The sequence below is a fragment of the Pantoea sp. MT58 genome, from assembly GCF_014495885.1.
GTDB lineage: Bacteria > Pseudomonadota > Gammaproteobacteria > Enterobacterales > Enterobacteriaceae > Pantoea > Pantoea eucalypti.
In genome coordinates this window covers 399227-455438 of record NZ_CP061084.1, presented here as the reverse complement: position 1 = coordinate 455438, position 56212 = coordinate 399227, and the positions used below count along the sequence as shown (strand labels likewise).

Sequence of the window (56212 nt, the reverse complement as noted above, 5' to 3'; positions counted from 1 at the left end):
TGGGAAAGCCGCTTATCATGCATCAGAATTGCTACTCAATATAGACCTGAATGACTATGATTCTCAAAGTGACTTTGGATATTAATTAACTATTTCTGAACACCATCATAACGTCCGCTTCTGGCACAAAACGGACAGTGTGACTCTTGCAAAGGTCCACTATGAGCAAGAAGCGGAAGTACGCAGTTGTTCTGCAACAGATAAAAATTTTGTTAATGTCGCCGCCTGTTCATTAATCGGGAGCAGGTCAAAAAATGTCCACTTGACCTGCTCCAGGAACAAAACGCCGCAGTCAGATGCGATTCTGTGTGGGTTCCTTTTAAGGTATCTCATCCGAAAATCGTGCGTTGATCGCATCACGTTCATAGCCCTGTGGTTGGGTCAGTATCTGGTATAGATCAGGACGTCGCCCGTGGATCCAGCGACGCCCGGTACTCATGGCAAGCAGGCTTAAATCCAGTTCAGCGCTAACCATTAAATCTTCAGCAGCCCAGGTTTCATTAATGACTCTGCCATAAGGATCAAGGATCATGGCATTGCCTGTGCGGACCTCGTCGTCATCTGCGCCGACACCGTTACTAAAGATAAGAAATAACCCGTTGTCGTGCGCACGGGCAGGAAGCCAGCGCATCAGCCATTCCCGACCGCTTGCCCCTTTGAATGCAGCAGTAATCTCTTCCTTTCGGGTTTCCCGCTCCGCCCAGAGTGTTAGCGGAATGGGTTTCATCGCATGAGGGCTGCGGGAATCGGTACCGCCTGTCTGATGTGGCGCGAGAAGAATATCTGCACCCAGCAATGCCGTAGCACGCACGTTTTCCACGAGATTATTGTCCCAGCAAATCAGGATCCCTGCCTTTACTCCCCAGGGAGTATCAAAAACGGTAAACCTGTCACCGCTGCTGATAGCCGGATGCTCAAAGGCATGAAGTTTACGGTGCGTCTGCATTGAACCGTCCGGCATACAGGCAACGTATGCATTATAAAGGCGGCCATCTTCAGCTTGCTCAATTAGCCCGGCACCAATAATCATTTGATGTTTTAGCGCCAGAGTGCGAATTAATTTCAGGGAGGTACTGGTTGCAATCGGTTCTGCAAGCGCATGAACCTCCGCGGTGGTGATTTTTGGTACATGCCAGTAGCCGGTGATGCACATTTCCGGAAACGCGAGGATCTTCACCTGCTGAACAGCCGCCTGCTCAATAAATTTCTCCATTATCAGAAGATTATATTTTTTGTCATTTGCCTGATGCTGAAACTGTACGGTTGCAACTTTTAAGGACTTAAGCTCGTGCATGATGTTTCTCCAGTTGTTGTTGAAACTGGATTACATAACGGTTTCCAATAACTGTATAATCAAAATATTTCCATTTTCGATAACCTTCTGGAATGAAAAAGTGAATATCCGATTGCTTCAGGCCTTTTCGATACTGGCTGAAAAAGGAAATTATGCCGACGCTGCACGGGAACTTTGTATTTCACAACCCGCTTTGACCAAACAGATCAATCTTCTTGAGTCAATGGTGAAGGTGTCACTTTTTTCACGGGGCCGTCATGGCGCAACACTGACCGCCGGGGGCAAACGTCTGTTGCCAGAGGCTAAAAAAGTGCTCAGGCAAACCCAGTTATTTATGCAGCAGGCAGGGCGGGTATCAGCTGGTATTGAGGGGCATATAGACGTAGGGTTTGGCCTTTCAAGCTTCTATCTGGCACCACGCTGTATTGCTGAATTTCGCAAAGAGTATCCGGGAATTGAGATGTCATTGACGGATCTTCCCTCCTTCCTGCAATACGAACTTCTGCAAAAAGATGAGCTTCAGGTAGGCTTTGTCAGGGTACCGCCACCGATAGCGCTTGATTACCTGCCATTATTTACCGATCGGCTGGTTCTGATTGCACCCGCAACACCGTTGTTATCATTGTCTGCTGCTGACTGGCTAAAAAAATTCCCTTTGTTACGTCTTCATACTGAACGAGGCCAGGGTTTAAATATGCAGATTGATCGTTTCCTGCATGATAACGGCCTTTTTATATCATCCACCCAGCTGGCTGATGATATACAAACTATTGTCGCGTTGGTGATCGCGGGTGCGGGTGTTGCCATTCTCCCTTATAGCGTTGTTCATATCGCCCCACCGGAACGGACTATTATTCCGCTAACAGGTAAGTCAGTAAGCTGGGAAATGGGTGTCGCCTGGAACGGAGTTAGGGAGGATGTCACGCGGGATAATTTTATTGCCAGTATAAGAAAGAGTATTGCGGCAGAAAATAAGTGAGCGGTCTGACATTTTCTCTCGGCCTGACGCTGGGCAATGCTAATAATGGGCTGCAGGGAAAGACTGATACGCATTTTATTATGTCCGCTTTTGGCACAAAGCGGACATGCGCGCTAGCACTCTGTCTGCTGTGAGACTGGAACTTAATGGGTCACAAACGCTATTCTTAAAGAAGTTTGGATGTCGCTATGAAACGAAGAACGCAAATTGACTCCCTGTGCCAGGTGGATCGTTTTCCGGTTTAGCTTAACAGGCGCGGGGTCAGATAATACGTAAGCGTTCTTCTAAAGAGCCCACATTGCGTATCAGCATAGATGGCATAGATAGTGGGCTCATCGTTACGAACCGTTGGCAAAAGTGATGCATTCCTGAGTGTAAAAGCACATGCACGATCGGGCGCCGCTTCGCATTGAGGGCGCATGCGGCAAAGCTGCCCGTTCATGGAACCGCATTGCTGGCAGTTGCTAAGCCGGCAGAGGTCCGAACGCGCGGTATGAGTCGACCAGTGCATCGAAAAGCGAGATATCTGAGCGACTTCTGGCAAAAAGCTGGGCACCAACAATAGCTGCGAAAATTGCGCGTGCTCTGGATTCACTCTCACTTGATTCGCACACCTCCGCAGCCAGCAGAAGCTTGTTTAGCCACGCAATATTGACATCAGCAAAGGTCTGGATTTCTTTGGTCAATTCAACAGGTAAATTATCTTTTTCAGCGCCCATGAAACTGCCCAGACAGAGACGATTGTCGGCCTCAAGCGATCTTCGGAAGATTTCAGGAAAGCGATGCAGAGCGTCAAGCGGAGAGGGACTTTCTGATTCGATCATCTCAAGTGCAAGCGCGCCATCCTCCCAATATCGTCTGGCAACGGCAACACCCAGCTCGGCTTTGCTTGGGAAATGGTAGTAAATACTCGCCGCTTTGATACCAACCTCTTGCGCGAGGTCGCGGAAATTCAAACCATTGTAGCCCTGAGATTGGGCAATTTTCCTGGCCGCCAACAAAATGGCTTCCTTTGAGTTCGTGCTCATCCTGGTGCCTCCCGACCTGGTAGGATCTTTTAAACTGGTAAGCTTATTTTATAGCAAACCCCTAACGGTTGACAGGTAGATTATCAGTTAGCGCAATGAGTTCACTCCTTCCAGAGGGTTCATGCAGATGTCGTTCCATCATAATCGGGCAAGCGGCATCGACAAATGACGCTATCAGGCACAAGGCGGTGACCGGGAAAGTCAGGGAATGGCGATCCCGGCGTACCGGAGTGTTGATTGAGAAGCGCTTACTGGGCTGGCGAATCCAGCTCAGGAATGCCGCTGTTGCGATCAGAGTAGGCCGCCTGGAAAGCGGGACGTTTTGTCCAGCGCTGCCAGTACGCATCTAAGAACTCAAAACGCTCGTCCAGTGGAGTGGCATTGACCGGGAATTTCGAGAAGGCGATCGCGGTTGCCAGCGTTATGTCCGAAAAGGTCGGTTCATTGCCGCCAAGCAGCCATTCGCGGCCGTCTGAAAGGTGGCGATTGACCAGTGCGGCGTGAGCCAAAGCTTCCTTACGGCAGTGTTCCCCCCACGCCTCATTTTTGGTCAGTTCCAGCTTAAAGCCGAGACCGGTGTGCAACACGTGAAACGCAGTAACGATGCGATACAGAATATGCACCCACACCCGGTTATCCCACATGTTATCCAGACCCTGTTCCAGTGCTGTCTCCCCCATGATCCTGCGACCAGGATAAACCTGGTCCAGATAACGGACGATGGCAGCCGTTTCGGAAATGTAACTACCATCTGTCAGTTGAAGGGTGGGCGTTTCGCCCCACGGGTTCATATTCAGGTGACGCCAGCCACGCTGTTCTCCTACAGAAGACATGTCATAGATGGTCTCATTAAATTGGTCAGCGATGCCCTTTTCGTGCAGGAACAGGCGTAGACGCTGAGGGTTCGGAAAAGCTGAAGGCGAGGTGAAAAGGTGAAGTTTAGCAGTCATGGTCAATCCTTTAAGTGAGTGGCTGGGATAACTAACTAACGTTAGGTAAACAAACCTTAGCGGGCAACCTGACGTACGTCAATACCTATCTAACATTTGTTAGGTAAATCGTTTTGTGTGTCTTTCCGGTTGATACGATATCTCACCGCGTGCATCGCTGAAGGCAGGGAATAGGATGAGTCCAGAGGGTAGGGCGAATACCAAGACTGGTAAGGTCTGATACATACAGGTGTAAGGGTGCAATGCAATTTCGCGATTGCTGTCGGCAGTTCAGGGTCCGCTAAGAGCGAAAAGCGGACGTTTTCCCCCTTAAATGACAGCTATCATTTTCTATTGATAACATTACGAACGGTGAGATATTTAGGTTGCGTGGAGTTAGCCAGAAATTCAAAACGATTAATCATACTTTATGCAGAGCAACCGATTTTTTTTGACATGCCTTATCATATTGTTTTATAAAACAATTCAATAGATAACAATGGAATGAAAACTTGAAGATATATACCTACCCTAAAAGTAGATCGCTGAGAGTACTCTGGGCCCTGGAAGAAATGGGAGCAGAATATGAGCCAATACGAGTTGATCTGTTAAGTCCAAATCCATCAGTGATATCACCACATCCTTGTGGGAAAGTTCCCTTTTTGACCGACGGAAAGGTGTCTGTCAGTGAAACGCTGGCAATCTGTATTTACCTGTGTGAACAACATCCAGATACCTGTCTTTATCCCACAGAGCCGCAAGAAAAAGCCTCGGTTAATTCATGGTTAAGCTTTGCGCTTACCGATCTTGAAGCGCCGATCTGGAATCTGCTGAAACAGATGGTCTTCATTCCAGAAGGCCAGCGCTCGCCAGATTTGATGAGTTACTTCACACATGAAGCTATTAGTGTTGTTTCGCGGATTAACCTGAGTCCGACCCAATCGTGGATTGCAGGCAGTGGATTTACACTTGCTGATATATTCATTTCTCATACCTTGCAGTGGGCAAAGTTATGCGGAATAGAAATGCATAAGGAGATTGACGATTATATCACCAGGGCGATGAGCAGGCCTGCTTTCCTGAGGGCACAGAAAAAAAATAATCAGTGATTATAAACGGGAGTAACTCTTTAAGTTGCTTCTGTTGTCCCTTAATCAGCATGGTGCTCCTTTTTGATGGCCTCAGTACTAAACGTCCGCTTCTGGCACAGAGCGGACTTCCTGTGCCTTGAAATGATTCGCGGTTAACTTAATGTCGTGTAGAGGCTTCATGAAAAGCACAGGTCTCAGTAACCTGAGACCAACCCGTGGCCCGCCTTACATCAGCTATTTCCCTGTCCGAAAACAGCGAGCAGCAAATGAAAATAAAGAGGTAATGTCTTTCTGACAACAACGGGAGGCAGATATGGGTTTTAAAATTTCAGGGCTTAATGCTGAACCCTTTATTCATCTTTTTAAGCAGGACGAAGACTACTTAAAACGTCACGGCGCTTTAAGAATAAAGGTAGACAGCCATCCCGGTTATCCTGACAGAATTTCACTGCGAGATATTCCTGTCGGTGAAACAGCGATTTTGCTCAATCATACTTATCAGCCAGCCTACACTCCTTACCACGGCTCCCATGCAATTTACCTGTGGGAGGGATGTAATGATCAAGGTATATACATCAATAAAATACCAGAATCGATAGTTGCCAGGCTCCTTTCATTAAGGGCCTTCGGTGAAAACCATCTGATGTTACAGGCAGATATCTGTGAAGGTGCGGATACGGAAATGCTGCTGAAGCTTTTTTTCGACGACCCGTCAGTGAGCTATATCCATATTCATAACGCAAAACAAGGATGTTACGCCTGTCTTGCCGAGCGTTTATAGATAAGCCTGCAATCCGGACTCTTGAGGGAAAAGTAAAATGAAGATTACTGACGTTGTAAAACCTGCCCAGAAGTCCGCTTCTGACACGAGGTGGACGGAATCAGATGAACGTCAGCTAAGAGCGAAAAGCGCACCCTGACCTGCAGGATGGTTATCAGCCAGTGTAGTTTCTGAAGTTTAAACTGCACATAAGATGACGGCAGATAACGATGATTCGATATGTCCCTCTGAAAGGCAGGAGTACTATAAACGAAGTATACCTACTTACCGGTTTTGCTCGCTTCGTTATGGACATTCTGCCCGATTGTGGCTGTTAATTTGGACCCGTCTTAAGTTTCCCATATCCTGACAGCATTACGGTTGCTTCATCCATCCGCTGACGGTCGAGTTTATAGAACACCCAGTTCTTGATACGTTTCGAGGTCACTATTCCGGCCTTGGCCAGGATCTGAAGATGGCCTGTCACGGTAGGCTGACTGAGACCAATCTTTTCGGTGATAAACCCGACACACACCCCATCCTCGACCAGATCGCCATCCTGCTGTTCCGGAAAATATGACCTGGGATCGGAAAGCCACTCCACCACCACGAGCCGGTGCTCATTGCCGAGAGCGCGGAAAAGGTCTGCCATTGATGTTTCAGGATTGTTCATATAGCCAACCTCCTATATAGTTATTTTCCTATATAAACTCTGAGGTCATATTATGACAAACCACACCCAAAGACCAATGGACAGTGTCACGCTGAAGGCGATTTATGCTGCTTCCGCGCGCATCAAAACAACGGTTTGCAGAACCCCGCTGCAGCTTTCGCAGGCGCTGTCTTCTCTTGCAGGAGCAGAGGTCAGGCTCAAGATGGAGAGTCTTCAGCATACGGGTAGCTTTAAACTGAGGGGGGCTGCAAACGTCATTGCCAGTCTTAATGCAGACCAGCGCATTGCCGGCGTCATTGCCCCGACGGCGGGAAATCATGGACTGGGGCTTGCCTGCGCGGGTCACGCAGCAGGTGTACCGGTGTCCATATTTCTGCCCTATTCAGCAGACCCGATTAAGGTCTCAGCAATGAAAAGCTATGGTGCTCAGGTTACGTTCTTTGAAAATATTGAAGAGGCGAGACAGGCCGCGATTGTGGCTGCGCAGGAGTCCGGCGCGACGTTTGTCTCCGCCTACGATAATGAGCAGATGATAGCCGGAGCCGGCACCGTCGGTCTGGAAATAATGGAAGACTGGGCAGACGCTGACGTCATTCTCGTAAATATTGGCGGCGGTGGGCTGGCGTCAGGTATTGCGACGGCCGTCAAAGCTATCAACCCTGCAGCCGAAGTGTGGGCAATTCAAAGTGAAGCCAGCCCGACTTTTGCACACTGGAAAGAGGCTGGCCGAACGATCCCGGTTGAATTATCCCCGTCAATCGCCGAAGGCATCAGTGGCTATATTGAGCCTGAAGCAATAACCTGGCCCCTTGTACGCGACCGCGTTGATCGTGTTCTTATTGTTTCAGAAGCCGGGATCAAAGCAGCGATGCTGTTAATGCTGAATCAGCACAGCCATGTTATTGAACCTTCGGGAGCACCTGCAATTGCGGCAGTCCTTCGTTATGCAAAAGAACTGAGTGGACGTAAGGTCGTCTGCGTGGTTAGCGGCAGAAATATATCGGGTTACCGTTATCTGAAATTAATGAATGAGGCCACACTCTGACGACACGCAGCAAAGGTGCAGGCAGGAAACAGAATAGCACGCAGCCGGTGTGAGAGTGAGAATTGATAAAATATCACGCCCCCTTCTTTACTTAGATCGATATGCGAACTTGCCCTACAAAGCGAGGTCTGCCCCGATTATGTTACTCTGTGCAGAAGACCGGGCCTCATCTGAACGCAGTCTGTCAAAATAATTACATTGTCCGTACCTTCTCTCCGAAGCTAAATAAAATGAGAATAATATGAATAAAAGCAGTCTTAAAACCTTTCACCTGTTACGTATTCTGATGCTGACGTGCGTACCCATGTTTTTACTGGGTTGTGCCAGTGCATTATGCCCTTTTGGCAGCTTTGAAGGCACGGTTCCGGACTTTAAAAATAGTTACTGGAGATCCACTGAAAAACATCCGGCTAAGTCTGATGAACAAGTCCAGGAAGAATGCACTCATGCTGCCGACGCTGAGGAGCAACGCCTTTCGCAGGTCTATCTGCAGTTGTGTAAAACCGGCCAGTTAACCGCCGAAAATCAACGATTTGCACAGAAATTACTGGTCAATCCACTCTATTCTGGCTTGAAATCAGCAAAAGCCGTACCACAGGATAAGTCCGTTAATACAGTTGAAGCCCAGCTGAGACGGTCGATTTCTGGGAGCGATAACGCTAAGTATTTCAAAGAAAATTGTGGCTATTACATTGAAAAAAACGCAGCCGAACGGACCAGCACCCTGCTGGGTTTACAGGCAGGGGATTACAAAAAGGAGGTTTTTAAACAGTGCATGGCAGAAAATCATATGGCGCTCATTGTTCCACAGACTGAATTCAGCCGGTGCAAGTCGATAGGATGGTAAACAACCCAGGCCTTACCTCTACTTCAGGTGAACAGGTAAAATGATGACATTGGCCATTTACGCTCCTTACCCCAGACAAACAGTGCTATGCAGGCAGATATAAAATTAAATGCGGGCTTTGCTATAGAATGCATGAGCCCGGAACAACATTAAATATGCTGAACAGCGTTCATGCCAGGCGGCGCGTTCGCCGTTTACCTTCAGTCTGCACTATCTGATGTATACGCATCATTCCCAGTAAACCAGGTAAGCAAGTGCAGCAGCTGAACAGAAAGCATAGGGGCTTAAAAGCAAAATATCCGAATAAGACGCCTCACATATCCTGATAACAGGCCATGCCAGTATAAACAGCCACATGAAGAGCACAGAGTACACAATACAAAAGCTCCCCTTCAGGGCGGCATCAGGATAAAATCGCTTCGAAATCATCGCTAATGGCATGCCGATTATCATTGTTCCCATCGTGGTCCCAATAATACTCATCGTAACGATGAAAAAATAAATAAATATGAGGCCCATTACCGGTGCACTGTCTTTCCCCAGGGAAAGATAGATTAAAACCAGTAATGAACCCACGAGACTACTAAATGTTGCTGATATCACAGATATCCTAATCCAGTTATCGTCAATAATGTTCGCCATAACTCTCTCTTTGTCTGAGCAGCTTTATTGATGCACCGTACCCGCTAAAATTTTCGGCACGAGGCTTGACTGCAAAACAGGCTTCAGGCACAGCATCCTCATGACGACCTGCGACGGGCATCCTGACAATAAGGACATAACGCCGCCAGTCAGTTTTTTTGGAGCAGGCCAGCATGATTGTCATCCCTTTTCCTGGTGAGTTTTATTCTACGAGCCTTTTGCATGTGCCATAAAAATTTTTAAGCATAACTATCTAATTCGAGTAAGGCGACAACATCTGCTTATGGCACAAAGCAGACCTACGTACTGCAAGGTCCGCTATGAGCAAAAAACGAAAGATCGCAGGACCTCTCTGATTGATAAAAACTTGCAACGCAGTCCCGTAATTTTCCTCAGGGATTAATAAATATGCATAGCTCTCACGCTGGATAATCAGAAATATTTCAGTCAGGTCAGCCTTAACTATATGTTTTAATGAGTAAACTAACTTCGCACTTATCGTGAAGTACTACAGCAGAGATTTCAGATAGTTTGGTGCTTAATTTTTAAACTCAGCAGGTAACTTCATGATAAGAAGAGTGGATCACGTCGGTTTTTCAGTTAAAAACATTGATGAGTCATTATTCTTCTGGACTCATATTCTCGGAGGGGAGTTATTACGCGAAGGGAAAATGTCTGGGCCCATCATTGATGAAGTTACAGGCGCAAGGGGGGCTGATGTACGAATGGCGTTGCTTGAGCTGGCTGGCATCAAAATTGAATTACTCCAATACGATAACATTAAACAGCCAGCAGAACCCTCAGCACCCTACATCCCCGGCTATGCTCACCTTGCGTTTATAGTTGAGGATCTGGATACGCTCTTGCGCAAAGTATCGGAGTATGGCTGGAAAACACCAGGTAAACCTCAGACAGTCTTATCAGGTCCCATGCAGGGAACCAGAGTAATTTATTTACAAAGCCCCGATGGACAGACGCTGGAGTTGATGGAGCACGGTCAATGAAGTCCACCTGGCATAGCCCGTTATCGGCTTATTTGAAACATTGATCTTTGCAATGTCCGCTTCTGGCACAATACGGGCTCACATCAGGACCGGCGATTTGTCCTGGCGAAAACCCTTTTCTTATCAGGCGTGAGAGTTCGCCTGGCCTCTTTCTGTCGGCCTACATGCCCAGACTGGCCAGCAGGTCATCCACATCATCCTGACTGGCAGGCGTTTCTGATGCGGAAGCGGGTTTAGAAGGCGCATTACGTTCGGCGCTGCTATGTGAGCCTGCGTTATCACGGATGACCTGTATCAGTTGCTGCTCCGCCTGGTTCAGCACGGCCATCATCGCCTGCACAATTTGTCCTGTAAGATCCTGGAACCCCTGCGACATCATTATCGCGTGCAGTTGCTGTTGTGTCAGACCCGTGACACGAGGGACGTCATTCAGCAAGGCAACGGTATCTGTAGCTAATGCCTGGGTCTGTTCTTTGTCTGACAGCGTCCTGGAAGTGGCATCCCAGCGTTGTGTGAGTTTCTCCGCTTTTTCTCCCAGCTCAGTTTGCAGCGGCTGCGTGATTTCCACGCTGTTGATTACGCCCTCTGCTGCTTCGCGGGTCATTGTGACGACATAACCCAGCCTTTCACGGGCGTTCGGAATGCTTCCCGCCACATCGGCAATGGTTTTATCAAGCCCCAGCTGTTGCAGACTGTCGCGAAGCTGCCGCAGGATGTGGCCAGCACGCGCCGTAATTTCGCCAATTTCCTGATGCTTACTATGAATGTCGGATGGTGACATGGATGTTGTTTCCTGCGTACAGAGTGTCGATACCTGAGGTTATCGGCAGCTCTCGGCAGATTTTTAAATTTCCCTGGAATTTTTCCTCAGGTAAAAAGTGACATGATGTCAATGAGGCGGCATTGGCTGAACGTCATCAGGCTGGTGGAAGCGAGAAATAGCCCTGATTAAATCGTCAATGGATAACATATCGTCCAGTTATAGTTGACCTTCGCCAATTTTAAATCCCCGGTAACATCGCCAAAATTAACGGACTGGCGTTCAAAAATATACTGACGCAGAGAGGTGGGTAGAAAATCGGCGCCGTAGCGCAGAAGGGTGCTGTGCCAGAAAGGGGCAGGTAATGGGCTGCCACTGTGACGCATTTGCAATTCATTCTTCCATTGAGAATTCAAAACGCTTTCGCAGAAGGACTGGCGCATGGCGATTGCAGTACTGTCAGGGATTCCCGCAAGCAACAACTGGCTGGGCAACGCAACCAACCGAAGGTCTCGTATAACGATTCGCTTTGCATCGAATCCAGTCCAGATCTTCGTCAATTCTGCCACTTTTCCTGGCAGTGGCTCGCTTTCGTTCATAAACGGCAGAGTCAGGGGCAGGAAGGTAAAATGAAAACCCTCCGGGGGAAGAACATCAGCAAGTGGGTCATCTTTTGTGAGCTGCTGCAATTCACCAATAAGACGCGAGGCATCCAGAGAGACAGGGGGCTGTATACCCGAGGCAAGAGCCAGCCTGACAGGATCGTAATAGTTTCCCTGTTTAATATCCCCAACTCCTGTATTTTTCGCCCAGATGGCGGTGGTGTTTTCGTTTGTTGAACGATAGAGGTTTTGCAGACTCATCGATGACAGACCTTTTGGAATAAGAATGAATACAGGCTTTTACCCTGCTATTTCTGCCCGGTATTTTACGCTATTTAATTAATTATTTAGTGTTCACCTGCCCTTAAACAGACAATCAGGGGACAGATCAGGACAACATAAAGCGGACGCATAGAATCCATCCAGTCTCTCTGATATTGATGACGCTAAAGCACGTCTGTTGAGGGAGAAAAGATGAATTTTTTTAGCAGTAAAGAATTTACTGGCTCAAGAGCATGGGACTCACTGCATATTGCCAGCTTTGATAATGTCAGCGTGAAACTTCACTGGACCGATCAGCCTTACAAGTGGCACATCAACGATGGACAGGAAGTTTTTGCTGTCATGGATGGATGCGTTGAAATGCAATATAAGGAACAGGGCGAAGTTAAAAGCCGTGTTCTCAACGCCGGTGATATCTTTTACGCCAGTGAAGGAACCGAGCATATCGCGCGCCCACAGGGCATCGCACGCGTGCTGGTTATTGAAAAAGAGGGCTCGGTTTAATCAGAGTGTTTCTTTATCGGGTCAGGCCTGATAATCCGTGACGAAACGGGATATCTCCTCTCCCAGACTGAGCAGAAATGATTCGCGTGAAGGATGGGTATCTATTATGTGCGGCGGCAGCGTGTTCATAAAAGTAAAATGGCCCGCATCCTTAACCACGCAAACATCAATTACCGTTTCTGATTCTGATTGCATAAACAGCGCTTGCGACGGCGGTGTCAGAGTGTCCTTTTCGCCTGTCCAGATCTTCACCGGCACATTGAGGGATGCGAGTGCCGAGGGGGCTTTAAAAAAGTCCGCCGCAGGCGCTAACAGGAACAGTTGATTTAAAACCTGACTGCCTGCAAACGTCACCTTCTCTCCGGCTCGGGTCCACGCCTCCGCGCCGACTTGCATCAACAGAATCACGGCGCCGAGGGAGTGCCCGACACCGGCAATCGATTCATAATCATGACCAAAATTATCCAGAGCGAGGGCAAGCCTCTGGCTACGATCCAGCAGGTCAATCTTTGTGGGTGTGGGTGAGGTCACCCGATAAAAATGCGGTGCGACCACCGCAATACCATTCCGGTTAAAGGTCTGCAAGAGCGCCAGATGACGCAATGGACTTCCTCCAGCACCGGCTGCGAAAAGGATGCATTGCCTGGCCTCTTTCGCCCTTAATAGCGTGACCTCGAAATCCTTACCGGCATGCCGGATGACAGCGGTTTCCACCTTCTCGCTGTAAATCATAAAGCCGACTCCCTGCTGAAACATGAGTCCCGTGATACTAACCCATCGCTTGTGAAACGATAGTTTTTGCCCACTCCAGAACCCGGCCTTGCAGCTTTGCTGCGCTTACTGCGACGCCTCTGCCAGTAATGCCGCCTGCACAGCAGGGCGCGCGCTGATCCTCGTCCGATAAGCCACCAGCGCTGGCCAGCGCGCCAGTTCAATGTTGAAGAATTTGCACCAGCCCAGCACGGTGTACAGATAGGCATCAGCAACGCAGAACGACGCTCCCATCAGAAAGGCTTTATCGGCCAGCGAAGTCTGCAGATAGTCGAACCGCCGGAACAGCTTCTCGCGAAAAATCGTCAGAACATTTTCGGGCAGGGACGTGTTAAACAGCAGCGCAGACCCCGCATGAATTTCACTGGTAATAAAGTTAAGCCACTCCTGCAGACGAACCCTCTCCCAGCTTCCTGCTGGCGGTGCCAGCTTGCTTTCTGGTTTCAGGTCAGCGAGATACTGCACAATCGCTGGCCCTTCCGTCAGTATCTGCCCGTCATCCAGTTCCAGCGCAGCGACATAGCCTTTGGGATTGATTGAGCGAAAGTCATGCCCGTCAGCGGTGAGCTTGCTCCTGTTATCCACTTTAACCAGCTCAAACGCTATTGCCAGTTCACGCAACACGATGTGGGGCGAAAGCGAACAGGTATCCGCGGCGTAGTAAAGTTTCATCTTTTCTCCGATAACATTAAAAGCGGGTAGCGTGTGTTGTGCCTGAATACACTGTGCTCAGTCTCACTGTTGCTGTAAAATTAATGTTTAATAAATTAACTATAAGCCTGGCTACTGATGACTATGATGAATCTTCAACACTGGCGCCTGCTGGTGGCGGTGGCTGATGCCAGTAACATCTCGCGCGGCGCTGAAGTGACGGGCATGACCCAATCTGCTGCCAGTCAGGCGATTGCCCAGTTAGAGTCCTCGCTGGGGTTCCCGTTGTTCGTGCGGGAGCGTCGTCAGATCGGTATAACCGCCCTGGGTGAGCAGGTGATTGAACATGCCCGAACGATGGTGGCGCAGCTCAATGCTATTCGCGAACTGGCTGATGCGCACAGGGGTTTAAAAGGGGAACGTATCCGGCTTGCCAGCTTCCCCTCGGTCACCTCTACACTTTTGCCTGGCTTGCTGCGGAGCTTTAAGCGTCTGCATCCGGACATGGATGTGGTGGTGCTTGAAGGGACTGATGAGGAAGTGGAGGCGTGGCTGGCAGCAGACACCGTTGAGCTTGGGGTGGTGATGAACCCCGCGCCCGGACGTGCTGACGTGATATTAGGACAGGACGCCTGGGTTGCGGTGATGCCTGCCAGCTCTTCGCAGGCTAGCGCGAACGGCATCACCCTGCAGGAACTGGCAGACCAGCCCTTTGTGCTTGCGACAGGCGGCTGCGTGGTGAATGGGAGAAGCCTGATCGAACAGGCGGGCCATCAGCTTACCGACGTGCGGGTAAAAGTCCGCGACTGGATCAGTGCCTGCCTGCTGGTGCGAGAAGGGATGGGGGTTGCACTGGTGCCGGAATCTGCCCTGCCAGCGGAGCTGCGCGGCCTGACCGTGCTGCCGGTAATCCCTGCGGTACACCGTGAGTTCGGGCTGGTCTGTTCACGCGCAGGAAAAGCTTCTGATGCCACGCAGATACTCCTGAAAGGCGTGCGAAAAGGGCAGGGACACCAGGCGGCATGCTGATCAGGCGGAACAATCGACATCACTCAGAATTCGCGTAAATGGTCGAAAATCGGGTAAAGCCGGGGCTGATTCACACGTAAAGCGCCTTGCTCGCCCAGCGTCTGCTTCATTAAGCATCAATCGCTTTTGTCATTCCGGCCACGTCGGGATTGGGTGAGGTAAACAGGATAGCCAGGCAGCACAAGGGCAGTCACCGTCATCGCGGGCATGCTGGCACTGCTTGCGCTTTTAAACACGATCGTTCCCTTCTTTATGTGGTCAGAAATACAGACTGGAAATGGATATTCGCATTGGCTCCCTTATCAGCTGCGATGAGGGAGCCGATGACAAACGGCTTATGCGCTTTGCGACGCTTCGGCCGATTCTTCTTTCATTAATGCCCTGACCGTCTGATGGCGATGCCAGTAAAGGCCGAGAGTATTTTTAAAGGCTTCAATCTCTTTCTTCAGACCGGGTAAGGGGATCTCACTGCGCTTTTTACCTTTAGCGTTCGGCTGCTCATGCTGTAGGTAGAGCTTATCCCGGCCGAAATTACGAATGACATTGATGTTTTTTACGTTATCCCACTCCAGCAGTTCGGCGGTTTTCGGTGACACGATGCCCTGCCAGGTGATGACAATCTGCGAGCCATCTTTAAGCGTGTAAGGCACATTGGGGAAATGCTTCAGCACCAGCGCGGTTTCCATCTCACCCTCAGGCTGATAACGCCAGGCCAGGCTTTCCTCATGCACTGAAGAGAAGTCGCGTTCATATTTCTGCCACAACTGCTGTTCGATCTCGTTGGCAACCGGCATCAGATCAACCCAGCTCTCGGCCGGGAAATCGGCGGCGACCGCTGCATAGTCGGCTTCGTCGATGTTGTATCCGACGTTGCGCATCCTTTCTGCCAGCGGCGGGTGTGAGTCAAAGGGGTGCGGCACATTCTGTTCGCGGACAACGCTGATAAAGTCCGGAGACGCGACATGCTCAGGCAGACCGGCAGCGATAGCTTTACTGATCCCCAGTTCATTTTCATGCAGCGTCCGGTTATTAAAGAAGTTTCGCTCAACTTCACTGCGGTAACTGGCATAGGCGGATACTTTGATCAGCGATTCGATAATCGCGGCGGGGGAGACCAGCGTTGAGGCATTGCGATCCGCCACAAACTCACGTTCACGGCTGTTGCGCTGCCATGCCAGTTCAAACAGCATGCGATAGAGGTAGAGCGGATAGTACACGATCAGTGTTGCCAGATTCTGACCCATCAATTGCATGTAGAGGTCAAAGCGATGCAGCTTCGGTCCCAGCAGTGCGCCGGAAGCGGTGTCACCTTCATGCAGGTGTGTCAGCTCATGGACCATCACGCCATCAGCCTGCGCAACGGTGAGCTGACGCAGCAGCGGAATGCTGACATAGAGTTTACGACCGGTAAGCGGGTGTCCGTTTACGCTGAGTGGGGCTTCCGTCACGTAAAAGTTGGTATCGATGCCCGCAACGATATGATCGGGGGGCGTGGTGCCGACTCTGGCGGCCAGCATATCAATCTGTGACCAGAGTGCCGGAGCGGCTTCGCGTGTCACGACTTCACCTTCAATACTCTCTTCCGGCGGGAGTTTTTTGAAGATGCCTTTAATCATGTAATACATGCCGGCCAGCACCAGCAGGCCTACGGCCATCACCAGCTTTGGATAGTAGGTTTGCGTGAAGAAAGCGGTACCCCAGAATGAGAGCCAGACCAGCATGCCGCCCTGAACCATAACTTCCAGTGAACAGGCCAGCATCAGGAATTTGCGGGCCAGCGCCAGACTGATCACCTGTCCCTGGCGGCTTTTAAAAGCCAGCGCACTGAACAATAGCACCATTAGCAGGACAACGCCGCTGCCGATCAGCGTCCAGAAAGCCACTTTATCCATCATGTAGAACTGCCACAACTCGGATTGCGGTGCGCAGACGGCGTTTTTGTAATCCTGCAGATTTTCATCGACCGGGCCGCAGACGCTGGACGGCGGGTTCTGCTGCAAAAATGTCTGCAGTTTGCCGGTATCCTGATGTTGCTCCTGCGCATCGTTCATAAAGAACTGGGTGTACTGCTGATCGAGTTGCGCATTGCCGTATTCAGCAAAAACCAGAGTAATAACAGGTACCAGAAACAGTGTGAACAGCAGCCAGAGAAATACCTTCAGATAACCCTTTTTCAATTCCGTTAATGATTTCAAAATAATAACATCCTATATGTCAGTGAAAGGGAGAAGCTGCTGACATCAGGAAGTTCTCAACAAGAATATCCTGGCCGCGACTATGCCGTGCGGGGCACGTAAGCGCTTCAGAGAGAGTGTAATTAGTGCAATGAGATTATAATCCAGTCTGAACTCATTTTGAAAAGCCCGGAAAATATTTCTGGATGTTTTTCATTGCCAGTTCGCTATTCTTCGGGCGGCTCACGTTGCTCAGGCATAACACCGATAATTTGAGTTAAAGTTTATTATTTATTTTGGTCAGCCTCCGCCATGAAGTTTAAAAAGCTGCCTTCCTGCTGACGCTATACCAGATTTTATATTTTGCCAGTTGCGCTGAAAAAAATTACCAGCGCATCCCTTTAAAGGGGTTCCAGCCGTTATCGCCTTTTCGCTCTTTCAGGTAATAATTGTAATTCGTACTCATGCCGTACAGTGCATTAAAGCCATAGGCCAGGCCGCCCTGAAGATACCGTGGGAACTCCATGCCCGCTATCGCTAAAGCGATGATCAAAATAACATAAACAGCTATCATAATTAAAATCAGCATGATGTTCTTTTTCCACAGGCCGAGTACAAACAGATAAATCGGGCCAAAAATGAAGGCAATTAAATTCATGTTCACTCTGAATTTTTGCCTGAAAGGCAGTTGCTTCAGTGCCTGTCTGAAGCCGGGTGAACTGGGAGCACCATAACGGTCGAAAAAATCAAAGCGGGCCTGCCACCTCGCACTGTATTCTTTAGATCTGTTCTCTTTACCATTATTTTCAGTGAGTTGCTCCATATCAACCTCCATGCTTTACACGAAATCTGACGATCACCATACTGTTTCATCCGGATGACAGCGGCATAAATGTCTCCCACCTAAACAGCCGATGCAAATGTTAAAAACAGCGATATCACAGCCGCGATTCATTCAAACTAAAATAATAGCGCAGTGCAACAAACAGCAGTGCCGCATCCGGCGAGCAATATTAATGGCACACTGGATACGGGATAAGCAACAACCTCAGGAAATAATCCTGGTGGCATCAGGCGTTTTATAACGAATCGGGCTGATATGCCCTGAACGGGGCAGGGAGAATATTAGCACCAAAGAAAATATCGCTACAATGATAAAAATATGTTAATTTCCAGAAAATAATTTCTCGTTCCTCACCCATCTATAGGATATAAATATGATCGCCTGGAGCGGAGTCGGGTTTTTTGTCGCACTATTAATTTGTGCTGCTTATCTGCTGTGTAAATGGGTGCTGGATTTTTATTACTATGATGGTATTTTTGTCGCGCATTTATGGGCGACAGGCGCAACGCTCATCGTTGCTGCCCTCTTTTGTGCGCTCTTCGTCTGGGCGCTCCGGCAGGAAAAATGGCTGGACTCCATCGCAACGGCGACCAAAAGTGAGCCGATGATGGCCCCCGAAAAAACCCACAATTTCTTTTTTATCCCCGTTCTTTACTGGCCGATAATTTTGTTATTGCTCGGTTCAGGGATCTGTATTTACGACCTGACCAGATAACGCCTCTGCCTCGCCGACACCCGATTCGGTGTCAGTGAAATGGAAATAGCCACTACACGAAGGAGTTCACGGTGAAATTACGTCAATCATTAAACATTATGGGTGCGCTCTGCCTGACGGCTGTACTTGGCAGCAACCCGATGATCGCATCAGCAGCCGAAGCGAAAACAGCACAGGCTGCAAACACGCAGAATCAGACGATCTCGTTGCTGGATGGCAAACAGACTTTCAACCTGCAGGGTTATGAAAAGCAGCCTGTTCCGGGCGGTGGACCTGGAACAATGTATGTAAACAAGCAGGAAAAACGCGTCTTGATCATTGGCGAAGAAGAGATCCCGTTGATTGCGCGCGGTGGCAGTGACGCTGATTTTCTTGAAGGCGGGAAGTCTATCAAAGACAAGCAGAAGCAGGCGTCACCTTCTTATACGGTGATCAGTGAGAAAACTGAGAATGACAATGGTCTGCCCGTTTATCACGTTGAAGCCACTGACAAAATGGGGGGTAATGATGTTCAACAGGCGACGCTGCTGGCGGTTGCCAACAAGAAATTCTCCGTTATTCAGGTGGTTTCAAATCACAAAGATAAAGCTGGCCACCTGAAAGCGGTTAATAACATTCTTGGTAAATAAGCCGGGACAGCGGGTCAGTAAGAGAAGGGATTGTGGGTGAGTCATGCGTTTACTCAGCCGGTAATGCCTTCTCTGTCCCCGGTTTTTTCCAGGTCTTAAAACATAAAAGGCCGTTTCCGGCCTCTCGTTATCTCCCCCAGATACTCACTTCAGGCCGCACGCACCTGAGGCATTTCAATATCCGTACTGATGCGTGCGCCCTCGGCATCAAATACCATGCAGTGATGCGGATGGAAAGACGGACGCAGCGTCTGGTAAGGGCGGAAATGCACATCACCCGGCAGCAGCATTTTGAAGCCGTCGTGGCCGTGGCTCTGACCAAACAGATAGGTGTTGTTGCCGAGTCGCTCAACCACCTCACAGTGGAAGTCGATGTTCAGTGGCGCATCGCCGTTGATCTGTAACTGTTCCGGCCGGATACCCAGCGTGATCTCATCACCGGGCTGCAGCTGACGGATTGGTGAGGGGAGTTGCAGCCGGTTTTCGCCGTCATTTATCAGGGCGACCAGCCCGGAGGGGCCACACTGCTCCACGCGCGCGGGCAGGAAATTCATCTTAGGTGATCCGATAAAGCCCGCGACAAAGCGGTTAATCGGGTTGTAGTAGAGTTCCATGGGCGAACCGACCTGTTCCACCTTGCCGTAATTCATCACCACAATCTTATCGGCCAGCGTCATCGCCTCCGTCTGATCATGTGTCACATAGACCATGGTGGTTTTCAGCTCCTGATGCAGCTTAGCAATGTGCAGCCGCATATCGACACGCAGTTCCGCATCCAGGTTCGACAAGGGCTCATCAAACATAAACACCCGAGGATTACGGACAATAGCGCGGCCAATCGCAACACGCTGACGCTGCCCGCCAGAAAGTTGTTTAGGTTTACGATCCAGCAGATGCGCCAGCTGCAGCGTCTTCGCCACCATCTCGACCTGATGCTGAATCTGCGCCTTTGGCAGACCGTTTACTTTCAGACCGTAGCCGATATTCTCCGCCACCGTCATATGGGGATAGAGCGCGTAACTCTGAAACACCATCGCCACGCCGCGGTGCGAGGGTGCGACATCATTCATCACCTCATCCCCAATCAAAATCTCGCCTTCACTGATCTCTTCCAGACCGGCAATCAGCCTCAGCAGCGTGGATTTACCGCAGCCTGATGGACCGACAAAGACGGCAAATTCACCGGCCTCAATATCGAGCGCAATATTTTTCAGCGTTTCTGTTTTACCAAAGCGTTTGGTGACGTTTCTCAATCTGATACTGGACATGCTAATCCTCACAACAAGATGTCTGGCGGCTAAAATGTATGACGTATAACAGTTGAACATTTTTCACGTCAGCCCTGATGGTGCCTGTGTTGACTATAACGTTCAGCCAGAGTGCACCCTATCGCTGTTTTTGATTTCTGTAATACCGATCACACATTGGTGCAAACGGGCTGGAGCGCAGCACCTGTTCCGCGTAGTTTATGGCTCAAATGCGATACGTTATTCACTCTTCACATGCCTGATAAATCCTTATTCAGCGTGTGTCTGAAAAAAGAACAACAGCAAATGACAGCTAAAAATGTCATACCTTCACACGAGGCCAGCAATGAAAATTAAAATCAACGTTACGCTACTCCTGTCAGCATTGATGCTTAATCAATCCGTCTGGGCCGCTCAGCAACTTACCGTCTGGGAAGACATTAAAAAGTCAGACGGCATTAAAACGGCGATCGCCGATTTTCAGAAACAGTTTGGCGTTGAAGTGAAAGTACAGGAGATGCCGTTTGCACAGCAGATCGAAAAGCTGCGCCTGGATGGTCCGGCAGGCATCGGACCCGATGTGCTGGTGATCCCCAACGACCAGCTTGGCAGCGCAGTCGTGCAGGGCCTGCTGGCACCACTGAAAATCGACACGGCAGAACAGAGCGCCTACACCCCGTCAGCGATGGCGGCTTTTACTCAGAACAACGTGGTCTATGGTGTCCCCAAGGCGGTTGAAACGCTGGTGCTGATCTACAACAAAGATCTTTTGCCTGCGCCGCTGAAAACCCTGGATGAGTATCGCGTGTTCTCGCAGAAGCAGCGCGAGGCAAAACAGTATGGCTTGCTCGCGAAGTTTGACCAGATTTACTACAGCTGGGGCGTGATGGCGCCAATGGGGTCTTACATCTTTGGCAAAGACGCTAAAGGCGCGGTTAACACCAAAGATATCGGGCTGAACACGCCAGGCAGCGTGGAGGCGGTGACTTACCTCAAGCGCTTCTTCAGCGAAGGATTGCTGCCAGGCGGCATCATGGGCGACAACGGCCTGAACGCTATCGACTCCCTGTTTACCGAGAAGAAAGCGGCGGCGGTGATTAACGGGCCATGGGCGTTCCAGCCCTATCAGGCTGCCGGTATCAACTATGGCGTGGCACCGCTGCCACTACTGCCCAACGGCAAGCCAATGAGCTCCTTCCTGGGTGTAAAAGGCTATGTGGTGTCCACCTGGAGTAAAGATCAGGCGCTGGCGCAGAAATTCCTCACCTTTATTAACCAGCCGCAGTATGTGAAAGAGCGCTATCAGAAAACGCAGGAGATCCCGCCCGTTACAGCATTGATGAACGATCCGATTATTAAAAATGATGAGAAGGCCAATGCGGTCGCAGTGCAGGCGGCACGTGCGTCAGCCTTGCCAGGCGTACCAGAGATGCAGGAAGTGTGGGGGCCGGCCAATGCGGCGCTGGAGCTGAGCGTTTCAGGCAAGCAGGAGCCAAAAGCGGCGCTGGATAACGCGGTGAAGCAGATCACCATGCAGATTGAAGCGATGCAGGCCAGCAACCAGTAATGCGGGTTCGCGGGATAACCGTACAGGATAAGGATCAGAGTGTGGCTATATCTTCCGATGAACATCTGGTGACGGCTAAGCCGCCGCGTCGTCATGCGACCACCGGTGCGCTGCTGGCACTGCTGCCTGGCTTTGGCCAGTTTTACCACCGCCAGTGGGCGAAAGGGTTGTGCTTTCTGATTCTGCTCAGCAGCTTTACCGGCGTCTTCCACGATTTTCTGCGTGAAGGATTCTGGGGGCTGTATACGCTGGGGGAATCGGTGCCGCGCGATAACTCCATTTTCCTGCTGGCGGAGGGGATTATCAGCGTGCTGATTGCCGCCTTCGGCGTCGCGGTCTGGGGTGTGTCGGTGCGCGATGCGTGGGTCAATGGCACTAAGCGCGACAAGGGCCAGCAGCTTAACAGCGTGCGTCAGCAGTATCAGTTACTGCTGCGCGACGGCTTCCCCTACCTGATGATTTCGCCGGGCTTTATTCTGCTGGTGTTCGTGGTGGTGTTTCCGATTCTGTTTGGTTTTGCCATCGCCTTCACTAACTACAACCTCTATCACACGCCCCCGGCGAAGCTGGTGGACTGGGTGGGGTTCAAAAACTTCATCAACATTATTACGCTGTCGATCTGGCGCTCCACGTTCTTTGACGTGCTGCAATGGACGGTGGTCTGGACATTGCTGGCGACGACGCTGCAGTGCACCGTGGGCGTGATGCTGGCGATTCTGGTCAATCAGAAAGACCTGCGCTTTAAACCGCTGATCCGCACCATCTTTATCCTGCCGTGGGCGGTGCCGGGCTTTGTCACCATTCTGGTGTTTGCCGGGATGTTCAACGACAGCTTTGGGGTGATCAACAACGCGATTCTCGACTTCTTTGGTATCGCGCCTAAAGCCTGGATGACCGATCCGTTCTGGACCAAAACGGCGCTGATCATGATGCAAACCTGGCTGGGCTTCCCGTTTGTGTTTGCGATGACAACCGGCGTCCTGCAGGCGATCCCGGATGACCTTTATGAGGCCGCCATCATGGACGGCGCCAGTGCCTGGACGCGGCTGAAAACTATCACGCTGCCGCTGGTGCTCTACGCCATTGCGCCGATCATCATCACGCAATACACCTTCAACTTTAATAATTTCAACATCATCTATCTGTTTAACAACGGCGGTCCGGCCGTGGCGGGGTCGAATGCCGGCGGAACCGATATCCTGGTGTCATGGATTTACAAGCTCACCATGTCGTCGTCGCAATATGCGATTGCCGCCACTATCACCATTTTGCTGTCGATTTTCGTGGTAGGTCTGGCGCTGTGGCAGTTCCGCGCGACCCGGTCATTCAAACAAGATGAGATGGCGTAAGGAAGCAAGTATGGCGAAGTCCGGCAGTATTAAACGCGAAAGGTGGATACGCCTGTCGCTGACCTGGCTGGTGGTGCTGGCCGTCTCGACCATCATTATTTATCCGCTGGTCTGGACGGTAGGCGCATCACTGAATGCAGGTAACAGCCTGCTCAGCAGTTCAATCATTCCGGAGAATGCGTCGCTGCAGCACTACCGCGACCTGTTCAATGGCACGGTGCCGTATATGACGTGGTACTGGAACTCGATGAAAATCAGTTTTCTGACCATGGTGCTGACGTTGATCAGCGTCAGCTGTACCGCCTACGCCTTTTCCCGTTTTCGGTTTAAGGGGCGGCAGAACGGCCTGATGCTGTTTCTGCTGCTGCAGATGATCCCGCAGTTTTCGGCGCTCATCGCCATTTTCGTCTTGTCGCAGCTGCTGGGATTAATCAACAGCCATCTGGCGCTGGTGTTGATCTATGTGGGCGGGATGATCCCGATGAACACCTATCTGATGAAGGGCTATCTCGACTCGATTCCCAAAGATCTGGATGAGTCGGCGCGCATGGACGGGGCAGGTAATTTCCGCATCTTCGTGGAGATCATCATGCCACTGTCGAAGCCGATTCTGGCGGTGGTGGCGCTGTTCTCTTTCACCGGGCCGCTGGGTGATTTTATTCTCTCCAGCACCATTCTGCGAACGCCGGAGCAGTTCACGCTGCCCATTGGCCTCTATAACCTGGTGTCACAAAAAATGGGTGCCAGTTACACCACTTATGCAGCGGGCGCGGTGCTGATCGCCGTGCCGGTCGCGGTGTTCTATCTGGCCCTGCAGAAATACTTCGTTTCCGGCCTCGCCTCAGGCAGTACTAAAGGATAAATCATGACGCCAAAAACATTGATTCTCGCCCTGGCACTGGCCTGGGCGACACCGCTGCTCGCCGCCGATCAGCCGGTCATCGCCTCTGCCGGGCCGTGGCCAGCCGATTTTATCAAGGGAGCAGATATCTCATCGCTGGCTGAGCTGGAGAAGCAGGGCGCGAAATTTTACAACGCGAACAACCAGCAACAGGACGCTATCGCCATTCTGAAAGCCAGTGGTATCAACACCATCCGGCTACGGCTGTGGGTCGATCCCACCGACGGCAGCGGTCACACCTACGGCGGTGGCGGCAACGATCTGGCGACCACGCTGGCGCTGGCGAAGCGGGTCAAAGCGGCGGGACTGAAGCTGCTGCTCGATATTCACTACAGTGATTTCTGGACCGATCCCGGCAAGCAGTTCAAGCCCAAAGCCTGGCAGTCGCTGACCTTTCCGCAGCTGGAAGCCCAGGTGCATGACTACACACGCGACACCATCGCCCGCTTTAAAGCGGAAGGTGTAATGCCGGATATCGTGCAGATTGGTAACGAACTTAACGGCGGCATGCTCTGGCCAGAAGGTAAGAGCTGGGGCCAGAACGGCGGCGAGTTTGATCGGCTGGCGGGTCTGCTGAAGGCCGGTATCAGCGGTTTGCGCGAGAACCTCAGCGATCCGCATCAGGTGAAGATCATGCTGCATCTGGCCGAGGGCACGAAAAATGACACTTTCCGCTGGTGGTTCGATGAAATCGTTAAGCGTGATGTCCCGTTCGATGTGATTGGTCTGTCGATGTACACCTACTGGAACGGTCCTGTCAGCGCTCTGAAAGCCAACATGGATGATATCTCCCGGCGCTACAACAAGGATGTCATGGTGGTGGAGGCCGCCTACGGCTACACGCTGGAAAACTGTGACAATGCTGAAAACAGCTTCCAGGCCAAAGAGGAGAAAGCAGGTGGCTACCCCGGCAGCGTCGCGGGTCAGGCGGCATACCTGCATGACCTGATTAAGGCGGTGCTGGCGGTGCCGGACCATCGCGGCAAGGGCGTGGTCTATTGGGAGCCCGCGTGGATCCCCGCACCAGGCAATACCTGGGCGACACCTGCTGGCATGAAATATATCCACGACGAATGGAAACAGGGAAACGCCCGCGAAAACCAGGCGCTGTTTGACTGTCACGGCAAGGCACTGCCTTCGCTGCAGGTTTTTCATTAACGCTTAGCGCTAACGCTAATGTCTTCCTCTGAGGAACAGGTATGAATAAATTTCCCCCGCTCAGCGCCCGGGTTAACCGGCTGCTGCATGGTGCTGACTACAATCCGGAACAGTGGGCGCATCAGCCGGGTATCATTAATGACGACGTTGAAATGATGAAGCAGGCGAACTGTAACGTCATGTCGGTGGGTATTTTCAGTTGGGCGAAGCTGGAGCCGGAAGAAGGCCGCTATGAATTTGGCTGGCTGGATGAGGTCATCGACACGCTGTGGCTGCAAGGCATTTCGGTATTTCTTGCAACACCCAGCGGGGCACGTCCGGCCTGGATGTCGCAGGCCTATCCTGAGGTGCTGCGCACAGGGCGCGATCGCGTTCCGGCGTTGCATGGCGGCCGCCATAACCATTGCATGACCTCGCCGGTTTATCGTCAGAAAGTGCAGGCGATGAACAGCAGGCTGGCGGCGCGTTATGCGCACCATCCGGCGGTGATCGGCTGGCACATTTCCAATGAATATGGTGGTGAATGTCACTGCGATCGTTGTCAGGAGGCCTTTCGTGGCTGGCTGCAGCGCCGTTATGGGACGCTGGAGGCGCTGAATCTTGCCTGGTGGAGCGACTTCTGGAGTCACACGTACAGCGACTGGTCACAGATTGTGTCGCCTGCGCCACAGGGTGAGATGTCGATTCATGGCCTGAATCTGGACTGGCGGCGGTTTATGACCGATCAGGTGACTGACTTCTGTCGTGAGGAGATTAAACCGCTGAAGCAGGCCAATCCCGATCTGCCTGCTACCACCAATTTTATGGAATATTTCTACGACTACGATTACTGGAAGCTGGCACCGGCGCTCGATTTTATCTCGTGGGATAGCTACCCGATGTGGCACAACGAGAAGGATGAGACCACGCTCGCCTGTTATACCGCGATGTATCACGATTTGATGCGCACCCTCAAGCAGGGCAAGCCGTTTGTGCTGATGGAGTCGACGCCGGGTGCGACCAACTGGCAGCCGACCAGCAAGTTAAAGAAGCCGGGTATGCATATTCTCTCTTCACTGCAGGCGGTCGCCCACGGTGCGGACGCGGTGCAATATTTCCAGTGGCGCAAGAGCCGGGGTTCGGTCGAGAAGTTTCATGGCGCAGTCATCGATCATGTCGGTCATCTGGATACGCGCACCGGTCGTGAAGTGAGTGAACTGGGCCGGATGCTGGCCGCTATGACGCCCGTAATGGGCAGCCGGGTCGAGGCGCGTGTTGCCATTATTTTCGACTGGGAAAGTCGCTGGGCGATGGACAACGCTCAGGGGCCGCGCAATCTGGGTCTGCATTACGAGCGCACGGTAAACGAGCATTATCGGGCGTTCTGGGAGCAGGGTGTTGCGGTAGATGTGATTAATGGCGACAGCGATTTCAGTGGTTACGATCTGGTGATTGCACCAATGCTCTATATGGTGCGCGACGGTTTCGCGGCGCGTGCAGAGCAGCATGTTGAACGGGGCGGGCATTTCGTGGCCAGTTACTGGAGTGGCATCGTCAATGAGAGTGACCTTTGTTATCCCGGCGGTTTCCCGGGTCCATTGCGGCCGCTGCTCGGTATCTGGTCAGAAGAGATCGACAGCCTGACCGACGAGGAGTTTAACGGCGTGCGCGGTGTGCGCGGCAATGAACTGGGGTTGAGCGGCCCTTATCAGGCCAGAGAGCTTTGTGAACATATTCATCTGGAGGGTGCGACTGCGCTGGCCAGTTACGAGAGTGATTTTTATGCCGGCACCCCGGCGGTGACGATGAATAGGGTCGGTCAGGGTAAAGCCTGGTATATTGCATCGCGTAACGATCTGTCATTCCATCGGGATTTTTATGGCGCATTGATTAAGCAACTGGGTTTACCGCGTGCACTGGCGGGCGAGTTGCCGCCGGGCGTGGTGGTTCAGCGGCGAACTGACGGTGAGCAGGCGTTTCTGTTTGTGCAGAACTTTACCGCTCAGACGCAGCAGCTGTCGTTGCCCGCCGGGCTGAGTGATTTGGTGGATGGCATGAGTGTTGGGGGATCGCTGACGCTGGGGCCGTGGGGGTGCAGAGTGTTGAGCGGACCTATGGCGCAGGGAGCGGTATAACCGGAGGCAGTAAGCGGTCAGGGGCAAATTTAGTGGCGGTGGCAGGCCGTTTGAGCACAGGCGCAGAGGACCAGCGCCCTGGGCAAAGACACAAAAGATGCCGCCCCTGTCCGCTCAACACAGGCTATTACGCACCTCATCCCTGAGGTGCGTCCGTTACCGCTCCAACGCGTTGCGTTGTTCAGAAACGCTCCCGGCGTTATTCTCCATGGCCCGTGATGCTTTGCTACAGGCACTGGCTCCCATCGCTTATGGTTTTGGCCTTGCCTGTACTAAGGTCTGAATTTAACTGTTAATAGGGAGCCGGTTTTTTAGAGGCTGCTAACAGGATAGATGCAGGAAGCGTGTATATTCAGTGAGCGTTCCCAGGCATGTCCCCCGCGTTTTCATTAATCAGTCGTGAGTGGCGGGCCATTGCCCGCCTTTTTTATTATCTGAAGGAGAACAACATGTTGAGTCTGAAATCGTTTAAGCAATATTTCAGTCGGCAGCCGCTGACGGTGGAAGAGCTTGAGGTAGACAGCGCACTACTGGAGCGTCTGGTGAACTGTTTTGGCGGGCGTGAGAATATTCAGCAGGTTGACGCCTGTTTAACCCGGCTACGGGTAAAAGTAACGTCGCTGAAGGCAGTTGATACGGCGGGATTACAGAAAGCGGGGGCGATTGGCGTGGTGATCCTGGGGCATGAGGTACATGCAATCTTTGGTAAGCAGTCTGACCAGTTGCGTCAGTTGCTGGAAGAACGTTTCTTTAAGCCAGAGCAATAAACCGCTGTAAAAATATGATGCAAAAAAATGGATAACCGTCGCCGGTTATCCAAATAAGCCCCTGCATAAGAGCTTAACAATGATCACAATGAGGAGACTGCTCTGTTACCACCAGGCTTCGACCTGTACGCCGAAGTTCCAGGTGTTGTTACTGGTGTTGTCTTTGAAGCTGTGTCCGTCTTCTGAATCATTCAGGTAAGAAGCAAACAGACGTAGCTCCGGACGAGACATAAATTCGGGACCGGCTGCCAGACCCAGCGCCAGCGTATATTTCTGTCCCGCCGCTTTATAGCCGCTGCCCACTTTATTCTCATCTTTCTGCCAGAAACTGCCGACTTCGCCGATACCACGGACATACTGTGTGAACTGATACTGTCCACGCCCCACCAGCGACAGCAGCGTACTTTTGCTGGTCTGCGCGGTGATATCATCGGCTGAGCCCCAGGTGAAGACCTGATTCAGGGAGAATTTATCGGTTATCGGCAGCAGGCCGGTATTGATCACGCGATAGCCGGTGGCATTGCTGGTATCGTTCCACATGTCATACCAGCCGCCACCCTGCGAGATCATGTTTTGTGCCAGGCCTTTGTTGGCATACTGGAACACCAGTTTCTGATAGCCACCCCACATATCCTGACTGATCTCACTGGTGAGCATAACGCCGTTATCCGCGTCATACAGGCCACCATATTCTTTCTGTTTGTTCGTGGTGTTCGGCATGGCGTAGTCAACACCAAACTCGGTCCAGGCACCGCTCCAGGGTTTCCAGCCGGCATAGCGAAGGTCGAGGTAGTTAATGTTGACGTCGTTATCGCCATCCACGCGGTAATCCACATCATTGGCGTCGCCACGAATCCACGCAAACGAGATAGCGCCCGGACCCAGGGTGTAGTTTTCGATACCGGCACCTGAACCAGAAATATTCCAGTATTTGGTATCAATGATGTGCAGATCGTGACGCTGGTAGTAGCGTTTGCCGCCCCAGATCACGGCATCTTTGTCTCCCGGCACCAGTCCTTTTATCTGCAGGTTCAGCTGACGCAAACCAAACTGCGCATCATCGCCGAAGGTGGTTTCGTTATCGTTTGAGCCGTCGGAGAACATGCTGACCATGGTGTCGACATAGAAACTCACGTCGTCCTTTTTGTAGACCTCGCTGCCCAGCTCAACCTCGCCATAGGTGTCGGCTTCGTTGCCAAGACGGCCAACCTTGTTTTTTTGATACTCTTCAATACCGCCATCCTGCGATACGCCCACGCCACCACGCAGATAGCCATGGAAATCAATGTTGTCGATAGCGGCATAGAGTGTCGGGGAGGTCAGGGCCGCAGCAAGCGCCACAGCAGCAGTACGTAACCTTGTTTCCATGTTATCCTCAATTATTATTTGTAATACGTTCACATGACAGTGGCAGTAAACGTCTTTTGTCAGATGAGTGACAAATAAAATCGCGATAATGTGTGATGTACTGCAAATAAAGCGGCGCTATTTGTAACGATTAGTGAATTGGATCACCAAATTTTACTATGTGAAGGTATTACTTTTACTTTTTATTCCCGCAATGTGACTGCGGCAGCCTGGCTGTCACTGCGGCTGTGATACCATGCCGACTTCGGTCATCAGGGATGCGAATTATGAAATCAAAAAATGCCACCTTAGAGGATGTCGCCCGTCATGCTGGCGTGTCGTATCAGACGGTTTCACGGGTTTTGAATAAGTCGGCAAATGTCTCGGAATCAACGCGGCGCAAGGTGGAGCACTCCATTGAGACCCTGCGTTACGTGCCTAACAGACTGGCGCAGCAGCTGGTGGGTAAGCAGAGCACCACGCTTGGTCTGGTGACAACATCGCTCGCCCTGCATGCGCCTTCTCAGGTGGCCGCCGCCGTTAAACGTTATGCAAATGCTGCGGACTATCAGGTACTGATTGCGATGATTGATGAGAACGTCAACCAAAGCCTGCAGGACTGTATCAATGAACTGAAGTCTCAGCGGGTGGATAAAGTCATTATCAACGTCCCGCTGGAGAGTGCTGACGCAGAACAGGTCGTGGAGGAGAATCAGGACATACTCTGTCTGTTCCTGGATGTTGATCCCTACAGTTCGGTGTTTAACGTTTCGTTTAACCCGGCTGACGGCACTCGCGCCAGCGTCAAATATTTGTATGAGCAGGGGCATCGCGAATTCGCGCTGCTGGCCGGGCCTGAGCAGTCGGTCTCTGCCAATCTGCGGTTGAAGAGCTGGCTGGATACGCTGGAAAGTTATCGTCTGAAGCCGGTCAGTGTCAGCCACGGCAATTGGGATGCGCAGAGTGGTTATAACGGTGTATTGCAACTGTTGCGGGAAGCGCCGGAATTCAGCGCGCTGCTCGTGGGCAATGACCAGATGGCGCTGGGTGTGCTGAGCGCACTGCATCAGCGCGGCGTGGCGGTGCCGGGGCAAATTTCGGTGATTGGCTACGACGACACCTATGAAAGCGCCTTCTTCCATCCGGCGTTAACCACGGTATCGCTGGATCTGGATTTACAGGGTAAAGAAGCGGTGTCGCGTCTGTTGTTAGCCAGTGAAGAGGATGATCAGCGTTCCTCTTCCATTCTGCCAGCAAAACTGGTGGTGCGCAGTTCAACCGGTAGCGCCGGGCAGCAGCAGCGGGATTTAAAGCAGATTGCCGAACAGTTGCGGCTGATCGCCAGCCGGCTTGAGTAACCCGACAATTCCTGAAGATAAAAAAGCACAAGAACGCACCGCTGCTATGCTCAGATCAGGATAATTATTCTGAATGTCGGACAGATTGCCCGATTATCTGATGCTGTCGTGACGTGCATTCTGATTCGCGCTAAGGCACTCCGATACATTCAGCCCGATTTCATTGGCTTCAGGGAGTGACATTATGCTGTGGCTCGAACAGGGACTTTACCTTCGGATTGAGGAGTTAGCGCATGGCCCCAGGCCGCTGCCGCTTTCGAGTGGTTTTACGCCCCAGACGGCTTATCGGGCGCTGGGCTGTTTTAACCCCTCCGAAACTTCAGATGCTTACTACATTCTTTCAAATGACCGCGATGAAATATGGTTTATCTGTAATCGTCATCTGAGAACCGTTTTTCTTGATGCCAGTAACACCGCATTTCGGGTAAAGATGCAGGAGCCAGCAGAGAGTCTGCCGGTGCCCTCCGCCGCGCCCGAGGGTCATAATATCTCTTTTGAGCGCTCAGTCTGATTTCGCTGTCTGCGAACCATGACGCACCAGAAATATAAAAGCCGCCATTGCTGGCGGCCCTGATGACATCTGTAAAAGCGTGACCTGTAAGTCTAAGGGTCGCGCTTTTTAATTTTCGGTTGCCGTCTTTATCGCCGGTCGCTGTGGCAGTACGACCATACAGGTGATAATGATCAGTGCCAGCGTCAGCGAGGCACCGTATCGACTCAGCGCCAGTCCACCTGCGGCAAGGGGTTTATCCAGAAAGTCGCCGACAACGGCACCTAAAGGTCGGGTCAGAATAAAGGCTGCCCAGAAAAGCGCTGTGCGGGAAAGTGACGTAAAGCGACTGGCAGCCCAGATAATAGCAAGTGCCCCAACAAACAGCAGGATCCCGCCATCGTAACCCAACCCTTCGGTGTCTGCCGTCCAGTCACCCAATGCTGTGCCCAGTGTTTGTGAGAACATAATGGTGACCCAGTAAAAACACTCCGTGACCCCATTGTTGACTGAGCTTACTGCGACTGTGCCGCAGGTGATTTTCCACAGGAACAGAGAGAGAACCAGTAGTGTGCTCAGTAGCAGCGTGCCCCCTGGATAGCCAATGTTAAGCGAGCGATCGGCAAAGTCTGCCATCGTCGTGCCAACTGTGGTTGTGGCGACCACGGTGAACCAGTAAATCCATTTATTGAAGTTGTGACGGTTAATCTGCACCACCACCGCGACCAGGAAGATGATGGCAAATATCAGTGTCCCGGTCAGATAACCCAGATTCATCGACATGGTCACTGCATCACCACCGGTTTCACCCAGGGTTGTCGCTGCAATTTTGATTAACCAGAAAGCCGCGGTGACGGCCGGAACTTTGCTTAGGGAGTGAGAGGCTGTGTTGTTATTTTGCATGAGGTCGTGCTCCGGAAAAGCCCAACATGGGCTAATATCGCAGCGATTCTATGAGATTAATCTTAAGAAAATGTTAAGCTGAAGGAATGAAAAAGATTTCCCTAACAGGATTTTTAACGTGGCGTGAATCGGGAAGGGCGTTTTGAAATGAGACCTGAATTTCAGATGAAGTGCCCACATCACAATGTAATCACATGTTATTTTTTATCCGGACGGAAAGCTGGTTTTCGTGACTGGATGCGGGTAGTCAGACAGGCGCAAATAAAAATCTCTGACAAACATCCATCTATAAGCAATAAAATTAAAGAATCACAGCGCGCCAGCACAGTGTCTCAGATTACCGTCAATCTCCTGTTGTGAATGCCGTAAGGGCCAGCCAGAGTGACTAATCCCTGTTACAGGAGGAAAGGAACGGTGCTGGCGGCGTAAAGGTTTTCAGATAAGCTGACCTCCAGCGTTTCAGTCCCTGATATATCAGGGATGTGACTAAAGATTCTGTCCCGATGCGCCGATATACTCAGGCTGATACTTCTGACACTGCATACTGTCATGGACGTTTTCGCAGACTCATAGGGAAAGGGTGACTCAAAAACGGTAGCCGCAGTGGCGCCGGTTTAAGCCAGTGTTTATGGCGGGTATTTTTGCAATGATAAACCTGTTCACAGGCCTGTTTTAGATGCAGGCGGGGACTTACGGTTATAATCAGGTGTGTAGCGACGAGTATTGCGCACAGTTAATATCGTCAGCAACATCGGAGTCGGCCACCATGAACATAATGATCAAACCCTCTTTTACCGCTGTTTGGTCTACTGACGCCCAGGGTATCTGCATCACCAGTCAGGCAAGCCCGGCGGGTATGATGCCTGAACTGAAAGGCGTGACGCTGAGTTCATGGCTGAGGCTGGCGCAGGCTGACGATGATGCGAAAGTTGCGCAGAAACTGACTGCAGCGCTGGAAGAACTCACGCCTTTTCATATCGAAGTGCCTATTCATTGTCTGGACGGTAAGACGCGCCGTGTCCTTTTGTCTGGCCTGCCGGATTCCCTCCCTGGGCGATCTCATCTGCAATATAACGGCTTCATTCTTGATGTCACCGGACAGCGTAAAGCGCTGGAGGATGCGCTGCGCACGGCGGCAGAATATCGTCTGTTAATTGAAAACAGCACCGATCTTATTGCCCATTGCGATGCGGAAGGCCGCTACGTGTCGATCTCACCTTCTTATAGCGAAATGATTGGCTGGACCGCCGAAGAGGTGGTGGGCAAGTTAGTGCTGGATTTCCTGCATCCCGACGATCATGACGCTGCCACTGAAACACTCTCATGCATCTTTAGCGGGGGAGTATGGCCGGATGTGGTGGAAGTGCGCAAACTGCATCGTGACGGTCACTACATCAATCTGGGCACCAAAGCCTGTGGCGTCACTAATCCTAATACGGGAAAAAACATTGGTGCCGTACTGGTGTCGCGCGACATCACGCGAGACAAAGAGCGGATGCGTGATCTTGAGAAGCTGGCGACCCTGGACACGCTGACCGGCCTGCATAACCGCGCCTGGATCATTGAGAAAGTGGGCGGCATGCTGTCTCAGGTGGAGGATCAGGCCTACACCACAGTGATGTTTATTGATCTTAACGGCTTTAAGGCGGTAAATGATCTGATGGGGCACGCGACGGGCGATGCGCTATTGCAACAGGTGAGTCAACGGCTGCAACGCTGCATGCGTCCCGGAGATTCCGTAGCGCGACTGGGCGGCGATGAGTTTGTCGTGGCAGCAAAGTGTCATAATCGCGAAACCGCATCTGCTATTGCTCAGCGTATTATTGACAGTCTGCAGGCGCCATTTGCTATTAATAATATGGATGTGCGCATCGGCGCAGCGATCGGTATCAGTCTTGCCCGCTTCGGCACGGTATCGGCCAAAATGTTATTCGAAAATGCGGATAAGGCGATGTATCAGGCCAAAGCACGGCGTGATGGTTCTTACCAGTTTTTTGAGTCAGCAGCGCCTTAGCCAATCAGCAAGCTGGCGGGGAACGCTCTCTGAATACTCTATTTCTCCTGCTCCGGCGAACAATCATCTTACAGTGTCATCACAGCGGTCATAACGGCGTCAAGCCTGGCTGATTAACCTCATTCCTGTCAGACACTATGCCCGTTCTCTCCTGTTATCCGGGAGAAGGCCAGATCGATATCATGCCCGTCGTGTGCCATCGAATCTGCCTGCCGGATTCGCCTCACGGGTATGCTGCCGTGAACGGCTTTCATTGAAGCTATACACTCCTCCTTTTCCAGCCACTCTTCTCAATGGTGTAATAATCAAGCTTTTAGCCGTGAATGTTTCCAGGTTATTTCATTTTCCTGTCATTTTCATTCTTCACGCTGTGCGTTTTCCTTCATGGATTTTAGAAATATGAAAATAAAAGCGATATCTCTGGTTACCAGTTGTGTGCTCTCTTTATCCACATTCGCGGCGCAGCCGCAGGTGGAACGCTACATCGTCAGTTTTCCGGAAGGAACGCGTGTCAGTTACAACGGCGCGTTCGCCAGTGCATTTCCTCAGGGGTTGCCAGTGGGCATTGGCTCCGGTTTGTTATTTACAGGCAAGGAAGGGGATGCGCTGACATTTGAAACGGTCACCGATCGCGGACCGAATGCTGATTCGCCTGATGTGGGTAAGAAAGAGTCAAAAATCTTTGTCACGCCAGACTTCGCGCCACTGCTGATGAGAATTCGGGTTCAGAACGGCAAAGCTCAGGCCACGGATGCCCGACCGTTGCATGACAATAAAGGCAGTATTAATGGATTGCCGTTACAGAATGACGTCATCGGGTCAACTAATGAAATCGCGCTAAGCGATACGTTGAAAGTGCTGCATGGCGATAATCGCGGTCTGGATACAGAAAGCATTACGCCCGATGGAAAGGGCGGGTATTGGCTCTGTGATGAATATGGCCCGTTCCTGATTAACGTTGATGAGCGTGGCACTATTCTGGCCATTCACGGACCGCAGGCCGCAGAGGGAGAGAAAGCTCTGGCGGGTGGTCTGCCGAATATTCTCAAATGGCGTCAGCCAAATCGCGGCTTTGAAGGGATCACCCGCATGCCGGATGGGCGCATCATCGCCGCAGTACAAAGCACGCTGGATATTGACGGTAAAAGTAAAAAGCAGGCGCGATTTACGCGTCTGGTGAGCTTTGATCCGGCGACCGGGAAAACCGCGATGTATGGCTACCCCATCGACAGTGGGGTTTACAGTAAAAACAGTGACGCAAAAATTGGCGATATTGTGGCGATAGACAATCAGCATATCCTGTTGATTGAGCAAGGCAGCGACAAAAACGACACAATGCGCAACCTTATCTACAAGGTCGATCTCAGCCCGGCTACCGATCTTACAGCCTTTGATAAGCCGGGCGACTATCCGGAATTTAATGACGAGAAAGCGCTGGCGCAGCGCGGTATTAAGCTGGCCGATAAAACCCTGGTGGCCGATTTACGTCAACTCGGCTGGCAGCAGGAGAAGGCTGAAGGACTGGCGCTTATCGACAGGAAAACGCTCGCGATCGCCAATGACAATGACTTCGGCGTGAAAGCGGTCATGCAAAATCCGGTTAAAGGTAAGAAGCGTAAAGATTATCAGGTGACCGGGCAGGGGACGCTCACGATTGATGATAAGCCCGTGGCAACGACCATTGGCCTGAAACCCTTAGAGAAACCTGAATCGGACAGCGAGTTGTGGATTATTACGCTGGCAGAGCCGCTGCAATAAACGCTTTGCTCACTCAGGGCTGCATGCCTTTAATGCAGCCCCTTAAAGGGCAGCAATAATGGCGGCTTCCATTTTCCCGGGCGTGGTGGTTGGGGCAAATCGTTTGATCGGTTTGCCGTCGCGCCCGATAAGGAACTTAGTAAAGTTCCATTTAATACGCCCACCCAGCACGCCGGGCAATTCCTCTTTCAGGTACCGAAAAATCGGATGGGCTGCGGCGCCATTAACCTCTACCTTGCCGAACATCGGGAAACTCGCACCATAGTTGATGTGGCATGTCTGCGCGATCTCGTCGGCTCCGCCGGGCTCCTGTTTACCGAACTGATTGCAGGGGAATCCCAGCACCACCAGTCCCTGAGCAGCATACTTTTTGTAGAGGTCTTCAAGACCTGCGTATTGGGGCGTGAATCCACAATGGCTGGCGGTATTCACCACCAGAACCACGTTGCCTGCGAAGTCGTTCATTGAGATAAGCTCACCATTGAGGCTGGCGGCCTTAAATTGATAAAAGGGAGACATGTCACCCTCCTCTGAGCAAAACCCGGTATGCGTCAACAGTAGCACAGCACGAACAGCGGAGGGAGATGGTGCCCGGCAGAGAGTGCGCTCACAGACCCGTAATCCTGATGCCAATCTCTGCCGCCAGCGTACAGAATGATCTTTCGCTCCCGATGAGAGTCGGGGGCTATTCCTGCTGAACCTTAACCACAACTTTACCTTTTGCACGCCCTTGTTGAAGCCAGTCAAGCGCCTCCTGAGTTTTGGTGAAAGGGAAAACTCTGTCGATCACCGGCTTAATGTGTTCCGCTTCAATCAGGCTGGCTATATGGCTGAGCTGATTGCCATCGGGACGCACAAAATGAAAGGAATAATGCAGGCCACGTTTTTTTGTAAGCCGCACAATCTTACGGCTCATCAGGCTCAATATTAACCGCAGAACGATGTTCAGGTGTCTGGCTCGCGCGAAATCAGCGTTTAAAGGTCCAATCAGAGAGACTATTTTCCCACCGGGTTTTAGGATCTGCGTGGATTTCTCAATGGCATCCCCACGGAGCGTACCGAGAACAACATCATAATCCCTCAGCACCTGTTCGAATTCCTGTTTTTTATAGTCAACCACTTCATCTGCACCCAGCCGACTGACCCATTCCACATTAGCCGTACTGGTCGTCGTTCCTGTCTTTGCGCCAAGATGTTTCGCCAGTTGGATCGCAAAGCTGCCGATGCCGCCTGAACCTGCCGGAATGAAGACCTTCTGTCCCGCCTGCAGAGAGGTTCTCTCTGTGAATGCCTGCCATGACGTCAGACTCACCATCGGAAGCGAAGCCGCCTGAACGAAATCCAGATTCTTTGGCTTTATTGCGGCGTGACTTTCATGAACCCGCGCATACTCGGCCAGAGAACCCGTACCGGTATCGAAAATGCTGGCGTAAACCTCATCACCCGGCTTAAAGCGCGTCACGCGACTCCCGGTTGCGACAACCACACCCGCCAGATCGCTGCCGAGCGTAGCGGGCAGCTTAAAATGCAAAACCGGCTTGAACGTTCCCGCAGGGATCATGTTATCGATGGGATTCAGACCTACGGCATACACCTTCACCAGAATGTCTTCAGCGCCGTGAGAAGGATAATCGCTCTCTTCAAACCCCATTTCAGGTGATTTTCCGTAGCGTTTAAACGTAAAAGCTTTCATCGTTCGGGTTTTCATCATTCATTTCTCGCATCAAGCTGAAGGCTGTTTCGCACAACTTTGTCGAGCAAGGAAGCGGGCGCAAAACGGCGGATAAAATTGAGTTTTGCAGCCAGCGTTCCTGCTGTATAGCGTACTTTTGGCCGTGCGCTCTGCGCCGCGTTAACCACGACCTCTGCCACCACCTCAGCGCTTTCTGCTGTAGCCATTGCCTTACTGACCACCTTCGTTAACTTAGCCCGAATGAGTTCGTACGCTTCAAGCTTTGCGTCTGGTTCTATATTGTGAGCTTCAAACTGCGTTTTTATGTATGCCGGTTCGATGACGGAGACCCTGATACCCTGTGTGCGCAGTTCATGATCGAGTGCGCCCGAGTAACCCTCTACGGCATGTTTACTGGCGGCATACAGGGCGACATAGGGCAATGGCACGATGCCGAGAATCGAACCGATGTTAATAATGCGCCCACTGCCCTGATGGCGCATGTGGGGCAGCACGGCCCGTGTCACTCTTACAATACCCATAAAATTGGTGTCGAAGATCTGCCGCGCCTGCTCAATAGAACTCTCTTCTGCGGCTGCCGGAGAAACCCCGAAGCCCGCGTTGTTCACGAGAAGGTCGATTCGGCCCTCCCGCTGGATTAACGCCTCAATGGTAGCCTTAACCGACGCGTCATCCGTCACATCCAGTGGCAGTAAGGGAAAAGCGTGTTCACCTGCCGCCGGACCACGCCGGCTTGTGCCATAGACCCGATAACCCGCCGCAAGAAGTTTATTAGCAGAGGCTTCGCCAATTCCTGAAGATGCGCCAGTCACAAGTGCTACACGTATTGGTGTCATGATGAGTATGACCTTAAGTTTGCGTTTGGATTTTTCTGCAGGAAAAGAGACGCAGCCGCAGATTAATCATTGGCTTCACTCTCAGCAGAACCCCGATGGAGGGTTCCGCTGAAATGACTTTTATTACAACGTTTTGTAGCGATCTGCTGCTTCATCCTGTCTGATGTCTGACAGCAGCCCCTGACGGGCGGTATCCAGCACATCCCAGCGCTCAGCATGATGCAAAGGCGGAATCGTCACGAGCTCGCGGCGGTCAAAGCCTGCCAGAGCGGCGTCAACCAGTTCGCCGACTTCCATCATTTTCGGCGCGTTAGTGATGTCGATACCGGCGCGATTCCATATTTCGGTGTAAGTCCCCGCCGGAAGTACCGCCTGGATATAAATCCCTTTTGATGACAGCTCTACGTTCATTCCCTGAGACAGGAACAGAACAAAGGCTTTGGTTGCGCCGTAGACCGTCATAGCAAATTCCGGGGCGAGTCCAACGATTGAACTGATATTGACGATTGAACCTTCTCCGGCGTCGGCAAAACGGGTAGCCGCAACACTGGCAAGTCGCGTCAGGGCGGTTACGTTTAAGGCGATAAGCTTTTCCATGGAATCCGGTGTTTGCTCGGTAAAACTGCCGGACTGAGCGATGCCTGCGTTATTGATAAGAATACCTATCCCCGCATCTTCACGCAGGCGCGCTTCCACTGTGGTTAAATCACCCGCTTGTGTCAGATCGGCAGGCAGAACATCCACGGAAATGGTGTGTTCCTGTTGCAGTCGTTTCGCAAGGGTTTCCAGTTTTGTTTTGTCGCGAGCAACCAGAACAAGGTCATGTCCACGGCGGGCAAACCGTTCTGCATAGACCGCACCAATTCCTGCGGATGCCCCGGTGATAAGAACTGAAGGTTTTTTCATCATTTTATCTTCTTTGTTAGTGGGTCAGAATCGCCGTCGGCGAAGTATGTTAAGCACACCCAGGAATTTATTCGCTGGTATCGTTTAGTGACGGATAATCGGTATAGCCTTGTGCTCCACCGCCATACAGTGTTTCAGGATTGAGAGGGGCCAGAGGCGCGCCCGTTTTTAGTCTTTCGACTAAATCAGGGTTAGAAATGAAGGGGCGGCCGAACGCGAATAAATCGGCTTTATCCTGTGCAAGATGCTCAGATGCCAGTGCCAGGTCATAGCCATTATTAGCGATATAGGTGTTTCTGAAGCGGCGACGCAGCGACGTGTAATCGAACGCCGTTGCATCACGGGGACCGCCCGTTACCCCTTCGACGACGTGCAGATAGGCGATACCTGAAGCATTAAGCTGGTCTGCCACATAGTCATACTGTGGCTGTGGATCGCTGCATGAAATCGCATTGGCGGGAGAGACAGGTGAGATGCGAACGCCCGTACGCTCTGCGCCGATCTCATCTTTGACGGCCTGCACGACTTCCAGCAGCAGGCGCGCACGATTCTCTACAGAACCGCCATATTCATCGGTCCGCTGGTTGGCACCATCCTTCAGAAACTGTTCCAGCAGGTAGCCATTCGCGCCATGTATTTCTACGCCATCAAAACCGGCGGCAATGGCATTAGCCGACGCCTTTTTGAAGTCAGCGACAATCCCGTTTATTTCATGCAGTTCAAGGGAGCGGGGTTCAGAGACGTCAGCGAATCCGTTGTTCACAAAGGTTTTAGTTTCAGCGCGGATGGCCGAGGGTGCGACTGGTGCAGCGCCGCCGGGCTGTAAATCGACGTGTGAAATCCTACCCACGTGCCATAGCTGTACAAATATGCGCCCACCTTTCGCATGCACTGCGTCAGTCACTTTCCGCCAGCCGTCAATCTGCGCCTGGGTGTAGATGCCAGGCGTATCCTGATAGCCCTGCGCCTGCTCAGAAATCTGCGTGGCTTCGGTTATCAGTAATCCTGCCGTGGCACGTTGCGCGTAGTAAGTCGCTGCCAGTTCGCCCGGCACCAGTCCTGCTTCGGCCCGGTTACGGGTCAGCGGAGCCATCACTATGCGATTTGCCAGCGTGATGGACCCCAGTTCATAAGTTTGAAATAGCGCGTCATTGGTCATGATCATTCCTCGGTGAAGTAACGGGCAAAAGTAATTCTTTAATGATGATGATCGTAATCATTAATGTCAACTGGTTTGATTATGATCATAATCAATGTATAATCAGGCTCTGTGTCAGGAGGTAAAATATGAAAGTGTCCAAAGAGCAGGTTCGTGAAAACCGGTTGCGGGTCGTTGAAACCGCGTCAGCGCTTTTTCGCGAGCGTGGTTATGATGGAGTAGGCGTTGCAGAACTGATGTCAGCCGCAGGATTAACACATGGCGGGTTTTATAAGCATTTCGGGTCTAAAGCTGATCTGTTAGCCGAAGCGATGCGCTGCGGTTTTGCGCAATCCGCAGAAAAAACCCAGGGTGTGAGTCGCGAAACGTTTATCGAATACTATCTTTCCAGACAGCATCGCGATGATAGAGGAAATGGATGTGTCATGTCGGCTCTGGGGACTGATGCAGCCCGTCAGTCTGAATCCATTCAGGAGACATTTGCGGCCGGGCTTGAACGGCAACTGGCTATTCTGGAATCAGAAAAAGCAACGCGCGCAGAACTGATCAATACCCTTGCGCATCTTGTGGGTGCGATAATGCTTTCGCGGGCCTGTCCGGACAACTCCGGGCTCGCTGACGAAATTCTGGACGTCTGCCGGACGCGTTTGCTTACGCCGGATGAAGATGAACATTGAGTCCCTATTTTTCCGCTCCACTGGTATGAAGCCACGACGCACTGACGGGAGTGTTCAGCTTGCTGGCGTGTAATTTATAGCAGCAGGCGTGCGAAATCAGGACCTCCTGTTCCGGATTTCGTACTGGCTGATGGATATAAACCTGCCGTCCATCTCCTGAACCAGCGACTCACGGTCAGCCGTTGTCGCGAAATCCAGGATACAGGCTCATTCCGCCATCGATAAATAGCGTTGTCCCATGAACGTAGTCAGATAAATCGCTGGCAAGCCAGACGACGGCATTCGCCACGTCTTCAGCTGCACCGATGCGCCCGTAAGGAATGAGTTTCAATAACTCTTTGCCTGCCTCGCCCTGCGTCGCTTCCTCGTTGATGGCCGTGGCAATAGCGCCGGGGGCCACGGAGTTAACGCGGATGCGATCTTCACCCACTTCCTGTGCCAGGCTTTTCATCAGCAAATCAACCCCGCCTTTTGACGCGGCATAGTTGACGTGTCCGGCCCAGGGAATAAGCTGATGAACCGAACTCATATGAATAATTTTTCCCACCGCGCGGCTGAGGTGAGGGCGGTGCTCCTGGCTGCGGAACTGTCGCAACGCAGCGCGCGCGCACAGGAACTGGCCGGTGAGGTTGACGTTAATAACGGTGTTCCAGTCCTCAAGCGTCATCTCAATGGAGGGCGCATCCTTCTGAAGCCCTGAGTTTGCGACCAGGATATCCAGTCTGCCAAATTCAGCAATCGTCTGGTCGAATAGGTTCTGTACCTCCGCTTCTTTCGATACATCTCCTTTAACTGCGATGGCACGTCCACCGTCTGCACGGATGTTTTCAACCAGTTTCTCTGCCGGTTCCGCCTGACTGTGGTAGTTAACCACCACACAGGCACCTTCTCTGGCGAGAGCTTCAGCACAGGCATAGCCGAGACCTGAGCTGGCGCCGGTGACCAGCGCAACCTGATTTTTGAGAGAAAAGATCATGAGGCTTCCTTAATTCAGTCAGTAATGGGCATCGTTAACCCGGCAGGCATCGTGCAGGATGGAATGGCGTTTGTTCGCTGACACGTTGACGTTCAGGCACTCAAACGCGGCTTAGCGGGTCAGCCGGATGCGATGCCTGGGCCTGAGTCACTAAATTATAGATGCGAAATTTAGGATTAGCAGCGATGACGGGCTTGACTGACGGGATCTTCGTTGCACAGGCTTTGCAGGAGCAGTGCCTGCGGGCAGGAAATGTGGATTCACCCTGGCAGGTTTTCTGGCGGGCAGGTCAATTGACTGCCCGATGCTCAGCTGAGTAACCGGGAGGCAATGCCCTGATGCCGCAGACAGCGGACGCCCGCTTAACCGGCGATGGCCGACCGGCAAAAGGGCCCGGCCTGAAACCGCCATCCTCAGCGAGGCCGGTGTCATCATCTATTCAGGCATTTTCTTAATAGGATAAGTCACGAGTGGTTTGATCTCCTTCAGCACAAACATGCTCTGCATCTCTTTGATGCCGGGTAACCGGCGTACCACGGACATGGCAAAATCGGCGTAGGAGTCGAGATCTGACGCCACCACCTGCAGGAGGAAGTCAGCATCGCCACCGATACTGTAGCAGGCCACCACATCCTCCAGCGCAGTCACTTCCTCTTCAAATTTTCGGGCCTCGGCTTCGCTGTGACTGTCAATGACGACCCGGATGAAAACCATCACGCCCAGACCAATTTTTTTGCGGTCAAGTACAGCACGGTAGCCCTGAATGACTTCATCTTCTTCCAGCTTGCGGACTTTGCGCCAGCACGGCGAGGCTGAAAGGCTTATTTTCTCTGCCAGCACCTGGTTCGTCACGCGCGCATCATCCTGCAGGATTTCAAGTATTTTCATATCTGTCGGGCTAAGGGCCATGCGGGAAAACTCCTTTCTACAGAGAGGCTTTAGAGGGTTATTTTTACCTAATTATCCGCATCGGGTAAATGATATAGGTAACAATTTTCTGCCCCGCTACGGCATAATACATTCATCTTTCTAATGAATATTATCAACGGAACAAGGAATGAACGGATCCTATGTTAATGCACATCGTCATGTTTACGCTGAAAAGTCCGTGGAGTTGGTCATCCCTGGAGACTATTGATGCAGAGAGAGCCACGCGTGCTCACCCGGATCATATTAATGAAATAAAAGGTTGGAGCTGTGGCAGGAATATCACCCGACGCGACATCGCAGCGGATTTTGTCGTAATTGGCCTGTTTGAGAACCGCGAAGATTTGAACGCCTATATTATCCACCCTGACCATCAGAAAGGCGTCGCCAAATGGAAATATATTGCGGACTGGAAGGTGGTTGATATTGAATTTCCCGGCGACTTTACATTAAACCGTGGTTTGCTCTCTGTACTGAATACGCTTTCGCACGCACATTAAGATCCATTCCAGAGAAGTGAGGAATTACGATGAAGTTCGACGCCAGTCAGCATCGCTGTACGATTATTATTGATAAAGATCTCCCGGCCGGTCTTGCCATGAACGCAGCAAGCGTTATCGGAATCAGTTTTGGACGCACGGTCGATAATCTCGTTGGACCTGATATGCAAAGCCTCGATGAAGTCAATTACCCCGGTGTTATTTACGCGCCTCTCCCGGTACTACTGGCTTCAGGTGATTATCTGCATGAATTACAGGCCAGTGCTGAAAGTGATGATGAGATGTATGTCATGCCATTCAGCGCACTGGCACAGTCGTGTAAAACCTATGAAGAGTATGGCGAAAGAATTTCGTCTGTGAAAAGCGAGAATATTGAGCTGGTCGCCATTGGCATTATCGGGCCTAAAAAGAAGCTGACCCGAATGACAGGGAATCTGCCGCTCTACAAATAAATCATCTTAAAGCGCGTTAAGCAGCCGATCGCATAGCGATCTCACCCTGCATGCCTGCCTGTTTTTATTTTAATTTATCCTGACTAAGGAAGAGAAGATGTACGCTATTTTTAAAGAACGAGTCATCGCGCAGGCGAAGGAGGTTTATTATCTGCATAGCGCCTTCCATGCGGGTAATATCAGCCTGAATGAGCTTGGTCTTCATCAGAATAATAAACTGCGAGAAGTGGTGAAATATGTTGCAGAGCATTCACCCTTTTATCGCGAGCATTTTAAAGGTTTAACGTCTTTCGATATTGAATCATTAACTACCGCTGGTCTCACGTCTCTTCCGTTCACGACTAAAGATGATCTGAGAATGCAAGGCGCAGCGCTGGCATCTGCCCCCCTTCATCAGAGCTGGATTTATTACGAAACGACAGGCACAACGGGGAAGCCGACGCCGTGCCCGCGTAATGAAACCGATTCGGTGCATAATAATACGCCTCTGATTATTCATTACCGTAATATCTTTGAGCAAATTGCGCCCCATCATGTGGTGGGCGTCATGGGGCCAACAGAACTTCATTCGACCGGGGATACCTTCGAGGATGTATTCCGCAGTCTGGGTTACAGCGTCGTCAAAATGTGGCCGCGTTCGCCCGTCGTGGGAATGAAGCGGGTAATGGCATTAATTAATGAACTGCAGATAACCGCACTGGTCTGTACGCCCGCCGTGGCGATTGCTGTAGCGCGTTTCATTAAAGATTCGGGCGGGGACCCATCGGCAACCAGCGTGAAGCTGATTCTTACCGTGGGTGAATTGACCACGCCACCTCTGTTAAGAAACATAGGTGAGATCTGGGGGGCAAAAGTCTATAGCTGTATGTATGCCTCACAGGAGTCTTCTATTCTTGCCGTGTGCGCACAGGATAGTCACCTCTACACCGTCCCGCTGAACAACTACTACGAGATTATCAACCCTTTCAGTGGCGCAGCCTGTGACATCACCACGGGACAGGGGGTAGGTGAGTTAGTCATCACGCATCTCTATAAGGGCCAGAAACCGCTAATCCGTTACCGTACCGGTGACATGGTACGGTCAACCTTGATGCCGGATGGCAGCCAGAAAATTGTGCCGATTGGTCGTGTTCGCGATGTCCTGACGCTCAACGGGCAGGCTTACTGTGCCTGGGACCTTGAAGCCGCGCTTCTTGAAAAACTGGAAGGCTGTCTGGATTACGCTATCCAGATTGACAACCGCGAAGGGAGAGATGTGCTCAACATCACGGTGGAGATGTTTAACCGGCAAGCCGATGTTTCTTCGTTACTCAGCAACGTCAAACGGCATATTGAACAGAACATTGCCGGTGTCAGCATTCACCTGATTGATGGCGAAACCAGTCGCGTAACCGGCACCTCTGCAATGGTGAGCTGGAAAGCGGCACGTATTCATGACCTGCGTCCGGCGGCAGATAACAGCGATCGTGACGCGGCACTTGCGCTGATTAATCGGGGATTTGAATGATGACAATCAGTGACGCTGATAAACGTGATGAAACCCGGTCGCCTCACCATCTATGGAGCTACCTCAACGGCGAGTTTATTACCGCCGATAGCGCGCTGTTACCGGTTACCACCCAGGCCTTCAATTATGGCACCGCTGTGTTCGAAGGTATTCGTGGTTACGCGCATCATGCTGATAACACCGTTAATGTGTTCCGTCTGGACGATCATATTAACCGGCTGATTCAGTCAGCCTTATTACTGCTGATTGATGATCTACCCGAACCTCAGGCGTTAAAGGCGTTAACGCTGGCGCTTCTGAAAAAAAATGATGTCGAAGACGACTGCTATATCCGACCGATAGCATATAAACGTCATCTTTTACCTGGCACCGGATTTGGCGTAAAGCTCTCCGGCGTCAGTAGCGGGCTTTCGGTTAATAGTCTGAATATGCGCGCCTATATAAAGCAGGGGGGGGTGAAGTGTACGGTTTCAGGCTGGCGTCGCATTGCCGATAATTCTATTCCCGCGCGGGCTAAAATTACCGGCAGCTACGTCAATTCGGCTCTGGCAATGGAGGCGGCTCATCGTGGCGGATATGATGACGCCATAATGCTTAACCACCACGGTTACGTTGCCGAAGCGACCACATCCAACGTGTTTATTGTGAAAAACAGGACGCTCATTACTCCGCCGGTTACCGCTCATATTCTGGAGGGTATTACCCGCAGCACCGTCATTGAACTGGCTACAACCTGCCTTGATCTGCGTGTCGAGCAACGGGATATATTGCCTTCAGAACTCCTGACGGCGGACGAATGTTTTTTAACAGGCACGGGCGTCGAAATATCGCCTGTCATTCAGATCGACCATCGCAAGCTGAATAGCATGGATGAGAAAAGTATTTCCCTGTCTGTTAAAGGTCTGTATGAAAAGTTAGTCCGCGGTCAGTTAACTGCCTTTAATCACTGGCTGACCCCTGTCTGTTAATTCATTAATTTAGGTGAAAAGATGCGCCATCATTTTATGGATATGGGCTTAACGCATGTTGTGAATTATCCCATTCATACTTTAGGCCCTTCAGGAACAAGCAGCGAATATGCCTCACAATTTTTCCATCGCTGGATGGGTGATCATTATTCTGACAGCTCTCATACGATTCATCTTGATGACTCCTATGAACTGGCAAGAAAAAATATTGATGAAGAGAACGGGTTATTAATTGTCGCCAATGCGTACCCTAAAATTAACGATTTTTATATGGACACCCGTCTGAAACTCTTAGCAACATTCCTTTATGACACGCCTCTTTATGGGCTGGTTGCTAACAGGGTTTTACCGGACAGGCCTTTGACGGTTGCCTCTCATCCGGCGCCTGTTCCATTGATTGCCGAATTACTCCCGGCCGGATTACGTATTGCAAAGATTGTTGAGATGTCTTCTACCAGCGCGGCAGCACAGGCGGTGGCCTGCGGTGAAGTGGATATTGCGTTAACAACAGAAATTGCCGCCAGACTGCATAACCTTAATTTTATTTCGCGCACCCGCCCGATACATATGCCCTGGTCTGTTTTCGCCTCAACGATTCGTAAAGGATAAAAAATGACAATGTTTAAAATGCACACACTTGAAAGTGCACCCGCTGCCAGCCGCCCTTTGCTGCAAAGCTCCATTGACGGTTTCGGCTGGATTCCCTGGCAAAGTGCGTTCATGGCAGAGTCGCCCGCACTGCTCGCTTCTTACCAGTTCGCCCATGACGCCTTCTCTCAGTGCTCGCTGACAGAAGAGGAGCGGGCCGTTGTCTGGATCACCACAGGGCTGCTCAATCAGTGCGCCTATACGGTTCAGGCGCATAGCTGGATTGCGCAGCATAAAGGTGTATCGGCCGACATCCTGAGCAGGCTGACTGAGCAACCTGAAGCCCTGCCGGCGAAGCTGGCTGCGTTATACCACTTTACCCGCGACGTTGCTCTGGCTCAGGGTCAGATATCGCACAACGCGGTTAAGGCGCTTCTGGCTGCAGGGTACAGCCAGCAAAATGCGCTGGATGTGGTGCTTGGGGTCGCCCAGAAAACCATGTCAACGCTGCTTAACAGCATGGCAGATACCCAAATCGAACCGCATTTTCAGACCTTTTCGTCGCGATAACCACGGACATTCACCATGCAATTTATCCATCGTGAGCAGGTTGAGCAGATTTTATCGTCTGCGACATGCCTGCAGTTGAGCCGGGAGGCGTTTACCCTGATGAGCAGGGGCAAAGTTAAACAGACTTTGCGGAGTGTTATCGCTTCTGAGCAGGGTTCCCTGATGGGCACCATGCCCGCTTACATTGAGGATGGCCCCTATGCGGGATTCGGGCTCAAAACAGTCAGAGTCGATTTCAATCATCACAATCAGTCTACGTCCCATGAGGGGTGTATCCTGCTTTACGATGCCACTGATGAGGGCGATATCGTGCTGGTTGATGCCGCGTCTGTGACAGAATTACGCACAGCCGCCGCATCTGCACTGGCTACGGACCTGCTTGCTCACCAGAACGCAAGCCATCTGGCAATCCTGGGAACAGGGGTTCAGGCGCGAAAACATGTTCAGATGATCATGGCCGTTCGTGCAATCACGTATATCTCAGTCTGGGGAAGAAGCCGGGCTGGCGCGGCGCAGTTTGCAGCGTGGTGTCAGCACTATTCCGGGCTGCCCGTTACGGTTGCGGAAACGCCTGCTCAGGCCATCGCTCAGGCGGATATCATTTGTACGGTGACAGCGGCAAAAGCACCGTTTCTTCGCGCCAGCGATCTGCCTGCGCGCTGTCATATCAATGCCGTGGGGGCGTCTGCCCCCGGCTTTCAGGAAGTGGCGCCAGATATCTACACGGCGGTCAATCTGTATTTGGATTCCAGAGAGGCCGTCTGGAACGCCTCCTCCTGCCTACTTAAGGCAAAACAGCAAGGATTATTACTTCAGGACGCTTCAGGCACGGAAATAGGCACCCTGCTGACCTCAGGCGATCGTCCTGACCTCCCTGTGTCACAGAGAACGCTGTTTAAGTCCGTGGGGCTTGCCGTGCAGGATCTGGTTTTTGCCCGGGCTATCGTCGCCGGAAGCCGGTCCGCTATGAACAATACGCTGAAATAACTTTTCGCCCTCTCTTTCGACAGGAATCACTATGTCAGGAACTGCTCAGATACTCTCTTACATGGCTGCATTGGGACTCGCGGCCGCCATTCCGGGGCCGGGGATGACCGCATTAGTCGCCCGTAGCGTCAGTGGCGGTCTGATGACCGGCTTTACGATGCTGGCTGGCCTCATTCTTGGGGATTTGATCTATTTATCGATTGCCGTCTTTGGTCTGGCGGTAATCGCGCACAACTACACCTCCATTTTTACGCTGATTAACTGGGCTGCTTCACTCTATTTATGCGTGCTGGCATGGCAGTTCTGGTGCCACCAGCCGCAGGCGATAAACATCAATCAGAAAGCGACAAAACGGGAACTGGCATCGGCGTGGTTTTCCGGGCTGACGATTACGCTGGGCAATCCGAAGACCATCGCTTTCTATATGGCGATATTACCTCTGGTGATCTCGCTGGATAATGTCTCGTTGCAGATGTGGGGGGGAATGCTGGTGCCACTAACCGTATTTGTCCTGCTCTGTATTGGCGCAGTTTTCATTCTGGCGGCGCTCAGAATACGCCACCTCCTCACCAGCGAAAAAGCGCAACGACGCCTTTTCCGATCGGCCGGTTTCATTATGATGCTGGCCGCGGCAGGCATGGTCATTAAGACGCTGTAAAATCCGGTGGCTCCGCCTGCCGGCAGGGGCGGACTGGCACGTCTGTCCGGGATTGGCGGCAGTTGCGAACCCGACGGTCAGCGGCAGGGGCGGTAAGACGTGCGGCTGACCTGTCGCCTTGATATCAGCCTGATCGCTTAACGCCACGCCGGTGGCCGTCAGGCTGCAGGGGGGCTAGGCTGCACAGCCTGAATGCTGCGGGAAACGGACAGCAGCTTGCGGCTGCGAGATAACACATAGTTAACGCTGCACGGTTTCTCTGGCCGCTGCCAGCGCAGCAGCTGGAGGGTGATAAGCCCCGCAGCAGTTCACCGACTCACCCTCATGGAAGTTAACCGTCCTCCGCAGGCCTGCGTTACTTAACCTCTGCTTCCCTTTCGCGACGATCAGCGTCCCTCCTGACGATTACCGTTAATCAGCGCCAGAGATTCCCCGCTGCCTGCTCATTTACGGCATGCCCGTCACATAAACTAAAACTGCCTCATACTTTTCTGTGACAAATAACACAACCTGATTACATCTTCCGGCGGAGATGATTTTTTATCGTGATAATAGTTTTACTGAGTACATTAATGTTGTACTGAGTACAACAAGGCACTTTGCGCTTAGCGCGTTAAGTGATGAAAAAATTGTGAGGATCATCATGTCTGAAAAACAGCACATCACGACTTTCTCTGCCGATATTGAGCAGCAGACCGTTAAGAAGGTGGTCTGGCGCATTTTGCCCTTCCTGATTATTTGTTATCTGATTGCCATTATCGATCGCGGCAACATTGGTATGGCTTCGTTACAGATGAACGAAGATTTAGGACTGTCGAAAGCGGTATTTGGTTTTGCGAGCAGTCTGTTTTTCGTCGGTTACTTCCTGTTCGAGGTTCCCAGCAACCTCGCCATGCAGAAAATAGGCGCAAAAATCTGGATCTCCCGCATTATGGTGTCGTGGGGCATCATCTCGGTTTGTACCGCCTTTGTAGAGAGCGCCAATACCCTCTATGTACTGCGCTTTCTACTGGGGGCCGCGGAGGCAGGATTTTTCCCGGGCGTGATTCTGTATCTGACATACTGGATCCCCGGTAAGTACCGTGCCCGCGTGATTGCGACTTTCATGGTGGCTATTCCTGCAGCGAATTTTGTTGGATCGCCAATTTCTGGTCTGATTCTATCACTGGATGGCTGGCTGGGCATGCGTGGCTGGCACTGGCTATTCATCCTGGAAGGCATTCCTGCGGTGATTCTGGGGATTGCGGCTTTCTTCGTATTAAGCAATCGTCCCACCAGTGCCAGCTGGTTAAATGAGGAACAAAAAGCGTGGCTGAACAGCACCCTTGAAGCTGAAAATGCGAAGAAGAAAGCCATTGGTCACATCTCTCTCTGGCAATTGCTGCGTCACAAACATATCTGGGTAATGGCGCTGATCTATGCAGGTGCGTCTGCGGCAGGCTCAACGCTAAGCGTCTGGTCTCCGCAACTGCTTAAATCGTTTGGTCTGGATAACCTGACCACCGGTTTGATCAATGCAATTCCATATGGTCTGGCATCGGTTCTTATGATTGTCTGGGGCAGAAGTTCTGACCGCAGCGGCGAGCGTCGCTGGCACACCGCGTTAACGCTGTTTCTGATTGCGGGTGGTTTGCTGTCCGCCTTCATCACCAATAGTCTGACCGGCAGCGTTGTCATCCTGTCGCTGGTTCTGATCGGCGCGTATTCGATGAAAGGGCCTTTCTGGGCACTGGCATCGGGGTGGATGTCATCCACTACCGCTGCTGCGGGCCTTGCTGCAATCGGCGCGGTGGCCAATCTGATTGGGGGAGGACTGATGGTTAACGTTTACGGCATTATTAATCAGGCGACCGGCAGTCATACTCTTGCCATGGTACCACTGGCTATCCTCTGCGGTGCTGGAGGTATCGCTGTGCTGGTCATGGGCCGTAAAAAAGAGTCGGCGATTAACGTTGAGAATAACGCTTCGCCAGTCGGCAAATAATCTCACCAGGCCAGCAGACATTAATCAAAATGTCTGCTGGTCACACCGCCCGGCTTTTTATCCTCGTAACTAACGCGCCGCTTGCTGCAGACACCTCAACCAGTGAGAACTGCCTGATAGCCTCAACGCTAAAGTGCATGATGAAACCAGCAACACAATACTGCTGCACATCCTTCTGGCGGGTTTTAAAAAGTCTGAGAGAAGTGCACATGAACCTGCGCTGAAACGACGACAAAACGATCTGACACTCATCCTCGTCCAGAAAGAGATCAGTAACAATCTGACAAGAAAATTCCTTTCCTCATCACTACTGACTTAAACAATCTCAGGCTAGTTTATCCAATTAAAATGGATATACGGAGCCGCTAAACGTGTTTACATCCTCTCTGAATCATTCAGCATGCGGGCTTATAGTTATATTGACGTTAGGGCTGGCAGTTTCCATACCCAATGCGAACGCGGTTAACGCTGAAGAAAACCAGCAGATTAACGGTCTTGTCAGAGAGCCACTCATGCTACCTGTGACTTTACCAGAGGGTAAGCCAGCACTCCTGGAAGCTTTCGTGACGCGACCCGCCGGAGATAAACGCTGGCCTGTTGCCCTTATCACCCACGGCACGGCGGAGACGGCTGAGTTCGATCGGCTGGAAATGAACCCGAACTGGATGTCAGGAATGGCACTGGCATTCGCCCGGCACGGCTATGCGGCGGTGGTCGTTATGCGTGAAGGTTACGGGTATTCAAGCGGCGGTGCTGAATATACCGGCAGTACCTGTGTTGAGCCGCGGCATGATCTTGCCGGAAAACGGGATGCTGACGACCTGCTGGGAGCGCTCAACGCTATCACGCATGAGCCCTGGGCATCCCATCATTCAGCCATTCTCGCCGGGATGTCAGCGGGGGGTTTTGGCGTCCTGGCCACGGGGGCCCGCCAGCCAAAAGGGGTTCAGGCAATCATCAACTTTGACGGCGGGCGGGGTGCCGGAAAGGGTGGGTCGTTGTGTGACAGAGCCGGGTTACTTAAAAGCTTTGCTTCCATGGGCGCCACTTCGCGCATTCCTTCGCTTTGGCTCTATTCGCAAAACGACACATTATTCCCGCCTTTCACCGGCATCTCTTTTTTCCATTCTTATACTTCAGCAGGTGGTCTCGCCAGCTTTATCGTGATGCCACCTTATGATACTAACGGTCATACTTTTATAGAATCCGCACCTGAAGATTTCTGGTGGCATCCTGTCGCTGAATTTCTTCAGAAACAGCGGTTGGCATACAAGGCGATAGTGGCGACACGCATTGAAAGACTGCCTCTGCCGCAGACTCTCAATAGCGCCTCAGGAACCTTAGCATTCAGAAAATATGAATCTGCACAGCTTTATGAAAAAGCATTTGCTACCGATGTCAGAGGTGATTGGGGAGTGTCTTACCGGGCGCGCACAACGGAAGATGCTGCTGCGAGGGCGCTTAGCAACTGTCAGATGCATGAGCATACCGCGAATGTGAAGTGCAGGATTTATGCTGTCAATAACACCCTCATGCCGTGATAAAATTAAATGGGTCAGTAACGTGATTCCTCGGGTGGAATGAACGTCTCTGCATATTGCGGTGTATTCTCATTAATCAGGTTTACGGGAAGGGTGTACGGCTTAATAAAGACACCTTCCCATGACCGGGATGTTTAATAGGCAAAAAAGGAATAGATGTGGAAGTAATTGCAGAACTGTGTCCTCCAGAGGAATGGGAATCAATGGTGAACATTTTTACTGAAATGGAAGAATACTATTACGGTAAAGGAATTATTCATGAGTCACTGTTGAAAAACTATCTTCATACTCAACTGTTCAGCACACTCTCTGGCACACAGGTCATCAGGGCGCGCTGTGGTACCCACATCGTTGGGCTGGCCTGCTGCACTATTCTTTATCCTTCTCCCCGGTATAGCGGTGAGTTTCACATCAAAGAACTTTTCGTCTCTCAACATGAGAGAGGCAAAGGGATTGGTAAATCACTCATGCAGTTTATGGCGCAACTTGCCCTTAAGCAGGCGTGTCTCAGCCTGAGCTGGAACGCGGAAAAATCCAACCATCGGGCAAACCGTTTTTACCAGTCACTCGGCGGAAAGATCAACGACAGTATCGTGAGTTATTCTCTGCAGGGTGACTCCCTGAGAACACTGGCTACTGAAGGTTAATCAGATCCTCACAACGCTGACCTGAAGAGAAGATAATCGGTAGCACGCTTTCATGAGTTGTCAGCCGTTTTCAGGGAGGTCAGCACGATCGCCACGGGTTGATGGATGCGAAATCACAAGAAATTCCACCGGGAACCCGGTGTCATTTCTGGCCTGATGCTTTGCTCCCGGCGGGATTTCGAGTCCTTGCTGAGCCTTGATGTCATGTTTCTCACCCTCTGACTCCATGGTAAGAACACCACTGAGTACAAAGAAAAATTGTCTTGAGACGGCGTGCCAGTGGCGTTTTTCAGACGTGCCTTGTGGCATCTTTTCATGAATGACCAGCATGTCCTGGCGATTTAACAGATACCAGCCGTCGCATTCTTCACCCCATACATAGTGCTCTGCGTTTTCCTTAGAAATCATCCTTATCGTCCTTTTAGCTGAATCTAATGAGTGCCTTCAGGATGAGATACAGCACTGAGTGAGTCATGTCTAATCTTTGACACTCAGAATTACGCTGCTGGACTTCCTTCCTTAAGCGTTACCGCCAGAACATCCAGAATGTTACGTGCTGCAACAGTGCCCATCTTCACGTAAGAGTTATCACTGACGCCGCCGATGTGTGGCGACAGAATTACGTTCTCAACATTCTGCCAGATATGTGGTGCCGTGAGGGGTTCTGAGTGGAAACTGTCCAGTGCGGCCCAGGCCACGGTGCCATTCTTCAGCGCCGCGCTCAGCGCGTCATCATCAATGAGTCCGCCGCGTGCGGTGTTCACCAGAATGGCGCCTTTTTTAAACAACGCCAGTTTCTCTGCGTTAATCATCTGGCGCGTCTGTTCGGTGAGCGGGCAGTGCAGCGAAATGACGTCAGACTGTTGCAGCAAATCGTCAAGTGAGGAGGACTCACACTCATCAGGGAAGGTTTTGGCAAAAGGATCATAGGCGAGAACCTTCATGCCAAAAGCCCGGCCAATGCGGGCAACGCGACCACCAATTGCGCCCAGCCCCACCAGTCCCAGTGTTCTGCCTTCCAGCTCAATGGACTTATGGGTGGATTTATCCCAGTATCCCTGACGCATACGCTGATCCAGCGTTATCACCGATTTGGCGCAGGCCAGAATCAGCGCCCAGGTATGCTCGGCCACGGCCGCTGCGTTGGCACCCGGCGCGGACTGGACACTGATATGGCGTTCTGCCGCTGCTTTTTGATCAATAACGTCAATGCCGCTGCCATGTTTGGAAACCACCCGCAGGGCAGGTGCGGCGTCCATGATGCGGGCGTTGATTTTACCGTAGCGGACGATAATCCCCACCGGGTTGTGCTGCTGGCAGAGCTGGAATAGCGTGTCTTCGTCAGGTTGCTTGCCAGCATAAACGATGCGGAATTCAGTCAGCAGATTCAGCGCCTGCGGTGCCAGATCGTTGCCGGTCACCAGAATGACGGAAGATGATGTTGTCATCACAGTGTCTCCCCCTCGTGCAGCATGCCTGCGATTTGAAGCGATTTCTCTAACCAGGGTGCGCGCAGGTCGCCATCACGAATGGCTGCAATGCGGCCGGTCTCAAAATCCAGTTTTTTCTGTGCCAGTTCGAGCAGCACCGGAACGGCTTCACGCGGCAGAACCACCACGCCATCAATATCACCAATGACAAGATCGCCTGGCTGAATGGCTGCGCCCGCCACAGAAACAGGGAAGTTAACGCGTCCCGCAACAGATTTAGTCGGGCCGCAGGGATTCAAGCCTGCAGAGAAAACCGGGAATCCGTTTGCGCTCAGTGAATCGGCATCACGCACCGCACCATCAATAATGATTCCGGCGATACCAGACGCTTCAGCCTGAGTGGACATAATTTCCCCGATTAAGGCACAGCTGATATCGCCTTTGCCATCGACAACAATCACATCACCTGGCTGAGCAATTGCCAGTGCGGCGTGAATGGCGAGGTTATCGCCTGGCCTGACTTCAACGGTAATTGCCGGTCCGGCGACTTTCATCGTCGGGGAGACAGGTTTAACGCGACCATGCAGCGTTCCACGTCGTCCGGCAACATCAGCGAGTATCGCTGCCTGATACTGCGCAGCCTGTTTTACGAGCTCTGGCGCGACACGGATGATGTCGCGATTGATAAAGGTATTCTCTGCATTAGGCATAAATCATTCCTCGTTTGTTTTACCAGGTACAATCATGTTGTACAATATAAAACAACTATATCTATGTTAATTCCGATCGCACCAGTGTTAAGCGTTCATTTGTGATGTAAATACGATGTGAATCACAAATTGCGCGGTAAACTGCCTGCCGTCGCACACAGGAGGACGTACCGATGGGGAATGAAGGCGTAATTGCCGTAGAAAAAGCGCTGGCGCTGCTGGATTGTTTCAAACCTGGCGAGGAGTCGCTGACGCTTACCGCCCTGGCGC

General features: G+C 51.6%; 59 protein-coding genes (2 of these 59 cut by a window edge). 34 read left to right on the top strand and 25 right to left on the bottom strand.

The annotated features are described in order from the left end of the window. Positions 1–85: the 3' portion of a serine hydrolase gene (locus IAI47_RS21050; RefSeq protein WP_008924799.1), read on the top strand. Its footprint begins 986 nt before the window's first position; the window shows 85 of its 1071 coding nt (coding positions 987–1071); its start codon lies beyond the left edge, outside the window; it ends in the stop codon at positions 83–85. Between the two features lie 234 nt (positions 86–319). Here the strand turns inward: IAI47_RS21050 and IAI47_RS21045 are convergent, their stop codons facing one another. After that, a complete protein-coding gene (locus IAI47_RS21045) occupies positions 320–1294 on the bottom strand; it encodes a nitrilase family protein (protein WP_008924798.1) in 975 nt (324 codons plus the stop codon). A gap of 100 nt (positions 1295–1394) precedes the next feature. On the opposite strand from IAI47_RS21045, the gene IAI47_RS21040 reads away from it, so the two are divergent. Continuing rightward, entirely contained in the window at positions 1395–2273 is an 879-nt protein-coding gene (locus IAI47_RS21040) for a LysR family transcriptional regulator (RefSeq protein WP_187961301.1), read from the top strand. 464 nt (positions 2274–2737) lie between these two features. On the opposite strand, the gene IAI47_RS21035 is transcribed toward IAI47_RS21040, so the two are convergent. Both IAI47_RS21035 and IAI47_RS21030 read right to left on the bottom strand, forming a co-directional pair. Further along, positions 2738–3301 (bottom strand): TetR/AcrR family transcriptional regulator, encoded by a 564-nt coding sequence (locus tag IAI47_RS21035; protein ID WP_008924796.1) that lies wholly within the window; start codon positions 3299–3301, stop codon positions 2738–2740. A gap of 248 nt (positions 3302–3549) precedes the next feature. After that, positions 3550–4251: a glutathione S-transferase family protein gene (locus IAI47_RS21030; RefSeq protein WP_003851707.1), complete on the bottom strand. Its 702-nt coding sequence runs from the start codon at positions 4249–4251 to the stop codon at positions 3550–3552. 491 nt (positions 4252–4742) lie between these two features. Here IAI47_RS21030 and IAI47_RS21025 point away from each other — a divergent pair, with 491 nt between their 5' ends. Together IAI47_RS21025 and IAI47_RS21020 are read left to right on the top strand one after the other, a co-directional pair. Beyond that, complete coding sequence (locus tag IAI47_RS21025) at positions 4743–5339, top strand: glutathione S-transferase family protein (protein ID WP_008924795.1); 597 nt, start codon at positions 4743–4745, stop codon at positions 5337–5339. Between the two features lie 295 nt (positions 5340–5634). Further along, entirely contained in the window at positions 5635–6102 is a 468-nt protein-coding gene (locus IAI47_RS21020; RefSeq protein WP_008924794.1) for a DUF1203 domain-containing protein, read from the top strand. 313 nt (positions 6103–6415) lie between these two features. On the opposite strand, the gene IAI47_RS21015 is transcribed toward IAI47_RS21020, so the two are convergent. Continuing rightward, a complete protein-coding gene (locus tag IAI47_RS21015; RefSeq protein WP_003851702.1) occupies positions 6416–6754 on the bottom strand; it encodes a helix-turn-helix transcriptional regulator in 339 nt (112 codons plus the stop codon). Between the two features lie 52 nt (positions 6755–6806). On the opposite strand from IAI47_RS21015, the gene IAI47_RS21010 reads away from it, so the two are divergent. Next, positions 6807–7799: a threonine/serine dehydratase gene (locus IAI47_RS21010; protein ID WP_008924793.1), complete on the top strand. Its 993-nt coding sequence runs from the start codon at positions 6807–6809 to the stop codon at positions 7797–7799. 241 nt (positions 7800–8040) lie between these two features. Beyond that, positions 8041–8646 (top strand): hypothetical protein, encoded by a 606-nt coding sequence (locus IAI47_RS21005; RefSeq protein WP_003851698.1) that lies wholly within the window; start codon positions 8041–8043, stop codon positions 8644–8646. 228 nt (positions 8647–8874) lie between these two features. On the opposite strand, the gene IAI47_RS21000 is transcribed toward IAI47_RS21005, so the two are convergent. Together IAI47_RS21000 and IAI47_RS20995 are read right to left on the bottom strand one after the other, a co-directional pair. Continuing rightward, complete coding sequence (locus tag IAI47_RS21000; RefSeq protein ID WP_008924792.1) at positions 8875–9288, bottom strand: hypothetical protein; 414 nt, start codon at positions 9286–9288, stop codon at positions 8875–8877. Next, entirely contained in the window at positions 9272–9472 is a 201-nt protein-coding gene (locus tag IAI47_RS20995; RefSeq protein WP_008924791.1) for a hypothetical protein, read from the bottom strand. Before IAI47_RS20995 ends, IAI47_RS21000 begins: the two co-directional genes overlap by 17 nt. 382 nt (positions 9473–9854) lie before the next feature. On the opposite strand from IAI47_RS20995, the gene IAI47_RS20990 reads away from it, so the two are divergent. Then, entirely contained in the window at positions 9855–10292 is a 438-nt protein-coding gene (locus IAI47_RS20990) for a VOC family protein (RefSeq protein WP_008924790.1), read from the top strand. A gap of 160 nt (positions 10293–10452) precedes the next feature. Here the strand turns inward: IAI47_RS20990 and IAI47_RS20985 are convergent, their stop codons facing one another. Together IAI47_RS20985 and IAI47_RS20980 are read right to left on the bottom strand one after the other, a co-directional pair. After that, positions 10453–11073, bottom strand: coding sequence for a protein phosphatase CheZ (locus IAI47_RS20985; RefSeq protein WP_008924789.1), 621 nt, complete (start codon positions 11071–11073; stop codon positions 10453–10455). A 167-nt stretch (positions 11074–11240) separates the two neighbouring features. Continuing rightward, on the bottom strand, positions 11241–11915 hold the full coding sequence (locus tag IAI47_RS20980; protein ID WP_008924788.1) for a hypothetical protein: 675 nt from the start codon (positions 11913–11915) through the stop codon (positions 11241–11243). Between the two features lie 213 nt (positions 11916–12128). Here IAI47_RS20980 and IAI47_RS20975 point away from each other — a divergent pair, with 213 nt between their 5' ends. Beyond that, the gene (locus tag IAI47_RS20975) at positions 12129–12440 is read left to right on the top strand and encodes a cupin (RefSeq protein ID WP_003851688.1); all 312 of its coding nucleotides are present in this window, start codon (positions 12129–12131) and stop codon (positions 12438–12440) included. 21 nt (positions 12441–12461) lie between these two features. Here the strand turns inward: IAI47_RS20975 and IAI47_RS20970 are convergent, their stop codons facing one another. After that, entirely contained in the window at positions 12462–13172 is a 711-nt protein-coding gene (locus IAI47_RS20970; RefSeq protein ID WP_008924787.1) for an alpha/beta fold hydrolase, read from the bottom strand. 105 nt (positions 13173–13277) lie between these two features. Beyond that, positions 13278–13883: a glutathione transferase GstA gene (gene gstA, locus IAI47_RS20965; RefSeq protein ID WP_008924786.1), complete on the bottom strand. Its 606-nt coding sequence runs from the start codon at positions 13881–13883 to the stop codon at positions 13278–13280. A 123-nt stretch (positions 13884–14006) separates the two neighbouring features. Here gstA and IAI47_RS20960 point away from each other — a divergent pair, with 123 nt between their 5' ends. Further along, the gene (locus IAI47_RS20960; protein ID WP_181405308.1) at positions 14007–14891 is read left to right on the top strand and encodes a LysR family transcriptional regulator; all 885 of its coding nucleotides are present in this window, start codon (positions 14007–14009) and stop codon (positions 14889–14891) included. A gap of 335 nt (positions 14892–15226) precedes the next feature. Here the strand turns inward: IAI47_RS20960 and IAI47_RS20955 are convergent, their stop codons facing one another. After that, positions 15227–17086, bottom strand: a complete 1860-nt coding sequence (locus IAI47_RS20955; protein WP_008924784.1) for a M48 family metallopeptidase — start codon at positions 17084–17086, stop codon at positions 15227–15229. A 364-nt stretch (positions 17087–17450) separates the two neighbouring features. Beyond that, positions 17451–17888: a DUF2628 domain-containing protein gene (locus IAI47_RS20950; RefSeq protein ID WP_008924783.1), complete on the bottom strand. Its 438-nt coding sequence runs from the start codon at positions 17886–17888 to the stop codon at positions 17451–17453. 394 nt (positions 17889–18282) lie between these two features. On the opposite strand from IAI47_RS20950, the gene IAI47_RS20945 reads away from it, so the two are divergent. Next, on the top strand, positions 18283–18624 hold the full coding sequence (locus IAI47_RS20945) for a hypothetical protein (RefSeq protein WP_187961289.1): 342 nt from the start codon (positions 18283–18285) through the stop codon (positions 18622–18624). Positions 18625–18695: 71 nt separating this feature from the next. Further along, positions 18696–19253, top strand: coding sequence for a hypothetical protein (locus tag IAI47_RS20940; protein WP_008924782.1), 558 nt, complete (start codon positions 18696–18698; stop codon positions 19251–19253). Positions 19254–19402: 149 nt separating this feature from the next. Here the strand turns inward: IAI47_RS20940 and IAI47_RS20935 are convergent, their stop codons facing one another. After that, on the bottom strand, positions 19403–20521 hold the full coding sequence (locus tag IAI47_RS20935) for an ABC transporter ATP-binding protein (protein WP_003851670.1): 1119 nt from the start codon (positions 20519–20521) through the stop codon (positions 19403–19405). Between the two features lie 325 nt (positions 20522–20846). On the opposite strand from IAI47_RS20935, the gene IAI47_RS20930 reads away from it, so the two are divergent. The 6 genes from IAI47_RS20930 (at position 20847) to IAI47_RS20905 (ending at position 28356) form a co-directional block, all read left to right on the top strand. Then, positions 20847–22067, top strand: a complete 1221-nt coding sequence (locus tag IAI47_RS20930; protein WP_008924781.1) for an extracellular solute-binding protein — start codon at positions 20847–20849, stop codon at positions 22065–22067. Further along, the gene (locus tag IAI47_RS20925) at positions 22067–23416 is read left to right on the top strand and encodes a carbohydrate ABC transporter permease (protein WP_370581748.1); all 1350 of its coding nucleotides are present in this window, start codon (positions 22067–22069) and stop codon (positions 23414–23416) included. Before IAI47_RS20930 ends, IAI47_RS20925 begins: the two co-directional genes overlap by 1 nt. Before the next feature lie 10 nt (positions 23417–23426). After that, the gene (locus IAI47_RS20920) at positions 23427–24278 is read left to right on the top strand and encodes a sugar ABC transporter permease (RefSeq protein ID WP_003851665.1); all 852 of its coding nucleotides are present in this window, start codon (positions 23427–23429) and stop codon (positions 24276–24278) included. Between the two features lie 3 nt (positions 24279–24281). Further along, positions 24282–25475 (top strand): glycosyl hydrolase 53 family protein, encoded by a 1194-nt coding sequence (locus IAI47_RS20915; protein WP_187513033.1) that lies wholly within the window; start codon positions 24282–24284, stop codon positions 25473–25475. A 41-nt stretch (positions 25476–25516) separates the two neighbouring features. Beyond that, complete coding sequence (locus IAI47_RS20910) at positions 25517–27589, top strand: beta-galactosidase (protein ID WP_008924778.1); 2073 nt, start codon at positions 25517–25519, stop codon at positions 27587–27589. Positions 27590–28038: 449 nt separating this feature from the next. After that, complete coding sequence (locus IAI47_RS20905; RefSeq protein ID WP_003851663.1) at positions 28039–28356, top strand: glucose PTS transporter subunit EIIB; 318 nt, start codon at positions 28039–28041, stop codon at positions 28354–28356. Between the two features lie 105 nt (positions 28357–28461). Here the strand turns inward: IAI47_RS20905 and IAI47_RS20900 are convergent, their stop codons facing one another. Continuing rightward, positions 28462–29724, bottom strand: a complete 1263-nt coding sequence (locus IAI47_RS20900) for a maltoporin (protein WP_008924777.1) — start codon at positions 29722–29724, stop codon at positions 28462–28464. Positions 29725–29990: 266 nt separating this feature from the next. Here IAI47_RS20900 and IAI47_RS20895 point away from each other — a divergent pair, with 266 nt between their 5' ends. Together IAI47_RS20895 and IAI47_RS22120 are read left to right on the top strand one after the other, a co-directional pair. After that, positions 29991–31061 (top strand): LacI family DNA-binding transcriptional regulator, encoded by a 1071-nt coding sequence (locus IAI47_RS20895; RefSeq protein ID WP_003851659.1) that lies wholly within the window; start codon positions 29991–29993, stop codon positions 31059–31061. A gap of 184 nt (positions 31062–31245) precedes the next feature. Next, on the top strand, positions 31246–31572 hold the full coding sequence (locus IAI47_RS22120) for a hypothetical protein (RefSeq protein ID WP_003851658.1): 327 nt from the start codon (positions 31246–31248) through the stop codon (positions 31570–31572). Positions 31573–31680: 108 nt separating this feature from the next. On the opposite strand, the gene IAI47_RS20890 is transcribed toward IAI47_RS22120, so the two are convergent. Continuing rightward, a complete protein-coding gene (locus IAI47_RS20890; protein WP_003851656.1) occupies positions 31681–32454 on the bottom strand; it encodes a membrane protein in 774 nt (257 codons plus the stop codon). A 766-nt stretch (positions 32455–33220) separates the two neighbouring features. Between IAI47_RS20890 and IAI47_RS20885 the strand changes: the two genes are divergently transcribed. Then, entirely contained in the window at positions 33221–34468 is a 1248-nt protein-coding gene (locus tag IAI47_RS20885; protein WP_008924776.1) for a sensor domain-containing diguanylate cyclase, read from the top strand. A gap of 399 nt (positions 34469–34867) precedes the next feature. Continuing rightward, positions 34868–36226 (top strand): esterase-like activity of phytase family protein, encoded by a 1359-nt coding sequence (locus IAI47_RS20880; RefSeq protein ID WP_008924775.1) that lies wholly within the window; start codon positions 34868–34870, stop codon positions 36224–36226. Between the two features lie 42 nt (positions 36227–36268). On the opposite strand, the gene IAI47_RS20875 is transcribed toward IAI47_RS20880, so the two are convergent. The 5 genes from IAI47_RS20875 to IAI47_RS20855 all read right to left on the bottom strand — a co-directional run bounded on the left by IAI47_RS20875 (position 36269) and on the right by IAI47_RS20855 (position 40820). Further along, on the bottom strand, positions 36269–36745 hold the full coding sequence (locus IAI47_RS20875) for a glutathione peroxidase (protein WP_008924774.1): 477 nt from the start codon (positions 36743–36745) through the stop codon (positions 36269–36271). Between the two features lie 166 nt (positions 36746–36911). Further along, entirely contained in the window at positions 36912–37934 is a 1023-nt protein-coding gene (locus IAI47_RS20870) for an NADP-dependent oxidoreductase (RefSeq protein WP_008924773.1), read from the bottom strand. Continuing rightward, complete coding sequence (locus tag IAI47_RS20865; RefSeq protein ID WP_008924772.1) at positions 37934–38755, bottom strand: oxidoreductase; 822 nt, start codon at positions 38753–38755, stop codon at positions 37934–37936. The genes IAI47_RS20870 and IAI47_RS20865 overlap by 1 nt, the downstream gene beginning before the upstream one ends. Before the next feature lie 123 nt (positions 38756–38878). Further along, positions 38879–39661 (bottom strand): SDR family oxidoreductase, encoded by a 783-nt coding sequence (locus IAI47_RS20860; protein WP_033742925.1) that lies wholly within the window; start codon positions 39659–39661, stop codon positions 38879–38881. A gap of 67 nt (positions 39662–39728) precedes the next feature. Beyond that, positions 39729–40820 carry an alkene reductase gene (locus IAI47_RS20855; protein WP_008924770.1) on the bottom strand — a complete coding sequence of 364 codons (1092 nt, stop codon included), beginning with the start codon at positions 40818–40820 and terminating at the stop codon, positions 39729–39731. A gap of 128 nt (positions 40821–40948) precedes the next feature. On the opposite strand from IAI47_RS20855, the gene IAI47_RS20850 reads away from it, so the two are divergent. Beyond that, positions 40949–41497 (top strand): TetR/AcrR family transcriptional regulator, encoded by a 549-nt coding sequence (locus IAI47_RS20850; protein WP_008924769.1) that lies wholly within the window; start codon positions 40949–40951, stop codon positions 41495–41497. Positions 41498–41672: 175 nt separating this feature from the next. Here the strand turns inward: IAI47_RS20850 and IAI47_RS20845 are convergent, their stop codons facing one another. Continuing rightward, positions 41673–42473: an SDR family oxidoreductase gene (locus IAI47_RS20845; protein ID WP_008924768.1), complete on the bottom strand. Its 801-nt coding sequence runs from the start codon at positions 42471–42473 to the stop codon at positions 41673–41675. Between the two features lie 435 nt (positions 42474–42908). Continuing rightward, a complete protein-coding gene (locus IAI47_RS20840; protein WP_003851630.1) occupies positions 42909–43382 on the bottom strand; it encodes an Lrp/AsnC family transcriptional regulator in 474 nt (157 codons plus the stop codon). Positions 43383–43543: 161 nt separating this feature from the next. On the opposite strand from IAI47_RS20840, the gene IAI47_RS20835 reads away from it, so the two are divergent. The 11 genes from IAI47_RS20835 to IAI47_RS20785 all read left to right on the top strand — a co-directional run bounded on the left by IAI47_RS20835 (position 43544) and on the right by IAI47_RS20785 (position 53802). Further along, on the top strand, positions 43544–43900 hold the full coding sequence (locus IAI47_RS20835; protein ID WP_003851627.1) for a Dabb family protein: 357 nt from the start codon (positions 43544–43546) through the stop codon (positions 43898–43900). Between the two features lie 29 nt (positions 43901–43929). Continuing rightward, entirely contained in the window at positions 43930–44352 is a 423-nt protein-coding gene (locus tag IAI47_RS20830) for a DUF2000 domain-containing protein (RefSeq protein ID WP_003851626.1), read from the top strand. A gap of 97 nt (positions 44353–44449) precedes the next feature. Beyond that, positions 44450–45859, top strand: a complete 1410-nt coding sequence (locus IAI47_RS20825; RefSeq protein ID WP_008924766.1) for a phenylacetate--CoA ligase family protein — start codon at positions 44450–44452, stop codon at positions 45857–45859. After that, the gene (locus tag IAI47_RS20820) at positions 45856–46827 is read left to right on the top strand and encodes a branched-chain amino acid transaminase (RefSeq protein WP_003851622.1); all 972 of its coding nucleotides are present in this window, start codon (positions 45856–45858) and stop codon (positions 46825–46827) included. The genes IAI47_RS20825 and IAI47_RS20820 overlap by 4 nt, the downstream gene beginning before the upstream one ends. 21 nt (positions 46828–46848) lie before the next feature. After that, positions 46849–47436 carry a bacilysin biosynthesis protein BacA gene (locus IAI47_RS20815; protein ID WP_187961287.1) on the top strand — a complete coding sequence of 196 codons (588 nt, stop codon included), beginning with the start codon at positions 46849–46851 and terminating at the stop codon, positions 47434–47436. 3 nt (positions 47437–47439) lie between these two features. Next, complete coding sequence (locus IAI47_RS20810; RefSeq protein WP_003851618.1) at positions 47440–47985, top strand: carboxymuconolactone decarboxylase family protein; 546 nt, start codon at positions 47440–47442, stop codon at positions 47983–47985. A 15-nt stretch (positions 47986–48000) separates the two neighbouring features. Then, positions 48001–48972 (top strand): ornithine cyclodeaminase family protein, encoded by a 972-nt coding sequence (locus IAI47_RS20805; RefSeq protein WP_003851617.1) that lies wholly within the window; start codon positions 48001–48003, stop codon positions 48970–48972. A gap of 31 nt (positions 48973–49003) precedes the next feature. After that, entirely contained in the window at positions 49004–49630 is a 627-nt protein-coding gene (locus tag IAI47_RS20800) for a LysE family translocator (protein ID WP_003851614.1), read from the top strand. A gap of 643 nt (positions 49631–50273) precedes the next feature. Continuing rightward, positions 50274–51614, top strand: a complete 1341-nt coding sequence (locus IAI47_RS20795) for an MFS transporter (RefSeq protein WP_003851611.1) — start codon at positions 50274–50276, stop codon at positions 51612–51614. A 371-nt stretch (positions 51615–51985) separates the two neighbouring features. Continuing rightward, positions 51986–53155 carry a S9 family peptidase gene (locus tag IAI47_RS20790; RefSeq protein ID WP_008924765.1) on the top strand — a complete coding sequence of 390 codons (1170 nt, stop codon included), beginning with the start codon at positions 51986–51988 and terminating at the stop codon, positions 53153–53155. A 203-nt stretch (positions 53156–53358) separates the two neighbouring features. Beyond that, the gene (locus IAI47_RS20785; RefSeq protein ID WP_003851605.1) at positions 53359–53802 is read left to right on the top strand and encodes a GNAT family N-acetyltransferase; all 444 of its coding nucleotides are present in this window, start codon (positions 53359–53361) and stop codon (positions 53800–53802) included. A 60-nt stretch (positions 53803–53862) separates the two neighbouring features. On the opposite strand, the gene IAI47_RS20780 is transcribed toward IAI47_RS20785, so the two are convergent. The 3 genes from IAI47_RS20780 to IAI47_RS20770 form a co-directional block, all read right to left on the bottom strand. Continuing rightward, positions 53863–54210, bottom strand: coding sequence for a cupin domain-containing protein (locus IAI47_RS20780; protein WP_008924764.1), 348 nt, complete (start codon positions 54208–54210; stop codon positions 53863–53865). Positions 54211–54299: 89 nt separating this feature from the next. After that, complete coding sequence (locus tag IAI47_RS20775; protein ID WP_008924763.1) at positions 54300–55250, bottom strand: hydroxyacid dehydrogenase; 951 nt, start codon at positions 55248–55250, stop codon at positions 54300–54302. Further along, positions 55250–55942: an RraA family protein gene (locus IAI47_RS20770; RefSeq protein ID WP_008924762.1), complete on the bottom strand. Its 693-nt coding sequence runs from the start codon at positions 55940–55942 to the stop codon at positions 55250–55252. Before IAI47_RS20770 ends, IAI47_RS20775 begins: the two co-directional genes overlap by 1 nt. 173 nt (positions 55943–56115) lie before the next feature. Here IAI47_RS20770 and IAI47_RS20765 point away from each other — a divergent pair, with 173 nt between their 5' ends. Beyond that, positions 56116–56212 carry the 5' portion of an IclR family transcriptional regulator gene (locus tag IAI47_RS20765; protein WP_008924761.1) on the top strand. 614 nt of this gene lie beyond the right edge of the window, so only the first 97 of its 711 coding nucleotides appear in the window; the start codon lies at positions 56116–56118; its stop codon lies beyond the right edge, outside the window.

Bases quoted from the DNA above. Each gene is read 5' to 3' on its own strand.
- IAI47_RS20920 (WP_003851665.1), top strand. From the start codon at position 23,427: ATGGCGAAGTCCGGCAGTATTAAACGCGAAAGGTGGATACGCCTGTCG.
- IAI47_RS20780 (WP_008924764.1), bottom strand. From the start codon at position 54,210: ATGATTTCTAAGGAAAACGCAGAGCACTATGTATGGGGTGAAGAATGC.
- IAI47_RS20980 (WP_008924788.1), bottom strand. From the start codon at position 11,915: ATGAGTCTGCAAAACCTCTATCGTTCAACAAACGAAAACACCACCGCC.
- IAI47_RS20820 (WP_003851622.1), top strand. From the start codon at position 45,856: ATGATGACAATCAGTGACGCTGATAAACGTGATGAAACCCGGTCGCCT.
- IAI47_RS20900 (WP_008924777.1), bottom strand. From the start codon at position 29,724: ATGGAAACAAGGTTACGTACTGCTGCTGTGGCGCTTGCTGCGGCCCTG.
- IAI47_RS21020 (WP_008924794.1), top strand. From the start codon at position 5,635: ATGGGTTTTAAAATTTCAGGGCTTAATGCTGAACCCTTTATTCATCTT.
- IAI47_RS20875 (WP_008924774.1), bottom strand. From the start codon at position 36,745: ATGTCTCCCTTTTATCAATTTAAGGCCGCCAGCCTCAATGGTGAGCTT.
- IAI47_RS20810 (WP_003851618.1), top strand. From the start codon at position 47,440: ATGACAATGTTTAAAATGCACACACTTGAAAGTGCACCCGCTGCCAGC.
- IAI47_RS20870 (WP_008924773.1), bottom strand. From the start codon at position 37,934: ATGAAAACCCGAACGATGAAAGCTTTTACGTTTAAACGCTACGGAAAA.
- IAI47_RS20950 (WP_008924783.1), bottom strand. From the start codon at position 17,888: ATGGAGCAACTCACTGAAAATAATGGTAAAGAGAACAGATCTAAAGAA.
- IAI47_RS20850 (WP_008924769.1), top strand. From the start codon at position 40,949: ATGAAAGTGTCCAAAGAGCAGGTTCGTGAAAACCGGTTGCGGGTCGTT.
- IAI47_RS21030 (WP_003851707.1), bottom strand. From the start codon at position 4,251: ATGACTGCTAAACTTCACCTTTTCACCTCGCCTTCAGCTTTTCCGAAC.
- IAI47_RS20830 (WP_003851626.1), top strand. From the start codon at position 43,930: ATGAAGTTCGACGCCAGTCAGCATCGCTGTACGATTATTATTGATAAA.
- IAI47_RS20835 (WP_003851627.1), top strand. From the start codon at position 43,544: ATGTTAATGCACATCGTCATGTTTACGCTGAAAAGTCCGTGGAGTTGG.
- IAI47_RS20800 (WP_003851614.1), top strand. From the start codon at position 49,004: ATGTCAGGAACTGCTCAGATACTCTCTTACATGGCTGCATTGGGACTC.
- IAI47_RS20775 (WP_008924763.1), bottom strand. From the start codon at position 55,250: ATGACAACATCATCTTCCGTCATTCTGGTGACCGGCAACGATCTGGCA.
- IAI47_RS21035 (WP_008924796.1), bottom strand. From the start codon at position 3,301: ATGAGCACGAACTCAAAGGAAGCCATTTTGTTGGCGGCCAGGAAAATT.
- IAI47_RS20860 (WP_033742925.1), bottom strand. From the start codon at position 39,661: ATGAAAAAACCTTCAGTTCTTATCACCGGGGCATCCGCAGGAATTGGT.
- IAI47_RS20930 (WP_008924781.1), top strand. From the start codon at position 20,847: ATGAAAATTAAAATCAACGTTACGCTACTCCTGTCAGCATTGATGCTT.
- IAI47_RS20990 (WP_008924790.1), top strand. From the start codon at position 9,855: ATGATAAGAAGAGTGGATCACGTCGGTTTTTCAGTTAAAAACATTGAT.
- IAI47_RS20995 (WP_008924791.1), bottom strand. From the start codon at position 9,472: ATGACAATCATGCTGGCCTGCTCCAAAAAAACTGACTGGCGGCGTTAT.
- IAI47_RS20975 (WP_003851688.1), top strand. From the start codon at position 12,129: ATGAATTTTTTTAGCAGTAAAGAATTTACTGGCTCAAGAGCATGGGAC.
- IAI47_RS20885 (WP_008924776.1), top strand. From the start codon at position 33,221: ATGAACATAATGATCAAACCCTCTTTTACCGCTGTTTGGTCTACTGAC.
- gstA (WP_008924786.1), bottom strand. From the start codon at position 13,883: ATGAAACTTTACTACGCCGCGGATACCTGTTCGCTTTCGCCCCACATC.
- IAI47_RS20770 (WP_008924762.1), bottom strand. From the start codon at position 55,942: ATGCCTAATGCAGAGAATACCTTTATCAATCGCGACATCATCCGTGTC.
- IAI47_RS20880 (WP_008924775.1), top strand. From the start codon at position 34,868: ATGAAAATAAAAGCGATATCTCTGGTTACCAGTTGTGTGCTCTCTTTA.
- IAI47_RS20905 (WP_003851663.1), top strand. From the start codon at position 28,039: ATGTTGAGTCTGAAATCGTTTAAGCAATATTTCAGTCGGCAGCCGCTG.
- IAI47_RS20915 (WP_187513033.1), top strand. From the start codon at position 24,282: ATGACGCCAAAAACATTGATTCTCGCCCTGGCACTGGCCTGGGCGACA.
- IAI47_RS20805 (WP_003851617.1), top strand. From the start codon at position 48,001: ATGCAATTTATCCATCGTGAGCAGGTTGAGCAGATTTTATCGTCTGCG.
- IAI47_RS20935 (WP_003851670.1), bottom strand. From the start codon at position 20,521: ATGTCCAGTATCAGATTGAGAAACGTCACCAAACGCTTTGGTAAAACA.
- IAI47_RS20910 (WP_008924778.1), top strand. From the start codon at position 25,517: ATGAATAAATTTCCCCCGCTCAGCGCCCGGGTTAACCGGCTGCTGCAT.
- IAI47_RS20890 (WP_003851656.1), bottom strand. From the start codon at position 32,454: ATGCAAAATAACAACACAGCCTCTCACTCCCTAAGCAAAGTTCCGGCC.
- IAI47_RS20845 (WP_008924768.1), bottom strand. From the start codon at position 42,473: ATGATCTTTTCTCTCAAAAATCAGGTTGCGCTGGTCACCGGCGCCAGC.
- IAI47_RS20960 (WP_181405308.1), top strand. From the start codon at position 14,007: ATGATGAATCTTCAACACTGGCGCCTGCTGGTGGCGGTGGCTGATGCC.
- IAI47_RS20795 (WP_003851611.1), top strand. From the start codon at position 50,274: ATGTCTGAAAAACAGCACATCACGACTTTCTCTGCCGATATTGAGCAG.
- IAI47_RS20840 (WP_003851630.1), bottom strand. From the start codon at position 43,382: ATGGCCCTTAGCCCGACAGATATGAAAATACTTGAAATCCTGCAGGAT.
- IAI47_RS20970 (WP_008924787.1), bottom strand. From the start codon at position 13,172: ATGATTTACAGCGAGAAGGTGGAAACCGCTGTCATCCGGCATGCCGGT.
- IAI47_RS21015 (WP_003851702.1), bottom strand. From the start codon at position 6,754: ATGAACAATCCTGAAACATCAATGGCAGACCTTTTCCGCGCTCTCGGC.
- IAI47_RS21045 (WP_008924798.1), bottom strand. From the start codon at position 1,294: ATGCACGAGCTTAAGTCCTTAAAAGTTGCAACCGTACAGTTTCAGCAT.
- IAI47_RS22120 (WP_003851658.1), top strand. From the start codon at position 31,246: ATGCTGTGGCTCGAACAGGGACTTTACCTTCGGATTGAGGAGTTAGCG.
- IAI47_RS21010 (WP_008924793.1), top strand. From the start codon at position 6,807: ATGACAAACCACACCCAAAGACCAATGGACAGTGTCACGCTGAAGGCG.
- IAI47_RS20815 (WP_187961287.1), top strand. From the start codon at position 46,849: ATGCGCCATCATTTTATGGATATGGGCTTAACGCATGTTGTGAATTAT.
- IAI47_RS20895 (WP_003851659.1), top strand. From the start codon at position 29,991: ATGAAATCAAAAAATGCCACCTTAGAGGATGTCGCCCGTCATGCTGGC.
- IAI47_RS20825 (WP_008924766.1), top strand. From the start codon at position 44,450: ATGTACGCTATTTTTAAAGAACGAGTCATCGCGCAGGCGAAGGAGGTT.
- IAI47_RS21000 (WP_008924792.1), bottom strand. From the start codon at position 9,288: ATGGCGAACATTATTGACGATAACTGGATTAGGATATCTGTGATATCA.
- IAI47_RS20785 (WP_003851605.1), top strand. From the start codon at position 53,359: ATGGTGAACATTTTTACTGAAATGGAAGAATACTATTACGGTAAAGGA.
- IAI47_RS20865 (WP_008924772.1), bottom strand. From the start codon at position 38,755: ATGACACCAATACGTGTAGCACTTGTGACTGGCGCATCTTCAGGAATT.
- IAI47_RS20945 (WP_187961289.1), top strand. From the start codon at position 18,283: ATGATCGCCTGGAGCGGAGTCGGGTTTTTTGTCGCACTATTAATTTGT.
- IAI47_RS20985 (WP_008924789.1), bottom strand. From the start codon at position 11,073: ATGTCACCATCCGACATTCATAGTAAGCATCAGGAAATTGGCGAAATT.
- IAI47_RS21005 (WP_003851698.1), top strand. From the start codon at position 8,041: ATGAATAAAAGCAGTCTTAAAACCTTTCACCTGTTACGTATTCTGATG.
- IAI47_RS20855 (WP_008924770.1), bottom strand. From the start codon at position 40,820: ATGACCAATGACGCGCTATTTCAAACTTATGAACTGGGGTCCATCACG.
- IAI47_RS20925 (WP_370581748.1), top strand. From the start codon at position 22,067: ATGCGGGTTCGCGGGATAACCGTACAGGATAAGGATCAGAGTGTGGCT.